A 57,671-nucleotide genomic window follows, 5' to 3' on the forward strand; every position below is an offset into this window, starting at 1 on the left:
TACGGCATGCCGCAGACCTTCGGCGATGTCTTCGGCTTCGGATCGCTGCTCGGCATCCACACGCCGATCTACGGCGCGCTCATCATCGCCGTGGTGCTCCACGTCGTTCTCTACCGCACTCCCTTCGGCCGTCATTTCTACGCCGTGGGCGGCAACATCAAGGCGGCGCGGCTGTCGGGCGTGAACACGCGCGCGACGCTGTTCTGGACCTACGTGATCTCGGCCGGCATGGCAGCTGTCGCCGGCATGCTGCTGGCCGCCCGGCTCGACACGGGGGAGGCCAATATCGGCACCTCTATGCCGCTGCAATCCATCGCGGCCTGCGTCATCGCCGGCGTCAGCCTGCGCGGCGGCGTCGGCCGGCTGGAGAACGTCATCCTCGGCGCGCTGTTCATCGGCCTCGTTGAAAACGGCATGAACCTCGCCCGCATCGAATCCTACCTGCAGACCGTCGTCTTGGGCCTGCTGCTGATCATCGCCGTCATCGCCGATCAGCTCAGGTTGAAATACGTCGCATCCTTGAAAGACTGAGGAGCTTTGGCCAGTGGCTGTGAATATCAATTGTGACATGGGCGAAAGCTTCGGTCTTTACAGGATGGGCAACGATGAGGCCGTCATGCCTTTCATCACCGAGGCCAACGTGGCTTGCGGCTTTCATGGCTCCGATCCCAACCACATGCGCAAGACCGTGGAACTTGCCGCGCGCCACGGCGTCAGGATCGGCGCTCACGTGTCATTTCCCGATCTGGCCGGTTTCGGCCGGCGGGAAATGAAGATCGAGCGCGCGGAGATGGCCAATATCGTGACCTATCAGATCGGCGCCCTGAAAGGGTTTCTGGAGGCCGCCGGCGTGGCGCTCAATCACGTCAAGCCGCATGGGGCGCTCTATGGCGTCGCCGCGCGCGACGAGGCGATCGCCCATGCGATCTGCGATGCGGCGGAACCGTTCGGCGTGCCGGTTTTCGGATTGAGCGGGACGCTGCACGAGGAGATCTACACCGCGCGCGGGCTTGCGTTCCGATCCGAATTCTTCGCCGATCTCGATTACGACGACGCCGGCCGGCTGATCATCACACGCGAGCACCCGGCACGCGCGGCGGAGGCGGTCGCGGCGCAAGCGCTGCGCGCCGTGCGCGACGGTATCGTGATCTCCACCGGCGGCAAGGAGATCCCGGTCCGGGCCGAGACCATCTGCATTCATTCCGATACCCCGAACATCGCCGAAATCGGCAAGACTGTCCGCTCCGCGCTGGCGGAGTACGTCGACCCCACCTGACCCCCTGCAATCCCGACTGGCTGCAACACAAGGAGAAGAGCAATGTCCACGTGCGAAATCAGGGCGAAGATCCCGGGCGTATTCTACCGCAAGCCGGCCCCCGACCAGCCCAACTACAAGAACCCGGGCGACCCGGTCGTCGAGGGCGACGTGCTGGGTCTCATCGAGGTGATGAAGAGCTTCCAGGAAGTGACCTGCGAGGCCACGGGCACGCTGGGCGAATTCCAGGTGGAGGATGCGGAGGCGATCATGGCCGGCCAGGTGCTGGTCGTGGTGGAAGGCTGACAGGCAGACCAATGACAATCAAGAAACTGCTCATCGCCAACCGAGGGGAGATCGCGGTACGGATCATCCGCGCCGCGCGCGAGCTGGGCATCCGGACGGTTCAGGTCCATTCCACCGCCGATGCCGGATCTCTGGCCGTCCAGATGGCCGACGAGGCGGTCGAGATCGGACCGCCGTCGGCCGCCAAATCCTATCTGAACATCGACGCCGTACTGCAGGCCGCGCGCGAAAGCGGTGCCGACGCGATCCATCCAGGCTATGGCTTTCTGGCCGAAAACGCCGATTTCGCCGACGCGGTGGCGGCAGCCGGACTGATCTTTGTCGGTCCCGACGGCGACACCATCCGCCGCATGGGCGACAAGACCGCGGCCATCGCCACAGCGCAAGCGGCCGGCGTGCCGACCATTCCCGGCAGCGGCGGGCTCATCGGTGACCTTGGTGAGGCGGCCGAAATCGCGGCAGGAATCGGCTTTCCGGTGATGATCAAGGCGACGGCCGGTGGTGGCGGTCGCGGCATCCGCATCGCTCATGACGCGGCCGAATTCGCCGCGCTGGCGCCGCAGGCGGAGCGGGAGGCGAAAGCGGCCTTTGGCGATGGCGGGCTCTATCTGGAAAAGATGATCGCCAAGGCACGGCATATCGAGGTTCAGATCCTGGGCGATGGCGAGACCTTCCTCCATTGCTACGAGCGCGAGTGCTCGCTCCAGCGCCAGCGCCAGAAGGTGTGGGAAGAGGCTCCCTCGGCGGCGCTGTCGCCGCATGTTCGCGCGGACCTGTGCGCCTCCGCCGTCGCCCTTGCCGCCGCCGTCGGCTATCGCGGGGCGGGAACGGTCGAATATCTCTATGACGATGAAACCGGCGCGTTCTTCTTCATCGAGATGAACACCCGCATCCAGGTCGAGCACCCGGTCACCGAGGCCGTTCTGGGCATCGATCTGCTGGCGGAGATGATCAAGGTGGCCGGCGGCGAGCCGTTGTCGCTCAGGCAGGAGGACCTCGTCATCCGCGGCCACGCGATCGAGGTACGCATCAACGCCGAGGATCCGGCGAACGGCTTCATGCCCTCCCCCGGCACCGTCAGCGAGCTTCACATCCCCGGCGGGCCGGGCGTGCGCTTCGATCACATGCTGTTTGCCGGATACCAGATCCCGCCCTTTTACGACTCGCTGCTGGGCAAGCTGGTCGTCACCGCCGAGACCCGCGAAAAGGCCATTATCCGCCTCAGGCGCGCTCTCGGCGAATTGAGCCTGGGCGATCAGGTGAAGACCACCGCGCCGCTGTTCGACGCTCTTGCGCGCGACGACGACGTTCTGGCGGGCGCCTTTCACACCAAATGGCTTGAACCCTGGCTGGAAGCCAATTGCCACACACTCACGAGACAGGACGGCGAGGCATGCTGAATTCCCGGTACTCCTTCGGTGGCGACGAACACATCTTCGTCGAGGTCAGCGAAGAAATGTCGCTCGAGGCCTTCTTCAAGGCCCTCTCCATGACGAACGCGGTGCGCGAGGCCTCGATCAAGGGGGTCACGGAGATCTGCCCCGCCAACGCCTCCTTCCAGATCAAGTTCGATCCGGACCTGATCCATCCCGACGATCTGATGAGCGAGCTGAAGCGGATGGAGGAGGAGGCCGGGCGGGCCAGTCCGGTGCTCAACACCCGCATCATAGAGATCCCGGTCTATTACCAGGACCCCTGGACCCACGAGACCCTGATGCGGTTTCGCGAACGCCACCAGGACCCGAGTTCGAGCGATATCGACTACGCCGCGCGCATCAACGGGTTCGCGTCGGTCGACGAATTCATCGCGGCGCATTCCGGCCAGCCCTGGTTCGTCTCCATGGTCGGCTTCGTCTCCGGCTTGCCGTTTCTCTACCAGATGGTCGACCGTCCGCATCAGATCCAGGTGCCGAAATACCTGCGCCCGCGCACCGACACGCCGAAGCTGACGGTGGGCTATGGCGGCTGTTTTTCCTGCATCTACTCGGTGCGCGGCGCCGGCGGCTATCAGATGTTCGGCATCACCCCCATGCCGATCTACGACCCGACGCAGCAAACCGGCTACCTGAAGGACTTCATGGTCTTCTTCAAACCCGGCGACATCGTCAAATGGAAGCCGATCGACCGCGCCGAATACGATCGCTGCGTCGCGGCGGTCGAGGCCAACACATTCGCGCCCCGGATCCGGGAGGTCGAGTTCTCCCTCGACGCCTTCAACGCCGATATCGAAGGTACCAACGCCAAGCTGCTGGAGGCCCTCAATGCCGATTGATGTCAGGAAGACCGGTCTCGCCACGACGGTGCAGGACCTCGGCCGCCCCGGATATTACCACCTGGGCATTCCCATGGGCGGCGCCATGGACCGCTTCGCGCTCAGATGCGCCAACCTGCTTGTCGGCAACGACGAGGGCGCGGCCTGTCTGGAAACGGTATTCATGGGCCCGGAGCTGACGTTCACCGAGGACACCCTGATTGCGGTGACGGGTGCTGAATTGCCGCCAAAGATCGACGGCGAGATCCGGGAGACCTGGACGGCTCTGGCGGTCAAGGCGGGTCAGACACTGTCCTTCGATTATCTGCGCGCCGGCGCACGCGCCTACATCGCCTTTGCCGGCGGCATCGATACGCCGCCGATGCTGGGAAGCCGCTCGACCTACGCCATCGGCGGGCTCGGCGGCATCGATGGTCGCGCCGTACAGGCCGGCGACGTGCTGCCCCTGGGAACGCCTGCGCGGCCGGTGGCCGAGGGGCGGACGCTTGCCGAAAGGCTGCGTCGACTGCCCGGAAATCCGGCCGAACTGCGCGTGCTGCCGGGCCTTTACTGGCACCGCATCACCGAGGCGTCGGGCGAGCGCTTCTTCGCGGAAACCTGGAAAGTCGCGCTGGAGGCCGACCGCATGGGCTATCGCTTCCAGGGCGGCACGCCGATGGAATTCGTCGATCGCGAACCGCCGTTTGGCGCCGGTTCCGATCCCTCCAACATCACCGATGCCTGCTATCCCTACGGCTCGATCCAGATCCCCAGCGGCACGGAACCGATCATCCTTCACCGCGATGCGGTTTCCGGCGGCGGCTATTTCATGATCGGGACGGTGATTTCGGCGGATATGGATCTGATCGGCCAGCTTCAGCCACAGACGCCGACCCGCTTCGTCAAGGTCAACATGCACACCGCGCTGGCGGCGCGGCGCGAAAGGGCCAGCCAGCTCGCCGCCATGCGCGAGGCGCTGGGTTGAGGGCGGAGGCTTCCCGATGACCTGGAACCGCCTCTCACTTTGAGGGCGGAGCAGACAGGTCCGCGTTTCTCGCCGGCGCTCACTTGCCTTGCGAAAGGACAGGAGGGCAGCACGGGGCGATCCCCCGGAAATCGGGGAGATTCGCGGACCTGGTTTCACGAATGCGGACGACTACGATCTGCCGGGTTAACGCGCGCGCCACCCCGGGTTTGCCTGCGCGGTGCGGGCGGAGGCACTGAAGCGCGGTCTCATCCTCTTGACCCGCGGCATTTTGGGCAATGTCATCCGCGTCCCGACGTCGCCGGTCGCGACGACGGGCGAGGGAGCGCCGGGCTCAGCGTATAGCTGCGCGCCGTCCCCCTGCCCCATAACTGTGGAAGCCGGCCTCAGATCGACTGGTTGTAGTCGCCGACTTCCTCGTTCTCGCGCAGCACCGTATCGACGATCTTGAACATGGCGCGCATGCGCGCCTCGGAGACCGGACTTTCCACCACCACGACGAGTTCCGGCTTGTTGGACGAGGCCCGCACCAGACCCCAGGTGCCGTCCTCGGCCACCACGCGGACGCCGTTCACCGTGATAAGGTCGACGATCGGCTGGCCGTCGATCTTTTCGCCCTTCTCCTGCATGGACTTGAAGCGCGCGACGACCTTGTCCACCACATCGTACTTCTTCTCGTCGTCGCAATGGGGCGACATGGTCGGCGTGCCCCAGGTCTTGGGGAGGTCGTTTCGGAGATCCGCCATCGACTTGTCCGGATTGCGGTCGAGCATGTCGAGGATGGCGAATGCCGAGACGAAGCCGTCGTCGTAGCCCCGCCCGATCGGCGCGTTGAAGAAGTAATGGCCGGATTTCTCGAAGCCGACCATGGCGTTCAGTTCGTTCACCCGCCGCTTGATGTAGGAATGGCCGGTCTTCCAGTAGTCGGTCTTCGCGCCGTTCGCGATCAGGACCGGGTCGGTCAGGAACAGGCCGGTCGACTTCACGTCGACGACGAACTGTGCGCCGGGATTGAGCCGGGAGATGTCGCGCGCCAGCATGACGCCAACCTTGTCGGCGAAGATCTCCTCGCCGGTATTGTCGACCACGCCGCAGCGATCACCGTCGCCGTCGAAGCCGAGGCCAACGGCGGCGCCGGTCTCGCGCACCATCTCGGCGATGGCGTGCAGCATTTTCATGTCTTCCGGGTTCGGATTGTAACGCGGGAAGGAATGGTCGAGCTCGCAGTCGAGCGGCACCACATCCGCGCCGATGGCGGACAGGATACGCTCGGCGAAGGCACCAGCCGTGCCGTTGCCGCAGGCCGCCACCACCTTGATCGGGTGCTTCAGTTTCGGCCGGTTGGTGAGGTCCGCGATGTAGCGCTCGGGGAAATTCTCGACGAAGCAGTAGCTGCCGCCCCCCTTCAGATCGAAGGCGGCTTCCAGCACGATCTCCTTCAGCCGGCCCATCTCATCGGGGCCGAAAGTCAGCGGGCGCGCGGCGCCCATCTTGACCCCGGTCCAGCCGTTGTCGTTGTGCGATGCGGTGACCATGGCGACAGCGGGAACGTCCAGCTCGAATTGGCCGAAATAGGTCATCGGCGTGGTGCAGAGGCCGATGTCATGCACCTTGACGCCGGCCGCCATCAGGCCGGTGACGAGCGCCATCTTGATGGAGGCGGAGTAGGAGCGGAAATCGTGGCCGGTCACGATCTCCGGCTTCACGCCCATCTCGTGGAGCAGCGTGCCCAGGCCCATGCCCAGGGCCTGCACCCCCATGAGGTTGATTTCCTTCTCGAACAGCCAGCGCGCGTCATATTCGCGAAAGCCGGTCGCCTTGACCATCGGCGAGGATTCGTAGGCGTAGGTGTTGGGCGTCAGCGTTGCGGCCGGCTTGGGAAACATGGAGGCTCCTGAAATCGCTCAATGCGTCTTTGACGAACGGTATAGGATGGTGCTGCGACCAAAGGAAGGCGGCGCAGGCACCGACTGTGCTGAAACGAAGAATACCGCCATTGGTTCCGCAAACGAGACAGAGTCCCCGCCGGGGCGCAGATCGCGGGCAACGTGGATTATTGCTGCATCACCAGTTCGCCACCACGCATCTCCACGTTCTTCAACTGGCGCAGGAAACTCATGCCGAGCAGCGCGGAGGAAAGGGCGCCGCGCGGGGCGATGAGCGCGGGGACGTCATAGACGCGGATGGTGTCGATGCGCACTTCACGGAGCGTTACGGGTGCGCTCTTCTGGATGCCGTTGGCGGTGGATATCTCGACCGTGAATTCGGAGTTTCCGGGCCGCAACCCGAGCCGCGCAGCCTCCTCGTAGGGAAGCGCGACGGCCGTGGCGCCGGTGTCGACGATCACGTCGATGAAGCGGTTGTTGATGCGCGCGACGGCGGCGAAGTGGCCGTTGTCACCGGCATCGAGCACCACCGTTCCATACCCGGAGGGCCGGTAGGCCGGCTTTGCGGCGACCTTTGCGGGTTCCTCCGTTTGCGGCAGCGCATCGACGCCCCATTGCACGAGCGTCGGCCCGGCCAGAGCCGCCGCTATGATCAGTACCAGAACAAGGACAAAACGTTGCATCGCCCCAAAACCCGTCATTTTCCGCAGACGCGTTGTGCCACGACGAGCGTTAGCGGGGCGTGAAAAGCGACAAGGGGGCAAGCATCGTGGTTAGCGGTGCATTAACGCGGCATATGCATGCTCGACCGGTTCGCTCTACGCCGGTTCGCCCACGATCGCGCAAGGGGCCATCCTTATCTGATTGAGATTGTCCATGATGGCCGTTTTGCCTGAAAATCGCCGCCTTGGCGCGGTCTGGCTTTTGCCCAGCCCTGATCTTCCCGCGTTGCTGTGGAGCCTGCCTTGATGCGAAACGTTCTTGCCGCCTTCTCGCTTTTTCTCCTGCTCTCCGGTTGCGCGGGCGGACTGCCGGGCTTCGAGGACAAGGCGGAGCTGACGCAGGTGCCGGTGGATGAGCAGGCCGCCCTTTCGCGCATCAACGGCTATCGCGCCCAACAGGGCCTGCCCGCGCTGACAATCTCGCCGGCGGTCACCGTCGCGGCGCAGGACATGGCCGACTACATCGCGCGGCGCGACAAGCGGAAATCGCCGCTCCACAGCAAGAACGGCCTCTTCAAGCGACTGAGCGAACACGGCATTCGCCACGATGCGGCGGCGGAAAATCTCGGCTACGGCTACCAGAGCTTCGAGGCCGCGTTCAAGGGCTGGCAGGGCTCGCCCGGCCACGACAAGAACCTGCTCAACCCGTATGTCACCGAGATCGGCATCGCCCGCACCACCCGGCCCGACGGCATGTGGCGCAATTTCTGGGCGCTGATCATGGTGCGGCCGGAGCGCTGACGCGGTCTTTTGAATCGTATTAACGGATTCATCGAATCCGTCTCGAATATCTCTCGCATTTCTCGAAAATCACAGAAGGTCCGCGAAGCCTCAGGCCGTCAGGTGGGCGAAGGCGGAAACGACGTCCTCATAGACCTGGCGCTTGAACGGAATGATCAGCTCCGGCAGCCTCGCCGCCTGCTCCCAGCGCCATTGGGAAAATTCCGGCTTGTTGCCTTCGGGCGGCCGGATGACGTCGATCTCTCCCTCGTCGCCTTCGAAGCGGAAGGCAAACCAGCGCTGGGCCTGTCCGTGGTAGCGGCCCTTCCAGCTTTTGCGGGCGACCGGATCGGGCAGGTCGTAGGTGTACCAGTCGGGCGCTTCGGCGAGCAGCGACACGGATTTGACCGAGGTCTCCTCGTAAAGCTCGCGAAGGGCGGCGGAAAGCGGCTCCTCGCCGGCATCGATCCCGCCCTGCGGCATCTGCCAGCTGTGGGTCGCGTCGACATGTTCCGGCCCGCCCTTGGTGCGCTTGCCAACCCAGACCAGGCCGGCGGGGTTGATCAGCATGATGCCGACGCAGGGGCGATAGCAGGGAAGAGGGAGATCGGTCACGGGAGGATCCTCAGGAAGCCTGGATGGAGCATACCTTCGGTGTAGACCAACCGCCGCCGCGTTGAAATCGCATAGATGAGGAAAAACCGGCGTTACGAATTGTTGTGGCGCACGCCGGCGGTGAGCGGGACCAGTTGCAGTCCCCTGGCCTGCAGGCTCTTGGCCCACTGACTGATGCGGTCGATGGAAACCGGCAGGGCCGAGGCATAACCGACCGCGAAGCCCTTGGTGCGGGCCACCGCCTCCAGCTCCAGCAGCCGGGCATCGATCTCGTCACGCGAAGGATTGCGGTCGATCGCGAGGTCGGCCCGCAGGAACGGCGTGTTGGTGGTATTGGCGAGCGAAGAGGCGACGGAACGCGAGGAGGAGCCGTCGTCCAGATACATCAGCCCGCGCCGGCCGACCTCCTCCAGAACCGGCTGGAGTGCCTCGGGCGCGGAGGTGAAGCGTCCGCCCATCTGGTTGACCACGCCGACATAGTTGGTGATGCGGCTCATCAGCCAGTGCAGGCGGTCGATGTTCTGCTGGTGGGACTGATCGACCAGAAGCGTGTGCGGGCCGGGATCGTTGTCGGGATAGTCGAACGGCTCCAGCGGCACCTGAAGCAACAGTTCGTGGCCGTCCTGACGGGCGCGGGCCTGCCAGTCCTTGAGGTTGTCGCCATAGGGTGCGAAGGCGAGGGTGACATCGGAGGGCAGCTTTTCCAGCGCCAGATTGGTGCCCGCCTCGCTCAGCCCCAGGCCGCCGACGACAATCGCGATGCGCGCGACCCCCACGGCTTCGTTGTCGAAGGGGCGGGCATAGAAATCGAGCGCGCGCGCGCCATTGTCCGCCATCTTGGGCAGAATACCATAGCGCCCGCTCTCCGCGATGCGGGCATCGGGATCGACCGTCAGCGCCTGCACGTCGCCTTCCGACGGGTTGAGGACGGCCCCGGCCGGCGGCAATACCGGCTCGAAACGCGGGCCGCCATCGCCGTGGCCCTCGCCCGGCTGCGCCAGCGGCTTGCCATCCTCGCCCACATCGGGGCGGATGCCGACAACGGTGATGTCGCGGGCGGAGACGCCGCTTACGGAGGTCTTGTTGAGAACGACGACGGCCGACGGCTCGCCACCATAGGGATCGTCGACGACGGCGACCCAGATCCCGACGGTGACCGTCAAAACCGTGATGATCACGATGCCGATCAGGCCAAGCGGAATGCGGAAGCGCCGCTTTCCGATGCCCAGGCCCAATGGGGCTGTCAGGTCGTCCCCGGCCATGATCCGTGTTCCGCCACTTTCCATTTACGCCATCGCGCAGGCAAGCCCGGCCCCGCCGCGTTGTTCCGCGACAGCAGTCGGGCGCACGATAGGATCAGCCTAACGCGCTCATGGTTAACATTTTCTAAGCGATCGCAACCGTCAGTCGCGCAACGCAGGCAAGCGACCTGCGCGAGCAACGCCCCCGGCGCGCGAAAAAGGATAGGCCGAATGCGGGCGCGGGCCATCCGACGTTTTCCGTAAGGTGGTTCAACGAAGATGTGTCAGGGCGCCGCGCCGGAGCTGCCGGATCGGGGCTGCCGGGTCGGGGCACGCGGGCGCCAGAACCGCGAATGACGCTCGATGCGAACGAAAAGGCCCGCATCGGATATCCGATGCGGGCCTCCAGATCTTGCGTATCTGCCAGAGCCTGTGTGGTCGCGGACACGACGCCCTGACACCTCGAAGACGAGAACGCCTTGAAGACGAGCGGCTTTCCCGCCTTCAGATGAAGCCACCTGAAGGCGCGTCGTTGCGGCGGCTCAGTTCGGCACGCCGGCGGCGGGGTCCGGCGGGAAGGCCTTGTTGGCCTGCAGACCGCGCAGCAGCTCGTAGGCGAAGTTCAGCTGCTTGTCGTCCTTCGGATCCTTCGGGACGTAGGCCTGGCTGCCGGTCTTTTCGGTGCCGTCGTCGGAACCGAGGTGGCCGCGCAGGGACGCTTCGCCGCGCGTCTCGACCTTGCCCTTCAGTTCGTCGGGAAGCTCCTGCTTCACTTCGATATCGGGCGTGATGCCCTTGGCCTGGATCGAGGTGCCCGAGGGCGTGTAGTAGCGCGCCGTTGTCAGGCGGATGGCGCCGTTGGGACCGAGCGGAATGATCGTCTGGACCGAGCCCTTGCCGAAGGACCGCGTGCCGACGATGGTCGCGCGGCGGTGGTCCTGCAACGCGCCCGCGACGATTTCCGACGCCGAGGCGGAGCCGCCATTGACCAGCACGATGACCGGCTTGCCGTGCGTCATGTCGCCGGAACGCGCATTGTAGCGCTGGCTCTCGTCGGCGTTGCGGCCGCGCGTGGAGACGATCTCGCCGCGATCGAGGAAGGTGTCGGACACCGCGATCGCCTGATCGAGCAAGCCGCCGGGATTGTTGCGCAGGTCGACAACGAAGCCCTTCAGTTCCTTTTCGGGAACCTTCTTCTCGATATCGTTGATCGCATCCTGCAACCCGTCGAAGGTCTGCTCGTTGAACTGGGTGATGCGGACGTAGCCGATATCCTTTTCCTCGTGCCAGCGCACGGAGCGGATGCGGATGATGTCGCGGGTGATCGTGATCTTCAGCGGATCCTCGACGCCCTTGCGACGCACCGTGATATTGATGTCGGTCTTGACCGGACCGCGCATCTTCTCCACCGCCTCGTTGAGCGTCAGTCCCTGCACGGGCTCGCCGTCGAGCTCGGTGATGACGTCGCCGGCCATCACGCCGGCGCGGTAGGCCGGAGTGTCGTCGATCGGGGTGACGACCTTGACGAAACCGTCTTCCATCGTGACCTCGATGCCGAGACCACCGAATTCGCCGCGCGTCTGGACCTGCATGTCGCGGAAGCTCTTCGGCGACATGTAGGAGGAGTGCGGGTCAAGCGAGGACAGCATGCCGTTGATCGCCGCCTCGATCAGTTTGTGATCGTCCGGCACTTCGACATAATCGGCCCGGATCCGTTCGAAGACGTCTCCGAACAGGTTGAGCTGCCGATAGGTGTCGGAAGCGGCCGCTTCGGCCTTGGAGCCGATAACGAACTCCGTCTGGGACAAGGTGATCACCGCCGCCGCGCCCATCAGCGCGCCGACAAGCATCAGCGAGGCTTTCCGTATCATCCGCGAACCTTTTCGTCTTCCGGCTTGGCCCACCAGGGCGAGGGGTCGATTGAGCTGCCGTCTTTTCGGAATTCAATATAAAGCACCGGCCGCGTCGAACCGAGGTCCAAAGTGGCAGCGCTGGCGAGTTGTGTCGATCCCATCGATCCGATGGGTTCTCCGGCCAAAACAAACTGACCGAGTTCCGCATCGATCTTGTCCATGCCCGCAAGCAGGACATGATATCCGTCGCCTGCGTTCAGGATCAAGAGTTGGCCGTAACTGCGGAACGGTCCCGAATAAACAACCCATCCATCGCAAGGCGCGGTGACGCGGGCATCGTTTCGTGTTGCGATCGACAGCCCTTCGGCCGGTGTGCCGAGGCTGTCCTCCTCGCCAAAGGCGCGAAGCGGCGCGCCGGCGACGGGAAGATGAAGCTTTCCCTTGGTGTCGGCGAAGGCGACAGCAGGGGCGAGACGGCCGGGGTCGGCGAACGGATCGGAGTTCTTCGGCTTGCCGGCGTTTTCCTTCGCCGCCTTGGCCGCGGCTTCGGCCGCCTTGCGCGATGATTCGATTTCGCTCTCCAAAGAGGCGATCAGCCCCTTCAGCGAGGTCGCCTTCTTCGCCAGTTCCCGCGAGCGGCCGGTTTCCTCGGCGAGCTTGCGGCGTGATTCGTCGGCTTCCTCGCGCTTGGCCTTCAGCAGAAGCTCGATGCGGGTCTTTTCCTCCGCAAGGCGCGAGCCGTCGCTCTTCAGCCGGTCGCGTTCCCCCGCGATGCGGCCCTCCAGCTTGGTGAGTTCGCCGAGATCGACGGCCAGCGCCTCCGCCTCGTCGTGGATACCGGGCATGACCGCGTTGAGCAGCATGGCCGAGCGTACGGCACCGAGCGCGTCCTTGGGGCGGACGGCGAGCGCGGGCGGCGGACGACGGCCGATGCGCTCCAGCGTCGCCAGCACCTCGGCCAGCACATCGCGGCGCTCGTGCAGCGAGGCGCGAACGGTGTCGGCATTTTCGTGCAGTCGCAGGAGCCTCGCTTCCGTGGCGCTCAATTCTTCTTCCAGAGAATGGACGCGCTGGGCAGTGCGAAGAAGGTCCGCATTGAGCGCGTCGCGGTGGCGGTCAATCGTGTCGATCTGGTGCTTGAGTTCGCGCTGACGGGTCTCGCTCAGCGTAATGTCATCGGTCAGCGCGGCGAGTTCCTTCTCCCGCGCCTCTTTGCGTTCGGCGGGATCGAGGTCGGAAAGATCGGCCCCCTGGCCGTTATCCGCCCCGTTTTCGGACCCCGTCTGCGTTCCGTTTTCCTGCGTTCCGTTTTCCGGACCCTTCGCCGGAGCGACCTCTTGCCCTGCCCCCGTCTCGGGCGCCTGGGTGGCATGCGCGCCTGGCACGAAGGCGGCTGCCGCCGCCGCGCCCGCCAGCACGAGCCCTCCCGCGAAGATGAGAGCGCGCATACGCTGCCGCGCGCCCGGCACAAGACGCGACGCGCCCTGCATGGGTCGATCCCATTCCCGCCTTGCGGCGGCCGATCGCACCATACGTGCGGCGATCACCTGCACCTCCGTTTCGACCCGTGCGCAATCCCCGTGGCCGGCCCGATCATGGCGGAGCCTTCATTCGGTTGGACCCGTCTTCATTCGGGCCCGGATCGCGCGATCCCATCAGGATCGCATGCGGAGCGTTAACGATCCGTCAACCATAAGACGTCGCGGATCTCGCCGAAAGGCACCTCTTACAGTGTCTGGTTTTTCGATATCGCCGGATTGCGGCAACAAGCGGGCGCGCGGGCCTTGTTGTAACCGGGGAAAATCCTTAGGTCCGTCACGGTATGGTGAGGAGACGTCCCGCCGATGCGCTCGTCTTCGCCTGCCGATACGGACCGCTTCGGCTTGCCGTCCTGCAAATGCGCGCGCGTAGCGGACGCAAGCGGGCGCGAGGGGAGGCGCCACCGACAGGCTCACGCCCGGTGATAGGGGTGCCCCGACAGGATGGAGATCGCGCGGTAGATCTGCTCGGCCATCATGATGCGCACGAGTTGGTGCGGCCAGGTCATCGGGCCGAAGGCGAGCGTCATGTCGGCGGCGTCCAGAAGCGCACGGCCATGACCGTCGGCGCCGCCGATCGCGAAGACCAGAGCGCCCGCGCCCTCGTCACGCCAGCGGCCGATGCGGTCGGCGAATTTTTCGGAAGGGAGCGTGCGTCCGCCCTCGTCGAGCGCGACGAGAACACGTGGCGCGGGCAAGGCCGCGAGCAGGTTCTCGGCCTCCGCCTGCTTGCGCTCGGCCGCGCGCTGGGCGCGAGATTCGGGCAGTTCCACCAGATCCGGCCCGCTGAAACCCATGGCGCGTCCCGCCTTGCGGGCGCGCTCAAGATATCGCTCCAGCAGTTGCCGGTCGGCACCGGCCTTCATCCGGCCGATGCCGGCAATCATCACGCGCATGTCCATCGCCTCTCGTGCCACGGACGCGCGCAGACACGGATTACCGGCAGGACCGAGGATCGGCCCGGGCCGTTTGTTCGAATGCCGCCGTCAGTTCGAATACTGCGGCGTCGTCTCCGCCTCGGCCGACCACATCTTCTCGATATTGTAGAAGGTGCGGACGTCGGGCCGGAAGAGATGGACGATGATATCGCCCGCGTCGATGAGGACCCAGTCGCAATGCGGCAGGCCTTCCACGCGCGGCGCACCGAAGCCGGCATTCTTCAGATGGCGGACAAGATGATCGGCGATCGCGCCGACATGCCGGTTCGAACGCCCGGACGCGATCACCATGTGATCGGCCATCGCGGTCTTGCCCTTGATGTCGATGGAAACGATGTCCTCGGCCTTGGACTCGTCCAGGCTCGCGAGGACGGCAGACAGCGGATCCGCATATTCACCGGCGCGGACAGCTGCGACTTGAGGATCGGACAACGCCGTATCCTCACTTTTGAATGGCATGTTCAGGGGGTCGTGCCTTTCGCCATGGTTTCCGTTTCTCTCGCCCCGCGCGCTCATTCGCCGGGACGTTCACGCCACTTGGATACAGGACACTCGCGCGAAACGCTTTCGCGATTCGCAGTGTGCGGGACGTTCATGACAATCCCGCAAAGCGCCTGGCAGAGCGTGAGGAACGGTGCAAACGCAAGGTCCTTGCGCTCATGCCTTCCAAGATAAGGCACGGGCGGGGTCGATTTCAAGACTTCGCGCCCCCGCATGACGACGCAAGGAGCGCGTGCCGCATCGGGCGGGTGTCGCGATCGCTTCAGATCTTCCACGCCCCGCTCCGCCGCAGCTCGGTGGAGGACGCAGGGTCGCGCGGGGTGTGGAGGAAGGTCCAGGCGGGCGTCGGGCCGCCGGGAAGATCGGCCGCGTCGCGTTCCGGCACCCGGAAACGGGCATAGGTACACGCCGCACGCGCCGACAGCGCGGCAAGCTCCGCGCCCGGCCGGTCGACGATCGCCACGGGAACCGTGTCGATGATCGAGCGCCAGTTCTGCCAGCGGTGGAAGGTCGCCAGATTGTCCGCCCCCATCACCCAGACGAACTTCAGATCCGGCCGGCGCTGGCGCAGCGCCACCACGGTCTGGGCCGAGTAGGCGGTGCCGAGCCAGGCTTCCCAGGCGGTGACCGTCACGCGCGGATCGTCGGCGCAGGCGGCGGCCAGGTGGACGCGGGTCTCCAGCGGTGCCAGCTCGGAGATGTTCTTCAGAGGATTGCCCGGCGTGACCAGCCACCAGATACGGTCGAGCTTCAGCCGGCGCATGGCCGTGCGCGAAACCAGCGCGTGGCCGGAATGGGGCGGATTGAACGACCCGCCGAACAGGCCGACGCGCTGGCCGTAGCCGGCCGGCGGCAGCCGCATCCATTCCGGCGGAGTGCCGGTCCGCCAGCCTCCCTGGCCGGAAAGGAGATCGTCGCGCGGCGGTGGTGTCACGGGCGGGTCTGGCCGTCGCCGTGGACGCGGTACTTGAAGCTGGTGAGCTGTTCCAGCCCGACGGGGCCACGCGCATGCATGCGCCCCGTCGCGATACCGATCTCTGCGCCGAACCCGAATTCGCCGCCATCGGCGAACTGGGTGGAGGCGTTGTGAAGCACGATGGCGGAATCGACCTCCGCAAGGAAGCGGTCGGCGGTCGTCTGGTTCTCCGTGATGATGCAGTCGGTGTGATGCGAGCCGTGGGTCTCGATATGCTCGATGGCTTCATCGAGCCCGTCGACGACCTTCACCGAGATGATGGCGTCGAGATACTCGGTCGTCCAGTCGGCCTCCGTGGCGGTTTCCGCGTCGGGCACGAGCGCGCGCGTTTCCGCGTCACCCCGGATGACGCAGCCGGCGGCCTTGAGCGCGTCGAGGAGCGGTTTCAGGTGCGTGGCGGCGCAGGCGCGGTCGATCAGAAGCGTTTCCGCCGCGCCGCAGATGCCGGTGCGCCGCATCTTGGAATTGACGACCAGCGTCACCGCCTTGTCGAGATCGGCCTCGCGATCGACGAAGATGTGCACAAGGCCTTCCAGATGCGCGAAGACGGGCACGCGCGCTTCCTGCTGCACGCGGGCGACGAGGCTCTTGCCGCCGCGCGGCACGATCACGTCCACATTGCCGTTGAGACCGGCCAGCATGTGGCCGACGGCGGCGCGGTCGGTGGTGGGCACGAGCTGGATCGCCGCATCGGGCAGGCCTTCTGCGACAAGGCCGAGGCGAAGGCACTCGGCGATCGCCTGCGAGGTGCGGAAGGCGTCCGACCCGCCGCGCAGGATCGCCGCGTTGCCCGCCTTCAGGCACAGCGCGCCGGCATCCGCCGTCACGTTCGGCCGGCTTTCGTAGATGACGCCGATGACGCCAAGCGGCGTCTTGACCCGCTCGATATGCAGACCGTTCGGCCGGTCCCAGGCCTCGGTGACGCGGCCGACGGGATCGGCCAGCTCCGCGATCGCCTCGATACCGGCGGCCATCGCCTCCACGCGGGCGGCGTCCAGCGTGCCGCGGTCAATGAAGGAGCCGGCCAGCGAGCGGGCCCGCATGTCCTCGACATCGAGTGCGTTGGCGGCGAGGATCCGGTCCTTGCGGGCGCGGATGTTGGCGGCCATGGCTTTCAGCGCGGCGTTCTTGGCATCCGTTGGCGTGTTGGCGAGCCGGCGGGCGGCGGCGCGCGCCTCCACCCCGATCTGCAGCATCATCGTGCCGATGGAGCCCGTCTCGCGGGCGACCGCCTGGTTCAACATCAGTTCCATCCCTTCAAGCCCCGGCATCCCTTCAGGCCCTTGGGCCGGATGCCGGCGGGCTGCCATCGTATCCTATTCGATATCGCCGAGGATCATATCGTCGCGGTGGATCATCTCCGCACGACCGGAGTAACCCAATATGGATTCGATCTCCCGCGATTTGTGACCGACGATGCGGACCGCGTCGTCGCAGTCATAGGCGACGAGCCCGCGGCCGATCTCCCGGCCCGACGCATCCATGATACAGACCGTATCGCCGCGCTGGAAGCGACCCGAAACCTGCGTCACGCCTGCCGGCAGCAGGCTCTTGCCCTTGCGCAGCGCCCGCTCCGCACCCGCGTCGATCATGATCTGACCGGCCGGCTGCAACTGGCCGGCGATCCAGGTCTTGCGCGCGGTGGCGGGCGTTGAATGCGAGCGGAACCAGGTGCAGCGCTTGCCTTGCGAAATCGCGGCGAGCGGATTGAGCCGCTTGCCCGACGAGATGACCATGGACGTGCCCGCGCCAGTGGCGATCTTGCCGGCCTCGATCTTGGTCTTCATGCCGCCGCGCGACAGTTCCGACCCCGCCGCTCCGGCCATCGCCTCGATTTCCGGCGTGATGCGGTCGACCACCGCAATGTGTTCGGCCAGCGGATTTTCCGAAGGGGGCGCGGTGTAGAGGCCGTCGATATCGGACAGCAGCACCAGGCAGTCGGCGCTCACCATAGTGGCGACGCGGGCGGCAAGCCGGTCGTTGTCGCCATAGCGGATTTCGCTCGTGGCGACGGTATCGTTTTCGTTGATGACCGGCACCGCCTTGAGCTTCAACAGCGTGCCGATGGTGGCGCGCGCATTGAGATAGCGTCGGCGCTGCTCGGTATCGCTAAGCGTCAGCAGCACCTGCCCGGCCGTCATGCCGCGATGGGCGAACATTTCCTGATAGGCCTGTGCAAGCTCGATCTGGCCGACGGCGGCGGCCGCCTGGCTTTCCTCCAGCTTCAACAGGCCCGACGGCAGGCCGAGCACGCCACGCCCCAGCGCGATGGCGCCGGAGGAGACGACGATGACCTCCATGCCGCGCTTGGTGAGCCAGCAAAGATCATCGGCGAGCGAGGCGAGCCAGTCGCGCTTCAGCGCTCCGTTCTCGACAAGCAGCGCGGAGCCGATCTTGACGACGATACGCGAGTGATCCTCAAGAGCGAGCATCAGGGCAGCCAACCTTCCTCATCGGTGCGGGGCAGATCGTCCTCCGCTTCGCCATCGAGCGTCTCGATCGCGCGACGCACCATGCGCAGGGCTTCCGTCATGCCCTCGCCGGAGGCCGCCGACAGCAGGATCGGCTTCGTTCCTGTGGCCTCGGCAAGCGCCGCACGTTTTTCCTGGCGCGTGTCCTCATCGAGCGCGTCGATCTTCGACAGCGCCACGATCTCCACCTTGTCCTCAAGGCCGTTGCCGTAGGCTTCCAGCTCGCCGCGCACGATGCGATAGGCCTCGGCGGGATCGGCTTGCGTGGAATCGATCAAATGCAGCAGCACGCGGGTGCGCTCGACGTGCCCCAGAAACCGGTCGCCGATACCTACGCCCTCGTGCGCGCCCTCGATCAGGCCGGGAATGTCGGCCATGACGAATTCGCGCCCGTCGACGCCGACGACGCCGAGATTGGGATGGAGCGTGGTGAAGGGGTAGTCGGCGATCTTCGGCCGCGCCTGCGAGACGGAGGCGAGGAAGGTCGACTTGCCGGCATTGGGCAACCCGACAAGGCCGGCATCCGCGATCAGCTTCAGGCGCAGCCAGATCCACTTTTCCAGGCCTTCAAGACCCGGATTGGCGCGGCGCGGAGCCTGGTTCACGGATGTCTTGAAATGGGCGTTGCCGAAACCGCCATTGCCGCCGCGCAGCAGCAGAAGCTTCTGGCCGACCTCCGTCATGTCGGCGATCAGCGTCTCGTTGTCCTCTTCCAGGATCTCGGTGCCGACGGGGACCTTGAGAACGATGTCGGCACCCTTGGCACCGGTCCTGTTCTTGCCCATGCCGTGAATGCCGGTCTTGGCCTTGAAATGCTGCTGGTAGCGGTAGTCGATGAGCGTGTTGAGGCCGTCGACGCACTCCACCCACACATCGCCGCCGCGCCCGCCGTCACCGCCGTCGGGTCCGCCATATTCGATGTATTTCTCGCGGCGGAAGGACACAGATCCCGCCCCGCCATCGCCGGAGCGCACATAGACCTTCGCCTGATCGAGGAATTTCATGGAATTGAACTCAGGTTTCGCGCGCGGTCATGTTGACGTGCGACGCTGGTTGCCGGGTAAATAGCCGATTTCCTTGCGGCCGCCAAATACCTGATTGCGATTTGCGCGTGCCCTGGCCTGCCGCGTTCAGGCGGCGAGACCCGACGGTCGGAAATCCGCACGCGACAAGACCATGTCGACATGCTGCAATTCGCACATTTGCGGCTTGCAGAAAAGACGCGAAGTGCCGGTGATGGCAAAGCCGAGCTTGCGGTGCAGTCCTATGGAGGCGGCATTTTCCATAAACGCGCCCGAGCCGATCGTCTCAAAGCCATACGTATCAAAGGCATGGGCGAGGACATGGCTCACCGCCTCGCTCATCAGCCCGCACCGCCAATGGGGCCGCGCGAGCCAGAATCCGATTTCCGGCTCCCCCTTGAGACCGCGCATTTCCACGATACCGATGAGACCGCGCGCCTCTCTTGCGCGCAGTTCAAGCACGAGCGGAAGAGCCTCCCCCACCCGCATCTTCTCGCGCGTGCAGGCGATGAAGTCATACGCCCCCTCGAGCTCATGCGGCCACGATACGGACGCCAGCATGCGCGTGACTTCGAAGTCGGAGAGCGCGACATGGATGTTTTGCGCATCGCTTTCCACTGGCGGACGAAGGCGAAGGCGCGGCGTGAGCAATGTCACGCCGCGCGTGTCGTCGCACGCGGTCGCGTGATCGCGGATCACAGGTTCGCTCTCCAGCCCTTCAGCGCTTCCCAGGTCTTGCGGTCGAGACGGTAGGTCTCCACCGGCACGGTGACGCCGCCATGGGCGAGCGAACGCATCATGCCGCTTTCGGCGTACTGGAAACCGCACTTCTCGATGACCCGGCGCGAAGCCGGATTGGTGAGCCGGCAGGACGCCAGGATCGCATGGTGGCCGGCAATGGAAAACGCGTGGTCGATGACCGCCTGTGCGGCCTCGGTGGCGTAGCCGTGGCCCCAGAAGGGTTCGCCGATCCAGTAGCCGAGTTCCGGTTCACCGCCGTGGCCGACGGGCCCGAACTGGTATCCGCACGCGCCGATGATGCGGCCGGTGGCCTTCATGCGCACGGCGAAGTTTCCCGTTCCCGGCTCGGAATTGTTCGCGCTCTGGATCCACTTGCGGGCGTCGGTAATGTCATAGGGATGCGGCATGCGGGCCAGCATCTCCGCCACGCGACGGTTGTTGGCGAGGAATACGATATCGGCGGCGTCATCCATCGTCGGACGATCGAGCTTGAGGTGCTCGAGCGTCAGCGTCGGACGCGCCGCCGCCGACAAGCCGGGATCTTCGTACCTTTCGCCTTCGAAGAGGCTATCGCTTTCCAGAACCATGACTTTCTCCGATCAGGTCCTCGTCTGCCAGCCGGGCAAACGAAAAGGGGAGATGGGTTTTCGTCCCATCTCCCCTGATCTCAAATCGGTCAGTTCAGACCGCCGGGTCGATGAGACACCGGCAATCTGATGAAATCATATGCCGGCTTATTCCGCTGCTTCCATCGTCGTCGTCGGGAGCACGGATACGTAGGTTCGGCCGTTGGCTTTGGCTGCAAATGCAACATGGCCTTCAACCTTGGCAAAAATCGTATGGTCCTTGCCCATGCCGACATTCGTGCCGGGATGCCACTTGGTGCCGCGTTGACGCAGAATGATGTTGCCCGGAATGACGGCTTCGCCACCGAACTTCTTCACGCCGAGACGACGGCCAGCCGAATCGCGACCGTTACGCGACGAACCGCCTGCTTTTTTGTGAGCCATGACGTATCTCCTAAAACCTTGTGCGAGGCATGTGGCGCTTCCAGCGCCCGCGGGATGGCCCGCCTTGTCCGCCTCACCTTGTCCCTTGTCGCGTCCGGCTTACTTGCCGGCGAGTTCCTTGGCCTGCTCGACCCAGTTGTCGCGCTCGAAGCGGCCCTTGATGCCGGCCTCGTCCTCGACGCGCGCCACATCCTCGTCCGTCATCGAAGCGATCTGCGCGTAGGTGGTGACACCCGCCGCATTCAGCTTCTTCTCGATGGCCGGGCCGAGACCCTGAAGCTTCTTCAGGTCGTCAGCCCCGGAAGCGGCTTCGGCCGCGGCGGCCGGTGCCGCCGTCGCCTCGGACGCCTTGTCCGCAGGAGCGGCGGCTTCCGCCTTGGCCGGCTTCTTCGCAGCCTTCGCCGCCGGCTTGGCGCCGCCGGTCAGGATGTCGGTGATCCGGACCAGCGTCACCTCCTGGCGGTGACCCTTCTTGCGGCGGTAGTTCTGGCGGCGCTTCTTCTTGAAGATGATGATCTTCCGGTTGCGCGCCTGTTCCACCACCTCGGCCGCCACGGAGGCGCCCTCGACAGTCGGCGTGCCGATCACCGTATCCGTCTCGCCACCGACCATGAGCACGGTGTCGAACATCACGGTATCGCCGGCCTCGCCGGAAATCTTTTCGACCTTCAGCAGGTCGTCTGCGGCAACACGATACTGCTTGCCGCCCGTCTTGATAACAGCGAACATCGCTGACGTCCTTCATCACTTTGCCGCAGATGCCATTCGTCTGGCATGTCTTGCGGACCTTGTGCGCACCCTTCGGCGCCGCGGTCATTCGCGGACTTTGGTGGACGCGTCACCGCCGGACCGGATGGTCGTGAAGCGAGTGGAAAAGCGTCGATGAGCCTCGGGCAGCGCGTTGGGCGAGCAGAACCCGCCATTCGCGAAGCCTGCGCAATATACGGTTTAGCCCCCTCGCGTCAACGCTTGATGCGCAGATTCGCGCCGCTGGCCTGCGCTTTTTTGCGGGCCGGGCGCACAAGACCCGGCTTGCTCCTGTCCCGGACCGTATTCCCGGCACGGGCTCCCGCGCCGGGGCAAGCGCTGGTGCAACATCCGCGAAGCTTGCGCGGCGCGCGGCGGAGAGCCCCCCTCCCTGAAGCCCCGAGCGCGGAGCCGCCAGCGGTGTCGATTTCATTTTATACATGGAAAAATCGGCGGAATCCCGGGCGGGAGGGATACTTTGGCTATCGTCGAGGATTTGAGACTTCCGGCGGGCCTTGCACCGGAGCTGGCCCGTGTGTATGTTCCGCGCCGCCAGCCGACGTGGCGGACCTTGCGGAGAGGTGCCGGAGTGGTCGAACGGGGCGGTCTCGAAAACCGTTGAGCGCGCAAGCGTTCCGAGGGTTCGAATCCCTCTCTCTCCGCCATTCAGCTTTTTAATTAGCTGATTTTATTGACGTTCATTTTTTCGGCGCCTTACGGCTCCTCATGAGATTCTCGGTTTCCGCACCCGCGGATATTCACCGGCGGTTTTCCGCGTGGGAAAACTTTCAGAACATCCCGCGGCTCCAGTGCCTCCCTCATGTCGGAAGATATCGTATTCAGCGGCAATCGTTGGTCCCGCGAAGGGACACGAGATCTGATCGTATCTGCTCAAGGGACTGAGGCCGGATAGACGTGCGCGAGCCGACTACGACCGCGCCTCGCGCAGTGCTTGCCGCAAGAGTTTGCGTTCCTCGAAATCCAGGGTCACGTCGCGCATGATTGCGGCGATCGCCGTCAGGTTGCCGGTCTCGTCTTGAAACGGGACGATCGAAAACTGAACGGAGATACGCGTTCCGTTCTTGCGCACCGCAGGCACCGAAAGCAGATCTCCGGCTCCGTACACCGTCTTTCCGGTGCGCATCGTCTTTGCATAGCCCGTCCAGTGCCGCTCCCTGGTGTTTTCCGGGATTATGATATCGAGAGACTGGCCGAGAGCCTCGCTTTCGCTGAAACCGAATATGCGCTGCGCGCCGGCGTTCCAGAACCGGATAATCCCTTCCTGGTCGCAGACGACCACCGCATCGGGCATGCCTTCGAGGAGCTTGATGGCGATTTCGTTCTTTTCCATAGCCTCATGGCCCTTCGGATTTTGGCGGTCTCTCGCGACGTGTATGGAACCATGGCGACCATCTGCCAAGGCCAGCCGCCTGCACGCAACAGGGAAAACCATCAACGAGACGCACGGAACGCGGGGAAAGCTGGCGTTCGGATCATGTCCCGAAAACGGATTTCAAAGCCGCGTCCGCCGTCCATGCGAAACGTAGTGCGGGCGCGTTCCGGGCCTTCGGTTCACCCCTTTGCGCAACGGCGCCCGGCAAGGGGCGGAAGACGTCGGCATATGGTGCGGCGTGGATAGCCAATTGGAATCACGGTGTAAACTCGCGATGTGCCAGTATCGTGGAGATCGCAGACAAGTCCGCTCCGGCAGACCAGTGTGGCCGTGGGCGTGCAGTCGGGAAGCTCCCCGAACAAGAAGAACCGGCACGCGTCGGCGGGCCGGTTCTTCGATCGCGAAAGGAGCGCACCAAGCGGCGGCGCTTTCATTCTTCTCTAGAGCATATCCCGATCAGATTGAACCAATCTGATCGATAAGGATATGCGCAAGGTATTGATCTGGAGCGGTTTCTTGTCGTTCAGACGATTCCGTCTGAACGACAAGCGCTCTAGTCGGCGAGATCCACGCCGTAGAAATTGTGGGTTCCCATAGGATGGATCTTGTAGCCGATGACTTTGGGGGACATCGGCATGAAATCGATGGAATGGGCGATGGTCATGATCGGAGCCTGCTCCTTCACGATGATCTGAGCCTCTTTGTAGAGCCTCGTCCGCTCCGCGATATCGGACGTCACCTTGGCCTTCCGGATCAGTTTTTCATAAGGCTGATAGCACCAGTTGGCCGTGTTCGAGCCCCCCACCGCATCGCAGCCGAGCAGGACCGACAGGAAATTGTCCGGATCGCCGTTATCGCCGATCCATCCAAGCAGCGCGGCGCCATCGCGATTTATGTCCTTGCTGCGGCTGAGATATTCGCCCCATTCGTAGGAGACGATCTCGGCTTTGACACCGACCCTGGCAAGGTCCGCCTGCATCATTTCCGCCATGCGGTGCGCATTGGGGTTGTAGGAGCGCGAAACCGGCATAGCCCAGAGCTTCATGGTCAGATCGCTGACCCCGGCTTCCTTGAGCATCCTGCGGGCTGCGTCGGGGTCATACGGATCGTCGACAACGGCATCATTGTAGGACCAGATTGTCGGCGGGATCGGGTTCTTGGCGATCTGACCCGTGCTCTGGTAGACGGCATTGATGATGGCCTTCTTGTCGACGGCCATGTTCAATGCCTTGCGGACCTTCGGATTGTCGAAGGGAGCCTGCTTCGTGTTGTAGGCGAGATAGCCGAGGTTGAGCCCCTCCTGCGCCATCACCTTGATGTTCGGGTCATCCTTCATGGCCTGAATATCCGCGGGGTTGGGATAGGGCATGATCTGGCACTCGCCGGCCTTCAGACGCTGGTATCGCACGGACGCGTCTGGGGTAATGGCGAAGATGAGATTGTCCAGTGCGGGCGCGCCTGCCCAGTAGTCCGGGTTGGCGACATAGCGGATGACGGCCCCCTTCTGATACGAGACGAACTTGAACGGGCCGGTGCCGATCGGCTTCTCGTTCAACATCTCAGGCGTCCCGGCCTTCAGCAGATGGTCGGCGTACTCGCTGGACTGGATGGACGCGAAATCCATTGCGAGGTCGGACATCATAGGCGCTTCGGGCCGCGAGAGGACGAACTTGACCGTGTGGTCGTCGATCTTGACGATATCGCGGATCAACGCCGACAGGCCCATGGCGTTGAAGTAGCCCCAGTTGCCTCCCTCCACACCGTAGAACGGATTGTCGGTCAGACGCTGCCTGTTAAAGCTGAACAGGACGTCATCGGCGTTGAAATCGCGTGTCGGCGTGAATTCGGCGCTTGAATGGAACTTCACGCCCTTGCGCAAATGAAACGTGTACTCCAGCCGATCTCCGGAGATGTCCCAGCTTTCCGCCAGTCCGGGAACGACAGTCGTCGTGCCGGTCTTGAATTCGACGAGGCGGTTGAAGACCGGACGCGAAGACGCGTCGAAGGTCGTGATCGACGTGTAGAGCGCTGCGTCGAAACCTTCCGGCGATGCGTCGGAACAATAGACCAGCGTCTTTGCGGTGGCGGAAGACATTGTGAGTGCCGCCATTATGGCGACGGTAGCGACCCCGGTTTTGAGGTTCATGTCGTGCTCCTGTCTTGGTTTTTCTCTGAAGGTGAAGGTCCGCGCGGGGAAGGAGAACTCCGCGCGGTTTGGTGCGGCGGCTTTCCGGACCGGTCGCGGTTCGCTCTCTTCACGAGAACGACGCCACAAGCCGATTGAAGAGGAAGTCGCCGATTTCGGGAAAAATCCGCGGGCCGTGTTCGCTGATGGCCTCGCCCTGGCTCATGACCGACAGAATGACCGGCTTCGAAGAGGGCATGGCGATGCGAACAAGGTCATGTCTGTAGTATGAAGTGCGGGGATCTCCGGTCCATGAGGTGTAGCCGGCCTTGCTCCAGATCCGGGCCTCGGGGGGCAAATGGGCCCCGAGAAACTCCGACACCTGATAGCTGGGCAAGGCGGCATCCACGCGCGTGCGATCGCGAAACAGGATCTGTTGCGCCATCTCTCGCGCCTGCGCGCTCAGGGGCAGATCGCCCGAGAACAGCTCATGGAAAAGCCGGGCGCCGGCAAGTGGCGTGAGAACGTTCAGGTTGGAGCCGTCCGATCCCGCCAATTGCGCTTCGCGGCCGTAGCGGATGTCCCCCATCAACTTCAAGGTGATGTTGCATCCCGCCCATTCGGGCCAGCCGAGCTTTTCAAAGAAGCGATTCAGGTTTTCCCTCTTTTCGCGCCAGGACACAAATACCTCGGGATCCAGCGCGGTATCGCCTGTCGTATGCGTCAACAGATCGATGATGTAGTTGGTCGCCGTATTCGAAGACCAGGTGATCATGTCGCGGATGGCCTGATCCAGATCGTCCGGCCGGTCGACCTCCCCGCATTCGAGCGCGCGGAGCACGTGCACCAGATGAAACGCCTTGACCAGGCTGCAGGGGTAGCATTTCCAGGTTCCGTTGAACGCAAATCCGGCCGGCGCCCGCCTCGCTTCCGTCTCGCGCAATGCAACTAGGCCGAAAGTCCCCTCGTTGAGACCATACTCGCCGTATCTGGACAGCAATTCCGATACGGCATCGCGGCAGAGCGATGACCACTTTTCCTGCTCAGCAAAAAACATTCTTCTTCTTACTTTCCCTTGTGAACCCGGAGAGCAGGCCGGCGGCCGCCTTGTCGGCGAGGAAAATTCCCATGCCGCAGGCTGCGGTGCGCGCCTCTCTCTCGACACGTTAGACAAGGGGATCTCATCCGTATAATAATTATTATGCGCTCTAGTATTACTGAGGTGATCATGAATCTTCGCGAGATGGAGCTCTTCGGCACCTTGATGCGCGTGGGAACGACCATTGAGACGGCTCGACTCCTGGGCATCTCGCAACCCGGCGTCAGCGCCCAGCTGAAACGGCTGGAAAGCCGGCTTGGCATGGCCCTGTTTCATCGAACCGGCAACAGGCTGGAACCAACCCAGGAGGCGGAGGCGATCTATGCCCTCTCCGGGCCAATCTTTGCGGCACAAGCCCAGATCCGGGCGAAATTGCCGGCCTTGCGAAACCGTGCGACCCGACCTCTGGCCATTTCGGCAACACCCGCCCTCGTGGACGGCTTTCTCGGACCGTTTCTCGTGAAGGCGGGCTACGGGGAGTGGAAGAACGCCCTCGATCTGCGGATCAATTCACCGGAAGAGGACCTTCGCAATGGCCTGGCCGACATAGGCTTGCAGATGGCGTTCCCGCCGAAGGTCGAGTTTCATGCCTATACGGTGGGATCCAGCACACTCGTTGCAGTCATACGCGAAGACCATGAGCTCGCCCGCCGGGAAACCGTGGACTGTCGGGCCATCTCGTGCCAGCCGCTCGTTTGTTTCGACCCTGAATGGTCTCCGATGGGGGCGCATGTGCAGCGCGCCTTTTCCGCTCAGGGCCTCGTCTATTCTCCCGCTTGCACGGTTCCCTATTGCGCCAATGTCTGCGCTCTGGTGAAGGCTTGTGGCGGCGTTGGCATTGTCGACGAGATGACGGCCCGATCCTGCGAAGGCCAGGGAATGGCATGGAGACAGATCGACGGCCTCTCCGGTATTGCGATCGTCGCCTTTCACCGCCGCAACGAACCGCTCAGAGCAGCGGCAGGAAATCTTCTCAAATGCTTCCGCTCGAGCGACTGAAAGGCGTCTATATCCTCACCGCTTGCCTGACGGCGAAGTGGCGCTAGGGCGAGGGCGAAAAGGTCTTCGCACACGCTCGGACATGACCGCGAGTTGCCAAATTCCGCATGAGGCCGCAAAAGTCACTCGACAGACATCACAAAGATAGCGGTTCGCAGACGATGGACGACCTGAAGGGCAAGTTGGTGCGGGCATGCGGCTTTCATGCGCCCGCACCCGGCGAGATCGAAACGCTTGGCGACACGTTGATCGATATCGCCCGGGACGGAGTGATCCGGGACGTCGTGCGCAGCGACGAGGCTCGCTACGACAGGGTTATGAACGAAGCCAGACGCGCGGCGCGGCTTGTCGAATTGCCGAAGGGGCGGTTCCTTCTTCCCGGGCTTGTCGATCTTCATATCCATGCCCCGCAATACCCCCAGGTCGGGAATGCGCTGGATGTACCGCTGGAGGACTGGCTCCAGACCTACACGTTTCCGATCGAAGCACGCTACGCGGATGCTGCCTTCGCGCGCCGCAGCTATTCGCTGCTGGTCGAGGACCTGCTCGCCTCGGGCACAACGACGGCGATGTACTACGGAACCATTCACGACGAGGCGAACCGGTTGCTTGCCGATATCTGTATCGAAAGGGGCCAGAGGGCCCTGATCGGCAAGGTGGCGATGGACCATCCCGACCAATGCCCGGACTATTATCGCGACAAGAATGCGAAAGCGGCCATAGCCGGCACGCAAAGCCTCATCGATCATATCCGCTCCCATCCCGACAACGTGGACGGCCGGGTCTTGCCGGTCGTCACTCCTCGCTTCATTCCTTCGTGTACCGATGCGCTGCTTGAAGATCTGGGCGCGCTGGCGGCCGACCATGGGTGTCACATTCAGACCCATTGTTCGGAAAGCGACTGGGAACACGCCTTCGTGAAGGCACGTTTCGGTGCGAGCGATGCCGAAAGCCTCGACCGTTTCGGCCTCCTGCGGGAGCGAACGGTACTCGGGCACGGAAACTTCCTGTCGGCTGCCGACATGGACAGGATTCGCGCGCGCCGGGCAGCGGTTGCACATTGTCCGTTATCGAACGCCTATTTCTCCGGCGCAGTCTTTCCGCTGAAGGACGCATTGCAAAAGGGGCTTCGCGTCGGCCTTGGCACGGATATCTCCGCCGGCGCCACGGTGAGCCTTTTCGACAGCGCCCGATCTGCGATTACCGCATCGCGCATGCTGGAAACGGGGACGGATCCTGATCTCGATCCCGACAGTCGGTCACGCCATGGCGGGGCGCGGATCGATTTTCGCGACGCATTCCATCTTGCGACGGCCGGAGGCGGAGCCGCCCTTGGCCTGCCCGTCGGCTTGTTCCGGCCGGGGTTTCAGTTCGACGCCATCCTCATTGATCCCGATGCGCCGCTCGGTTCGATCCGGCTCTGGCCCGAACTTCACGACGGAGAGCAGATCCTCCAGAAAATAATCTTCACCGCAGCCCGCGCCAACATCGAACAGGTCTGGGTTGGCGGCGCGGCTTGCGCGGGAACATCCTTCGATCGCCGGGCGGATTGACGGCCCCTGCGCAGAGAACTCCCCGGGGACCTTCACGCATCGCTCCGCCAGGGAACAGACAGGAGGAGGACCGCCATACCGATGATCCCCGCAGACAATTCTCGCTTTACGACATTTCGCACGTGTTATACGCGGTAGGCACGCGCATCGCGAGGGAGGCTGACAGCAGGTTGCAGCCGACTTCCATCCCGCTTTCGGGCGAAAGAGTTGCCTGACACCGCGAGGACTTCGGATCTTGACTGTGAACCCCACCCTGCCCGTTGTCGTCATGCGCGCCGACGTCTCGGAGACGATCGCTGGCGGAGCGTATCCGGGCTGGCTTCATCGGTGAAGCGCTGTGATGCGGAGGCGGGGGAAGCCTCTCCTCGCAGTCGTTGGCCGAGCCGGCCGCATGGAGATGCGGATCGGTCTCCGCGGTTACATCGGGGATGAAGATGAAGACTTTCATGAAACTCGGGAACTCGAAGTCCTGGTGAAACCCTTCCGCATTCCCTGAACCCTGAACCGTTGCCGGGGACTACCGCTCCCACACGGCACAAAGCCGCTGTCTGCCGTGCGGATACGGCACAAAAATGGGCGCTACCTGAGACAAAACTGAGGTGATTGCGGTTAGGGTGGAAACCCGAAGGATGAAGGACCGCCCTCGGTGGCACGCGAAAAGGTAGTGGGACGAATGGTAGCCGGCGGATCGGAAAGCGGGAACGTCGATGCGGCTTGCGAAAGCGGCGATCCTGCATCAGGCGCCGATCGGCTGCGCGTCGACAACTATGACGCGGTGGCCCGGCGGATAACGCGCGCCGACCGGCCGTTGCTGCACGAGCTCACCGTCAGCGTGTTCTGGCCGCACCGCACCCGCGATCTGGACGAGTTTCTGGCGCTTGGCGAGGGATATCTGGCGACGGACGAGATCGGCCGTGCGATGGGCTCGGCCATGTACTATTTCGCCGGCGACGATTTTGCCATGCTCGGTATGATGGTCACCGCACCGCGGTTGCAGACGCTTGGAACCGGCCGCTGGCTGCTCGGTCACATCATGGCGGACGCCGCCGGTCGGGACATGCGCCTGAGCGCGACGCGATCGGGCTACTGGCTCTATGAGAGCGAAGGCTTCGTGCCGCTGGTGACCATATGGCAGCACCAGGGTATCGCGCGCCCGTTCCGCCTTCCCGCCCCCGTGCCGGACCTCACGCTGCGAGCGCTGCAGCCGGGCGACTGGTCCGCCCTGCGCACGCTCGACAAGATCGCCTTCGGGGCGGAGCGGACGAAAACGCTGGATCTGCTCGCGCAGGTCGCCAGCGGCGTGGTCGTTGAGCGCGACGGCAGGATCTGCGGCTATGCCCTGATCCGCTCGTTCGGCCGCGGCAAGGTCATCGGCCCGGTGATCGCCGAAGACGATGCCACCGCCATGATGCTCGTTGCCCCGCTCATCAAGGCGCACGAGGGCGAATTCGTGCGCCTCGACACGCCGGTGGAGAGCAAGACGTTCGAAGCCTTCCTGTCCGCCGGCGGGCTCGGCGTGTACGACACCGTGACGGAAATGTACTACGGAAGACAGCGCCGCCCGCTTGAGGGGCTCCAGATCTACGGACTGGCGGCCCATTCGCTGGGCTGATCCGGGCGGAACAGTCCAGCGAACCAGGCCCCGCTGTCAGGACAGCCGGTCCTTCAGCCTGAACCACAGGCCGACCATCGGCAGGAACCAGGGGTTGCCACTGTTGAAGGGAACGGCGGGCCAGGCGAGCCCGTCCAGCGGGTTGGTGTCCTTCCGACCCATGGCGAGATCGGCCAGTACCTGCCCCGCCAGCGTCGACATCTGCGCGCCATGGCCCGAATAGCCCATGCCGTAGAGCATGCCGTCGGCCTCTCCGATACGCGGATAGCGGTCCTTCGTCATGCCCACGAGGCCGCCCCAGCAGTAGTCGAGCGGCACGTCGGCCAGATGCGGAAAGACCCGGTCGATGCCGGCGCGCAGGATCCTGCCCGATTTCGCGTCGGAACGCTGATCGGAAACGGCCGAAAAGCGCGCGCGGCCGCCGAATATGAGGCGGCGGTCCGGCGACAGCCGGAAGTAGTTGCCGACATTCATCGAGGTGACGCAGGTGCGGTTACCGGGCATGGTCGCCGCGACTTCCCGCTCGCTGAGGGGGCGCGTCGCGACGATGAACGACCCGACGGAGATGATGCGCCGTCGGAAATAATCCAGCGGGGCGGCGCGCACTTCGCGCGAATAGGCGCCCGTCGCCACGATGACCCGTTCCGCCTGAAGCGTTCCGCGCGGCGTCTGCAGCTGCCAGCCGGTGGCAAGGCGCGCGAGGCCGGTCACGGGCGCGTTTTCCCAGATGCGGGCGCCGTGCGTGTGGGCGGCCTCGGCGAGCCCGGCCACATATTTGCCCATGTGCATCATGGCCGACTTGCCGTAGAGCACGGCGCCGTGAAAGGCCTGCGAGCCGATCTCGTTCTCCAGGTCGCCGCGTTCGAGCCAACTTGTGTCGGGATCGACCTCGCGATGGATGAGCTCGAAGCCCGCCTTCAGCCCGGCCACATGGGAGGGTTTGGAGGCGAGCTTCAGCTTGCCCGCGCGGCGGAAATCGCAGGCGATGTTCTCCTCACGCACGACCTCCTCGATCATGTCGATCGAGCGGTCGAAGGCGCGGTAGAGCGTATGGGCGCGCTCGGCACCCAGATGCGCCTTCGCCTCCGCATAAGAGTGGGCGAGGCCGTTGTTCAGGTGCCCGCCATTGCGGCCCGAACCGCCGGCGCCGACATGCAGGTTTTCCAGCACCGCGACGCTGACGCCTTCGCGGGCCAGCTTGCGGGCCGCATTGAGGCCGGTAAAGCCGCCGCCGATCACCGCGACATCCACCTTGCCCTCGACGGGCCCCTGTTGCGCCTTCGAAAAGGTTGGCGCCGTATCATGCCAATAGGACAGGTATTTCATTTCCGGACCCGCCCTAAAGGCCGAGAATGGCGGGCAGGGCCGTCACGTCGGGGATTTCGGTGTAGCCGTAATAGGGGTTGGCGGGCTCGTGTCCGCGATTGACCCAGGCCTTGTTCTTGATGCCGAGATCATGCGCCGTCATGAGATCGTAACGCATGCTCGACGAGACGTGCAGGACATCCTCGGGGCCGCAACCGAGCATGTCGAACATGTATTCGAAGGCCCGCATCTGGGGCTTGTAGGCCTGCGCGTCCTCGGCCGTGTAGACATGGGAGATCGGAGCGCCAAGCTTGGCGATGTTGTGCGGGATCTGGCTGTTCATCGAGTTGGTGAGCGCCACGAGCGGGATTTTCTTGGCGATCTTCGCAAGGCCTGCCGGGACATCCGCGTGCGGCCCCCAGGTGGGCACGCGGTTGTAGATGTCCTCGGCGATCGCGGGATCGAACGCGATGCCGTTGCGCTTGCAGGTGCGCTCAAGCGAATTGTGAACCACATCCGCGTAGGGCTTCCAGGCACCCAGAACCTCGTCCAGCCGGTAGGCGCTGAAGTCGCGGATGAACGCATCCATCTGCTCGGCGTCGAGCTTGTCCGCATAATGGTCGCGGGCCGCGCCTGCCATGTCGAAGAAGATCATCGTGCCGTGGCAATCGAAGGTTACGAATTTGGGGCGGAAGGCCATGCTTTTTCTCCGGAGCACTATCTGATGCCACGCATCGTGGCCCGGTTGCGGCGACACAGCTTGCCGCGTTTCCGGCTCTGAACGCAGGATATTGCGAACCGCGCGCCCCGCGCGGCAGGAGGTGCTGCCTCGTGGCCGAGATCGGTTTCGAGCACTGAAAGGAAGCGGGCATCCTGCCGGTGCAGGCACGCGGGCCTGCCCGAAGAACCGAAGAGACAGAGATGACCAAGTTGCTGCCGATCGATACCGCCCCCGCCTTCGCGCCGCGCGAGGATGTGGCCGCCCCCGAGCGCCTCATCGAAGGCGCACCGCGTTTCAGGACCTGGGAGCTGGACACAGCCCTTGCCGAAGCAGCTCAATGGGGGCGGATCCGCACCGGCATATGGGAGGCGACGCCCGGCACGACCCGCTCCATCAAGGGCGATACCTTCGAGTTCTGTCAGATCCTCGAGGGCCGCGCGGAGATTTCCGAGGAGAACGGTGAAACCCACGTCTTCGGTCCGGGTGACAGTTTCATCATGAAGCCCGGCTTCGTCGGCCGGTGGAAGACGCTGGAGACCCTGCGCAAGATCTTCGTCATCGCAAGCTGAGGCGGCACATGGCCTACACCTATGCACCCGAGGAGATGCTGGCCCGGCTCGTCGCGTTCGAGACGGTCGTCGGCCATTCGAACGCGGAGCTGATCGACTTCGTGAAGGGCTACCTGAGCGATCACGGTGTCGCCTTCCATGTTCTGCCGGGCCCGGAGGGCGACCGGTTCAATCTCTTTGCGACCATCGGCGACCCGGCGCGCCCGGGCTATGTGCTGTCGGGCCATGTCGACGTGGTTCCGGCCGGCGAGCCCGACTGGCTGGGCGATCCCTTCGCCCTGCGCGAGGCGGGCGGCAAGCTGATCGGGCGCGGCGCCTGCGACATGAAGGGCTTCGATGCGGCGGTGCTGGCGGCGGTGCCGGAGCTGTGCGCGATGGATCTCTCGCAGCCCCTTCACATCGCGCTTTCCTATGACGAGGAAGCCGGCTGCAAGGGCGTGCCGCATCTTCTCGCAGCCCTGCCGGAGCTTTGCGCCCGGCCGGCGGGATGCATCGTCGGCGAGCCGACGGGGCTGACGCCTGTGCTCGCCCACAAGGGCAAGGCGGCGGTCCGGTTCTCGGCGCACGGCCGTTCCGGACACAGCTCGCGCCCCGATCTCGGCAGCAATGCCATTCACGCGCTCGTCCCGGTTCTGGCCGCTGCCTGCACGCAGGCCGAAAACCTGCAAAGTGGCCCGCAGGACGACCGCTTCCAGCCGTCCTGGTCCAGCCTGCAGATCGGCACGATCGCCGGCGGTCAGGCGATCAACATCATTCCCGAACAGGCGGAAGCCCGGATCGAGGCGCGCGCCATCGACGGCGTTGCCCCGCAGGATGTGCTGGCCCCGGTCATCGCGGCGGCGGGGGAGGACGTTTCGGTGGAATGGCTGTCGAGCTATCCCGCGCTGGCACTCGATCGCGGCCATCCTCTTGCCGAAATGGTCGAGGCGGTCTCCGGCCGCGAAGCCTTGGGTGCGGTCAGTTTCGGCACGGAGGCCGGCCTCTTTCAGGCAGCCGGAATTCCCTCGATCATCTGCGGCCCCGGCGATATCGCCCGCGCCCACCGCCCCGAGGAATACCTGACGCGGGACGAATTGCGCGGCGCGTTCGACATGGTCGTGCGGCTTGGGCGGAGGCTTGCCGTCTGACTGCGGCATTTTCTGCGGCTGCCCCGCATCAAGGCGAAGCAAGATTCCGATCGCTTCCCGCATCGCGCCGATGATGCTGCCCGCATGCCCCTATCCTGACCTTCAACGAAACGGACCTCATGGCAATGATGAACGACGGAGCCTCCTTGCCCGAACTCACCGCAACCGACGTGCGCCTGGTGCCTTTCGCGCAAGATCTCCTCGACGGCGCCGTGCGCCTTTCTGAGCAGGCCGGCTGGCCGCACCGGAGCGGCGACTGGGCCCTGACGCTGTCCGCCTCGCGCGGCGTCACGGCGCTCTCGGGCGATATGGTCGTGGGTACCGCCCTGTGCTCGACATTCGGCGATGTGGCCGCGCTCAACATGATCATCGTCGATGCCTCCATGCGCGGGCACGGCCTCGGCCGCCAGCTGATGAACGCGGTGATCGGGATGGCCGGGCCCCGCGAAATCCGGCTGACGGCCACGCAGGACGGCCTGCCGCTCTACAAGAAGCTGGGATTTGTCGAGACCGGCGAGATCATTCAGCACCAGGGACTCGCACAGGCGGATGGCGCCGACCGCGCGGTCACGACGGGCTCGCTCGGCGACGTCGCCCGCCTGGCGGAAATGGACCAAGCCGCATCCGGCATGGCGCGCGAGCCGGTTCTGCGGCGGATCGCGGAAATGGGCACGGTGCTGCGCGCCGAGAGGGGCTTCGCAATGCTGCGCCCCTTCGGGCGGGGACAGGTCGTCGGGCCGGTTGTCGCCGAGGATGGCGAAACCGCGCGCGCTTTGATCGCGCAAGCCGCGAACCGCGCGCAAGGCACGTTCCTGCGCATTGATGTGCCCGCGTCGCACGATCTATCGCCGTTCCTGGAAAGTCTCGGCCTTGCTCGCGCCGGAGGCGGCACGTCGATGGTCTGCCAGGCGAAGCCGGAAGCGCCTTCCCCCCTCAAGACCTTCGCCCTCGCCTCGCAGGCTTTGGGTTGATCCCTCGGAGATTTCCATGCTGAGCAATTCCCTTGTCGAACTCGACCGGAAGCATCTGATCCATCCGGTTTCCTCTTTCCGCGGCCACGAGGCCCGGGGCGTGCGCGTCCTGCGTTCGGCGAAAGGGGCGCAGGTCACCGATGCTGAGGGCCATACGCTGATCGACGGTTTCGCGGGACTGTGGTGCGTCAACGCCGGCTACGGCCACGAGAGCATCGTGGCGGCGGCCGCCGATCAGATGCGCAAGCTGCCCTATGCCACCGGCTATTTCGATCTCGGCGCCGAGGCGCCGATCCGGCTGGCGGCGGAACTCGCCGAACGCTCGCCGGGCGATCTCGATCACATCTACTTCACGCTCGGCGGGTCCGATGCGGTCGACAGCACCATCCGTTTCGTCCGCTACTACTGGCACGCCAGGGGCGAGCCGCAGCGCGACCAGTTCATCTCGGTGGAACAGGGCTATCACGGCTCGACATCGGCCGGGGCCGGCCTCACCGCCTTGCCCGGCTTCCACGAAGGCTTCGGGATTCCCTATTCCTGGCAGCACAAGATTTCGTCGCACTACGTCTATCGCAATCCGGTCGGCCCTGAGCCCCAGGCGATCATCGATGCATCGGTCGCCGAACTTCGCGCCAAGGTCGCCGAGATCGGCGAGGAGCGGGTGGCGGCATTCTATCTCGAGCCGATCCAGGGATCGGGCGGCGTGCTCGTGCCGCCGACGGGCTGGGTCAAGGCGATGCGCGACGTATGCAGCGAACTGGGCATCCTTTTCATCGCCGACGAGGTCATCACCGGCTTCGGCCGCACCGGTCCGCTGTTCGCCTGCGAGGAAGAGGGCATCGTGCCCGACCTGATGACCACCGCGAAGGGGCTGACGTCGGGCTACGTGCCCATGGGCGCGGTGTTCATGCGCGAGCATGTCTACCAGACGATCGCCGATGGCGCAGGCGCCAAGGCGGTCGGCCACGGCTTCACCTATTCCGCGCATCCCGTGTCCGCCGCCGTGGCGCTGGAGGTGCTGGCGCTTTATGAAGGCGGACTGCTGGAAAACGGCCGCACCATGGGCGCACGTCTGATGGAGGGCCTTCGCTCGCTCGCCGATCATCCGCTGGTCGGCGACGTGCGCGGCCGCGGCATGCTGGCCGCTGTCGAACTGGTGAGCGACAAGGCGGCCAGGACGCCGCTGCCCGCATCTCTCCAGCCCGCCACGCGGTTGTTCGACCGGGCCTGGGACGCGGGCCTCATCGTGCGTTCCTTCCCGCAAGGGATCTTCGGGTACGCCCCGCCCTTGTGCTGCACGGCCGACGAGATCGACCAGATCGTGGAACGCACACGCACGGTTCTGGACCAGACGCTTCAGGACCCTGAAATCCGGGACATCCTCGGCTGATGGCGCTGCTCTTTCTGTCGACGGCGGAACGCGCGGCCGTGTGGCGTTCCGTCTTCGCCGATGCCGGAGAGGAAATGCTGGTGGGCGAGGAGGCGGTGAGCGATCCCTCCCGCATCACCCACGTGGCCTGCTGGCAGCCCCCGGGCGACCTCGCGCGATATCGAAACCTCAAGGTCGTCCTCAGCATCGGCGCCGGTGTCGACCAGATCCCGCGCCTGCCCGACGGCGTCGCGCTTGCGCGCACGATCGCGCCGGGGATCGAAGACATGGTGCGCGCCTGGGTGGTCATGGCGACACTCATGCTGCACCGCGACATGCCCCGCTATCTGGAGCAGTCCCGGCACGGGCTGTGGCAGGCCCACCCGGCGCGCCCGGCCGGGATGCGGCGCGTCGGCATCATGGGAATGGGCCGGATCGGCCGCCTGGCCGCGCAAAGCCTCGCACAGCTGGGATTTCCCGTCGCCGGATGGAGCCGATCCGGCACACCGGTGGATAGTGTCGATGTCTACGACGAGGCGGGCCTTGGCGATTTCCTTGCCCGCAGCGATATCCTGGTCTGCCTGCTGCCGCTCACCGACGAGACGCGAGGCCTGCTCGATGCGAAGCTCTTCGCGCAGCTGCCGAAAGGCGCCTGTCTGGTTCATGCGGGGCGCGCGGCCCATCTCGACATGGCGGCGCTGCGCATGGGGCTGACGAGCGGCAGGCTTTGCACCGCGATGCTGGATGTGGCCGATCCCGAACCGCTGCCGGCCGATCATTGGGCGTGGCGGAAGCCGAACCTGATCGTGACGCCGCATGTGGCGTCTCACACCGACCCGCACGAAGGCGCGCGGCATGCGCTGGAGGTCGTCAGGGCCTCGCGGGCGGGCGATCCCATTCCGGGGCTGGTGGACCAGAGCCGGGGCTATTGAAGCCCGAAACCGCCATTTGGCGCGATATGCCGCAACCTCGCGCAATACGAAACAATATGCCGCACCCCCCGCGGTTTTCGGAGAAATGAAGCCGGCAAGCTGTCGGAAGCTTGCTGCTAGATGGAAGACACGTCCCGGTGCCGGTCGGCGCAAGCCGCCGCGTTCGGGCCGCAATCGGAAGGTTTGGCCGCAATGATAACCCACACCGCCGCAAAGCCCCTGACGGCCTTCGCCTATGTGACCTTCGATGTCGTCGGCACGCTGATCGACTTCGAGGATGCGATCATCCGGGGACTGGCCGGGATCGCGGCCGGGGCCGGGGCCGAGATCGACGGGGAAGACGCGCTGAAGGTCTATCGCGCGGCGCGCTATCAGCCAGATGCCGGGCTGTTTCCCGACGATCTGGGCCGTTGCTACGGGCAGATCGCGGCGGCCCTGGGGCTTCCCGACACGCCGCAGAACCGGCAGGCGATGATCGACGCGGTGGCAGAGGCGAAGCCCTTTCCCGACAGTGTCGAAGCCATGGCCCGGCTGAAGAAGCATTACAGGCTGATCGCCATGACGAATGCCCGCCGGTGGGCTTTCGAGAAATACGAGGAGAAGCTCGGCTTTCCCTTCTGGGCGAGTTTCACCACCGATGAGACGGGAACGGAAAAGCCGGACCCTGTCTTCTTCGAGAAGGTCTTCCACCATGTCGAGGCAGCGGGCGCCGGCAAGGGCGACATCCTTCACACCGCGCAGAGCCAGTACCACGACATCGGCATTTCGCGACAGCTTGGCATGAGCAATGCCTGGATCGAGCGGCGTCATGCCCAGAAGGGCTATGGCGGCACTATCGCGCCGGAGAGCTTCACGGAGCCCGACTATCACTTCCACGCGCTGATCGAGCTGGCCGAGGCCGCCGACAGCGCCTTTGAAGAGTAAGACCAACCTTTCCGCAGCAGCCAGGGCCCATAACGGCGACAAGAACCGAATGGGGTCATCCAGAAGTAGGGAACGACAATGACGAACAAGATGCCGATCAACTGGACCGGTCGTGACGATGTCATGATCGAGGATGCCATTCGTCGCGGAGCGTCACGCCGCGACATGCTGAAGATGCTGATGTGCTCGGGTGTGGCCCTGTCCGCGGGCAGCGGCATCCTGCTGCGCGCCAGCGACGCTCTGGCCGCCGAACCGGTTTCGGGCGGCCACATCAAGGCCGCCGGCTGGTCCTCCTCGACGGCCGACACGCTCGACCCGGCCAAGGCGTCGCTGTCCACCGACTACGTACGCTGCTGCGCCTTCTACAACCGTCTGACGTTCCTGGACGAACATGGCCAGATCCGGATGGAGCTTGCGGACGCGGTCGAGTCCGAGGATGCGAAGACCTGGCAGGTGAAGCTCAAGGCAGGCGTGACCTTCCATGACGGCAAGTCCTTCGGCGCCGCCGACGTCGTCTTCTCGCTCAAGCGTCACCTCGACAAGAGCGTTGGTTCCAAGGTGAACTCCATCGCCAAGCAGATGGAAGTGATCGAGAAGGTCGACGATCAGACGGTGAAGATCGTGCTGGCCGAGCCGAATGCCGATCTGCCGACCATTCTCGCCCTGCACCACTTCATGATCGTCGCCGAGGGCACCACCGACTTTTCCAAGGCCAACGGGACGGGCGCCTTCATCTGCGAGACGTTCGAGCCGGGCGTGAAATCGGTCGCGGTGAAGAACCCCAACTACTTCAAGTCGAACAAGCCCTACCTCGACAGCTTCGAGTACTTCGCCATCACCGACAACAACGCCCGGGTGAATGCGCTGCTGTCGGGCGACATCGTTCTCGGCGCCTCGCTCAATCCCCGCTCCATGCGGCTGCTGGAAGGCCAGCCCAGCGTCCAGACCTCGGTTACCACCTCCGGCAACTACACCGATCTGAATATCCGCCTGGACCTGGATCCGGGCGAGAAGGCCGGCTTCATCGACGGCATGAAAAGCCTCATCAATCGCGAGGCCATCCAGAAATCGGCGCTGCGTGGCCTGGCCGAGATCGGCAATGACCAGCCGGTTTCGCCCGCCGACCGCTATCACAACCCCAACCTGAAGCCGCGCGCCTACGATCCGGACATGGCCAAGGCGCTGTTCAAGAAGGCGGGCGTCCTGGGACAGAAGATACCGATCGTCGCCTCTGACGCGGCAACGTCTTCCGTGGACATGGCGATGATCGTGCAGCAGGCCGGTGATCAGATCGGAATGCCCTTCGACGTCCAGCGGGTCCCCTCGGACGGCTACTGGTCGAACTACTGGCTGAAGGCCCCGATCCATTTCGGCAACATCAACCCGCGGCCGACCCCTGACATCCTGTTCTCGCTGCTCTATGCCTCCACGGCGCCGTGGAACGAGAGCCAGTACAAGTCGGAGAAGTTCGACAGGATGATGATCGAGGCGCGCGGCGCTCTCGACGAGACGAGGCGCACCGAAATCTACTGGGCCATGCAGGAAATGGTGGCCAACGAGGCCGGCACGGTCATTCCCGCCTACATTTCCAATGTCGATGGACTGTCCTCGCGGCTCAAGGGCCTGCTGCCCAACCCGCTCGGCGGTCAGATGGGCTATGCCTTCGCGGAATACGTCTGGCTCGAAAGCTGATCTTCCACACGGAACTGTCCGCGCCCGCAGCGCGCGGACAGTTCCCGCCTTCGGCAAGGGGAGTCTCTGCTTGCTAAAATCCTCCACCACCTGGCTACTGGTTGCCAAGCGGCTCGGGATCGCGCTGATCACGCTTGTGATCGTCTCTTTCGCCGTTTTCTTCGCAACCCAGCTCCTTCCAGGAGATGTCGCCCAGATCCTGCTGGGCCAGGCCGCCACGCCGGAGGCGGTTGCGGGTTTGCGCGAGGCCATGGGGCTCAATGAGCCTGCGATCCTGCGTTTTCTACATTGGCTCACGGGGCTCGCCACCGGCGACCTGGGGATTTCCTATGTCAACCACATGGAGATCTCGAACCTGATCGCCGGACGCCTGGCGAATTCGCTGAAGCTTGCCGGCGTGGTCGCCGCACTCAGCACCCCGGTGGCCTTGTGCCTGGGCATTCTCGCCTCGATGTGGCGAGGAACGCTTCTCGACCGCACCATTTCCATTCTGACCATCGCGGTCATCTCCGTTCCCGAGTTCATGATCGCGACACTGGCGGTTCTCATCTTTGCCGTCTGGCTCGGCTGGCTGCCGGCGCTGAGTTATGGTGTCGATGTGGACAGTCTGGGCGCCATTCTGCGCGCCTACGCGCTGCCGGTGATCACGCTGAGCTTCGTCGTGTCGGCCCAGATGATCCGGATGACCCGAGCGGCCATGATCGAAACCATCAACACGCCCTATGTGGAGATGGCGCTGCTCAAGGGCGCTTCGCGCACGCGCATGGTGCTGGTGCATGCCCTGCCCAACGCGCTTGGTCCCATTGCCAACGCCGTGGCGCTGTCGCTCTCCTACCTCGTGGGCGGCGTCATCATCGTCGAGACGGTGTTCAACTATCCCGGCGTCGCCAAGCTGATGGTGGATGGGGTGGCGACCCGCGACCTTCCGCTCATCCAGTCATGCGCGATGATCTTCTGCTTCAGCTATCTGAGCCTGACCACGCTGGCAGACATGATCGCCATCCTGTCCAATCCGAGGTTGCGACGCTGATGACCCTGCCTCTCCGTCTTTCTCGTGCCCGCGGCACCTCGGCCCCCCGTCAAAGAACCTATGTGTTCAACTGGGCCGGACGCATCGGACTGGCCATCATCGTGATGTGGTGCGCGGTCGCCATCATCGGCCAGTGGTTTACGCCCTATCCCGTCGGCAAGATCGTCGACTGGAATTTCTTCGGGCCCGTCAGTGCAAAGTACTGGATGGGAACCGATTACCTCGGGCGGGACATCTTTTCGCGCGTCATGATGGGCGCCCGCTACACCGTTGGCATTGCCCTGGCGGCGGTGACGCTCGCCTGCGCGCTGGGTGTCATCCTCGGAATGATCGCGGCCGTCATGGGCGGATGGTTCGACACCATCGTGTCGCGGTTGCTGGACGCCTTCAACGGCATCCCGTCTCTTCTCTTCGGACTTGTGGTCGTGGCTGCGGTGGGATCGTCCATTCCGGTCCTGATCCTGACGCTGACGGCCATCTACATGCCCGGCTCCTACCGATTTGCGCGGGCCCTTGCCGTCAACATCAACACCATGGATTTCGTGACCGTCGCCAGGGCCCGCGGCGAGGCGACGCCCTATCTGATCCTGCGCGAGATATTCCCCAATATCGTCGGGTCCGTGCTGGCAGATCTGGGGCTGCGGTTCGTGTTCATCGTGCTGGTCCTGTCCGGGCTGTCGTTCCTCGGCCTCGGCGTTCAGCCGCCCAACGCGGACTGGGGGGCGCTGGTGCGCGAGAACATCGAGGGCCTGAGCTACGGCGCGCCGGCGGTGATCTTCCCTTCGCTCGCCATCGCTTCGCTCACCATCTCGGTCAACATGTTCATCGACAATCTTCCCACCAGGATCCGCGACAGGAGCGAATAATGACCGACGCGCCACTCGTTTCCGTACGCGATTTCAAGGTCGGTGCGACGACCGACGGCGGACGCAAGATCGATATCATCCGGGGCGTGAGCTTCGACATCGCGCCGGGCGAAATTCTCGCCCTGATCGGCGAATCCGGTTCCGGCAAGACCACCATCGCGCTTTCGCTGCTGGGCTATACCCGCCCGGGCTGCGAGATGACCGGCGGCACGATCCGCGTCGGCGAGAATGACGTGACGGCGATGTCGGAAACCGAACGGTGCAAGCTGCGCGGCGTGGAGGTTTCCTACGTTCCCCAGTCCGCCGCGGCCGCCTTCAATCCCTCAAAGCGGATCATGGATCAGGTCATCGAGATCGCCCTGATCCACAAGCTGATGCCGCGCGCCGAGGCGGAGGAACACGCCCGTTCCCTGTTCCGCGCGCTGGCACTGCCGGAACCCGACACGATCGGCAACCGCTACCCGCATCAGGTCTCGGGCGGTCAGCTTCAGCGCCTCTCGGCCGCCATGGCGCTGATCGGCGACCCGAAGCTCGTCGTTTTCGACGAACCGACCACGGCGCTGGACGTGACCACCCAGATCGAGGTTCTCAAGGCGTTTCGCTCGGTGCTGGAAAAGACGAACATGTCCGGCGTCTATGTCAGCCACGACCTCGCCGTCGTCGCCCAGATCGCCGACCGGATGATCGTCCTGAAGAACGGCGAGGTTCAGGAAGAGGGCACGACGGAACAGATTCTGCACGCCCCGGCGCATCCCTATACCAGAGAATTGCTGGCCGCCTTCGAACCGGTTCAGCACACCCCGATAGAGGCTCGCGGCCGGGATGTCGATCATCCTCTGCTTGAGGTCATCGGCCTTCATGCCGGCTACGGTCGCGTCGAAAACCGCGAGCCGACCATCAAGGTCCTGGAGGACGTGAGCTTCACGTTGAAGCCGGGGCGGAACCTGGGGGTCATCGGCGAAAGCGGATCCGGCAAATCCACCCTCGCCAGGGCGATCGCGGGTATCCTGCCGGCTTATCGCGGATCCGTCCTGTTTGAGGGACACGAGCTCGCGCCCGACCTGCAAAACAGGACAAAGAAACAGCTACAGCGCGCGCAGATCGTCTTCCAGCTCGCTGATACGGCGCTCAATCCGGCCCAGTCGATCGGAACGATCCTGGCCCGGCCGCTCACCTTCTATCATGGCCTCAGGGGGGCGGCGCGCGACAAGCGGGTCAACGAGCTGCTCGACATGGTCCATCTTCCCAAGAGCCTGCGTCACAGATTGCCGGGCGAATTGTCGGGAGGGCAGAAGCAGCGGATCAATCTGGCACGCGCGCTGGCCGCCGATCCGGTTCTGATCCTGTGCGACGAGATCACCTCGGCGCTGGACACGGTCGTCGCGGCCGCGATCCTGGAACTCATGCGCGACCTGCAGAACGAGCTCAATCTGAGCTACATGTTCATCAGCCATGACCTGTCGACAGTCGAGGCGATCTGCGACGATGTTCTGGTGATGTACAAGGGCGCGGTGGTGGAAGCGCTGCCGGCGGCCCGCATGTCCGCAGATGCGCAACATCCCTATTCAAAGCTGCTGATCTCTTCCGTTCCCCAGCTCGATCCCAACTGGCTGACGAGCCTGGAACAGGACCCGGAACTGGTCGCAGCCTTCTCGCGCCGCTGAGGCCTGCTTTCCGCGGTTTTCCGGGCGAGCCCCCAATGCCCCAGCAGGGCGGCAACGCACGACCCAATGACCGCCGCAAGGACGATCCGGCCCCTCTCCCGTGGGGAGAGGGGTGAGGTGAGGAGATGGGATGTCGCGTGGATACGGCGCGCTCGACACCTCTCACCCGACGCGATATGTCGACCTCTTCCCATGAGAGCGGTGATAATCCCCGACCGCTTTCGTCAAACCATGAAGCCCCCTAGATCCTGTCCGCGAAAAGGCGGGTCAGGGGGATCTGGGTCTTCACGAAGGGCGTCTTCATCACGACGAAACTGAAATACTTGTCGATACCGATATCGCGATCGATGAGGCCCTCGATGATCATCTGGTAGTCGGCAATACCGGAGGTCACGAACTTGCTCAGATAGTCGTAGCCGCCGGAAACGAGATGGCACTCGACGCAACTGTCGACGTTCTTCAAGGCGTCCTGAAAGCGGGCGAAGTCGATCTGGCGGTGGTTCTTCAAGGTGAACTCGGTGAAGACCGTGAGGGTCTCTCCCAGTTTCGCCACGTCGATCTGGGCCGTGTAGCCGGTGATGTAGCCGGCCTGCTGCAGCTTTTTCACCCGCATCAGACACGGCGATGGGGACAAGTTCACCAATTCCGCCAGTTCGACGTTGGTGATACGGCCGTTGCGCTGCAATTCCGCGAGGATCCTGACGTCGATCCGATCCAGTTTCAGGCTACTGATCATCCTATTGGTCCTTCAGCGCAACATACCACGGCCCTTGTGAAAGGCGGACGTGCCGGCAAAGTCAACTCGATTTGACATCAAATGCCGTCTGACGCGCAGCATCCGGCACAAGCGGCTGCGGGGCATGCGATAGGCTCTCCCAAAAGCCCGGAGAATTCCATGTCCGCTCCCCTGTTCCACATCGAAACCGCCCCCCAGCCGCCGGCTGAAGCCGATTGCGTCATCATCGGTGCCGGCATCGTCGGCGTGAGCACCGCCTACTGGCTGGCGCGTGCCGGCCAGCGGGTCGTTCTTGTCGAAAAGGGGCGGGTCGGGGCGGAACAGTCCAGCCGGAACTGGGGCTGGTGCCGGCAGCAGAACCGGGACGCGCGCGAATTGCCTCTGGCCACGCGCGGCCTGTCGCTGTGGGAGGAAATGGTCGCCGATATCGGTCCCGGTCTGGGCTTTCAGCGGTGCGGCCTGCTCTATCTCTCCAACGACGAGGCGGAGATCGAGGGCTGGGCGCAATGGGGACGCTTTGCCCGCGGCGCAGGCGTCGACACCCGCATGCTGAGCGCCGCGCAAGCCAGTGAGCGGGGCGCGAAGACCGGCCAGACCTGGAAGGGCGGGGTATGGAGCCCCAGCGACGGCATCGCCGATCCCGCCAGTGCCGCGCCGCTGATCGCGCAGGCGGTGGAGAAACACGGCGGCCGGGTCATCCAGAACTGCGCCGCGCGCGGTCTGGAAATGGCTGGCGGCGCGGTCTGCGGCGTCGTCACAGAACGCGGTACGATCCGCACGTCCTCGGTGGTGATGGCCGGCGGTTCCTGGGCGGCGAGTTTTCTTCACCAGATCGGCGTGTCCCTTCCCCAGTCCTCGGTGCGCAGCTCCATCCTGTCGCTTGCGCCCGGTGCCGATGACATTCCGCCCGCGCTGCACACGGCGACCGTCTCGGTCACGCGCCGGGGCGACGGCGGGCTCACGCTGGCGATATCGGGCCGCGCCCATGTCGATCCCACGCCCGGCATGCTGTTCGGGGCGACGAAATTCCTGCCCATGCTCGCCAAGCGCTGGCGGGCACTGACCCCCGGCGGCGCTCAGGCCTGGCAGGCCGGTTTCGAGACCCGCAGCAAATGGGCGCTCGACCGGCCCACGCCGATGGAGCGGACCCGCATTCTCGATCCGCGCCCCTCCGCCCGGCTGGTGGCGGAAACGCTGCGCCGCGCGCGCAATCTGCTGCCCTCGCTGGCGCAGGTGCCGGTGCAGGCCGAATGGGCCGGCTATATCGACAGCACGCCCGATGGCGTTCCCGTGATCGACGCCGATATCGGCATCCGCGGACTGGCGATCGCCGCGGGGCTCTCCGGCCACGGCTTCGGCATTGGCCCCGGCGTCGGCCATCTGGTCGCGGACATGCTGCTGGGGCGTGAGCCCATCACCGAGACCCGCCAGTACAAACTGTCGAGGTTCGACGAGAGCCAATGGGGCAAGGTGGCGAAATTCTGATCTCATGAGGCAAAGCGCGCGATGTGAAAGGGCTCAAGCGGGGTCTCGCAGGCGCCCGTGGCGATGAGATCCGCCATCGCATCGCCCACCCCGGGGCCGAGCTGAAAGCCGTGGCCGCAAAAGCCGAAGGCATGAAACAGCCCGGCGGTGGTGGCCGACGGCCCCATCACCGGAAGCATGTCCTCCACATAGCCTTCGCAGCCCGACCATTGCCGGATCACCGCGACGTCGCGCAGCGCCGGCACCAGCCTGACAACCTGCCGCAACTGCGCGGGAAGCCGCCCCGGATCGGGCCGGGCATGACCGGGCAGGGGATCGACGGGGACGCGGTCCACAACGCCTCCGAACACCACGTTGCCGCGCTCCACCTGACGCAGATAGGCGCCATGCGCGCTCGACCAGACACCGACCACGGGGCTGATGCGGTGCGGCAGGGGCTCGGTCACCGCCATCTGGGGGCCGAAGGCTGCGAGCGGAACATCCTCGCCGAAGGAGGCGGCCACCGCCTTGCCCCAGGCCCCGGCGCAATTGAGCAGGACCTCGGCCTCGATACACCCCCTGTCGGTGTCCAGAGTGAAGCCGGCGGGCGTCCGGCGGATCGCGGTCACCGGCGTCTCGTCGAGGATGCGCGCCCCGGCGCGCGCCGCGGCATCGGCGAAGGCCGGCGATACCAGCCGGGGATTGGCCGAACCGTCGTTGGGAGAGAAGGAGGCTGCGATCGCCTCGGGACCGAGACCGGGAAACCGGCGGCGTATGTCGGCCGGCTCCAGTTCCTCCAGATCGAGCCCCCAGGGGCGCGCGTCCTCGGCGAAGCGGCGCATCAGGTCGAGCCCGTCCGCGTCGAAGATCAGTCGCAGGTGACCTGTGGCACGGAATTCCACGTCGCGGCCGAGAAGCGCCTCAGCGCGGTTCCAAAGCGCAAGCGAGCGATGGGCGAGCGGCAGTTGCGGCAGGTAGCGGCCGCTGCGGCGGATATTGCCGAAGGAGGCGACCGTGGCCCCCGTTCCGATGCGGTTGCGCTCGATCAGCGTCGTGCGGATGCCCCGCCGGGCGAGGAAAAAGGCCGAGGCCGTGCCCATAAGTCCGCCGCCCAGAACGATCGCATCCATTCCGCTGCCTTTCTCCGTGTCTGGCAGCGCCCATCAGAGCCGGGCAGTCCCTCTTTCGTCAAAGACGGGAACGTGGGAAACCTATAAGCTCAATCTATGGAGTTCTCATGCGCGTCCGACAGCTTGAAGTCTTCACCGCCGTCATGCGGGCGGGCACCGTTACCGGGGCTGCCCGGCTGCTCAACATCTCGCAACCGGCGCTGAGCCAGATCCTCATCCATGCGGAGGATGAACTGGGCTTTGCGCTTTTCGATCGCGAGAAGGGACGGCTTCACCCCACGCCCGAGGCAAGGGAGCTGTATCCGGAGGCCGAACGCCTGTTCGCCGGCCTCGAAGGCATGCGGCGCAAGACCTCGGACCTCCGGCTGGGGCGGGCGGGACTGGTGCGGATCGCTGCCTCGCCGCCGCCGGCCATGGCCCTGCTGCCGCAAGCCCTGGCGAGCTTTCGCGCCCAGCACCCGGACATCATCCTGCGGACCCACGTCGCGCCGATCGCGTCCATGGTCGCCCTTCTGCGCGCGGGCGACGCGGCGCTGGCGCTGGCGCTCGACGACAATCTGCCGCCGGATATCGGCGTGGAGAGACTGGCCGCGACCGCCTTCTGCTGCCTGTTGCCCGAGAGCCATCCGCGTGCCGCCGCCGCATCGCTCTCCTTTGCCGATCTCGTTGACGAGGTGGTTATATCCTACCGCAACCTGACCCGCCCCCATGAAGAACTGGAGGCAGCGGCCCGCGCGCAAGGCTCGGGTTTCCGGCCCGATATCGAAATCGACTCGTCCATCGCCGCGGTGGGCTTCGTTCAGGCCGGGCTCGGCATCGCCGTGGTCGATGCGCTTTCGCCATGGGCGCAATATCCCGGCATCCGAAGGGCGGACCTCGCCGGCAGTCCGAGCGTGCCGCTGTCGCTGCTGACGCTGAAGGGCAAGGCATTGTCACGGGCGGAAGAAATCCTGAGCGACCACATCCGCGCCAGTTGCGCCGACCTGGCATAAGCCGGACTTATGCAATCCGCCGGGATGCGTCTTGGACGCTCCACGTCCTTTCTGGTTGCTTGCGGGCAACGAACCAGAAAGGACGGATCCACATGGATGCCAGCGCTCCCCGCAGCATGTCCCAGGGCGGCCCGGCGGCCGACTGGAAGATCGGTGTCGACATCGGGGGCACCTTCATGGATTTCTGTGCCCTTGAGACCCGCTCGGGCCGGATCGCCTCGCTGAAGGTGTTGACCACCCCGGACAATCCGGGGGCGGAACTCGTGACCGGGCTCGATCTTCTGGCCGAGCAGGAAGGTCTCGCACCGGAAACGGTGAGCCGCTTCGTGCACGGCACCACGGTGGGCATCAACACGATCCTGCAGCGCAAGGGCGCGCGGATGGCGCTGATCACCAATGCCGGGTTCGAGGACGTGATCGAGCTGGCGCGGCTGCGCATGCCGGACATGTATTCCCTGTTCTGCCACCGCCCGGAGCCGCTGATCACCCGCGACTGCATCTTCGGTATTCCCGCACGCCTGCATGCCGATGGCAGCGAAAGCCTGGCGCCGGAGGCCGGGGCCATCGCCAATGCCGTCACGGGGGCGAGAGCGGCCGGCGTGCAGGGCATCATCGTCGCCCTGCTGCACAGCTGGCGCGACGGCGCGCAGGAGGCGGCCGTCAAGGCGGCAATCGAGGCGCAGGCACCGGATCTGTTCGTGTTCACCTCAGCGGAGGTCTGGCCCGTCATTCGCGAATACGAGCGCTGGTCAACCGCGATCCTGAACGGCTACGTCCATCCGCGCGTCTCCGGCTATCTGGAAGCGCTGGAAAGCCGGCTCGAGGTGCGCGGCGTACCCGCCCAGGCGATGCTGACGAAATCCAATGGCGGGTTGATGAGCGCGGGCCAGGGGCGGCGCGATTGCGTCTCCATGCTGTTGTCGGGCACCGCGTCCGGCGTCATCGGCGCGGCCTGGCTCGCCCGGCAGGCAGGTGAGGCGAAGGTCCTCACCCTCGACATCGGCGGCACCTCGGCGGACTTCGCGCTGATCGTCGACGGCGCGGTGCAGTTCGGAACGGATGAGCTGATCGGCGAATTTCCGTTGCACATTCCCTCCGTCTCCGTCAGCTCCATCGGCATCGGCGGTGGCTCGGTGGCCACGGTGGATGGCCAGGGCGTGTTGCGGGTGGGGCCAGAGAGCGCCGGCTCGCTGCCCGGGCCCGCGTGCTACGGGCGCGGCGGCACACGTGCGACGGTGACCGACGCCATGGCCGTGTGCGGCTGGCTCGGCCATTCGGCCATGGCCTACGGGCAGCTGCGCATGGATGTGGCCCTCGCCCGCAAGGCTGTCGGCGTGCTCGCGGAGCAACTCGGTCGTGGCCTTGAGGAAACGGCCCAGGCGATCCTCGACATCGCCATCTCCGAAATGTTCGTGGAGGTGGAGAAGTTGTCCTCGCGTGCCGGTGTGGACCTGCGCGACTTCGCGCTGATGCCGTTCGGCGGTGGCGGGCCGATGCTGGGGGCCTTCCTCGCCCGCGAGCTCGGCATGAGCCGGGTCATCGCGCCGCGCCGCCCTGGCGTGGTTTCCGCCCTCGGCGGTCTCGTGGCGGATCTGCGCGGCGATTTCATCCGCACCGTCTATGCCGATCTTCATGGCCCCGAGCTGGGCCGCCTCAGGGAGGATTTCCGTTCGCTCTGCGCCGAGGGCAGGGACTGGCTCGCCGCCCAGGGCCACGAGGGGGCCGCCGATCTCAGGCTTTCGGCGGACATGCGCTATGCCGGCCAGAGCTACGAGATCGAGGTGGCGCTGGAGCCGGCCTGGCTCGAGCACCCGGAAAGGATCGCCGATGCGTTCCACGAAACCCATCAACGGATCTACGACTTCAACGATCCCGATGGCCGGATCGAGATCGTGAACCTGCGGCTCTCCGCCATCGGGTCCGGGCCCAAGCCTGTCTTTCCGACGGTGGATGCGGTCTCCGCTCCCGCCGCGCCCGACCGCATGGTGCCGGTCTACCGGCAAGGTCTTGCGGAGGTTGCGCTCTACGAACGCGCCGGGCTGACCAGCGGTGCGCAATTCGAAGGACCGGCGGTCGTCGTCCAGGAGGACACGACCTTCGCCATCCCCGAAAACACGTCGGCGCGGGTCGATCCTCACCTCAACATCCACCTGACGATCGCGGAGTAGGCCCATGTACGACCGGATGACCCTTCAGGTGCTCGCCAACCATGCGCGCGCGGCGGCCGAGAACATGGCCCACACCCTGCACCGCACGGCCCATTCCGCCTTCGTCAAGGAGACGCAGGACTTCACGGTCATGCTGATGGACCGCCGGGGAGATACCTTCGCGGTACCGATGGAACTCGGCGCGACCTGGTATCCGGGCCTGACCTATGGCCGGGCGATCGCCATGGTGGACGACTACCGCCCGGGCGATGTGGCCTTCACCAACGATCCCTATTCGGGCCATGTGGCCACCCACGCGCCCGACACCCATTTGTGGAAACCCGTCTTTGCCGGCGACGACATCGTCGCCTGGACCGGCGGCCACATCCACAACACCGACATGGGCGGGGCGGTGCCCGCCTCGCTGTCGCGGTCGCTGACCGAGATCCATCAGGAAGGCATACGTTTTCCGCCCATGAAGCTGGTGCGCGAGGGCGTGTTCGACGACCAGATCCTGCGGATCATGGAAACGAACGTACGCAAGCCCGCGCTCAACATCGGCGACATCAAGGCGCTCGTGGGCGCGCTGAACACGGGCGAGCGCAAGGTCCACGCGATGCTCGAGCGCTTCGGCAAGCGAGGGTTCCTGACGGGTGTCGACGCGCTGATGGAGCAGGCGGAGGCGCAGGCGCGCGACATCCTGCGGGCAGTTCCCGACGGCGACTACGTCTTCGCCGATTATGCCGACGAGGACAGCGACAACGCCAATCCGTGCCGGTTGAAGCTGACCTTGCGCATCCGCGGGGACGAGGCGGTTCTGGATTTCACCGGTTCCGACCCGCAGTTGGCCAGTTCGCTGAACGTGCCTTCGGGTGGCGATCCGCGCCACACGATGCTGCTCGTCGGCGTCTATTACGTTCTCTCCACGCTCAACCCGCACATCCTGCTCAACACCGGTCTCACGCGGCCCTTCACCTGCATCGCGCCGCAAGGAACCGTGCTGAACCCGGTGGCCCCGGCCGCCGTGGGCATGCGTTCGCTCGTGTGCGCACGGCTGCGCTCGGTGATCTTCGGCGCCTTCGCCCAGGCCCTGCCGGACAAGATGCCGGCGGCGCCGGCCGGCAACAATTGCATCGTCAACGTGATGACCCGCGACGAACGCAGCCAGAAGCTGGTCATCGCCGCGGTCAATCCGGTGGTCGGTGGCGGCGGCGGCATGCCCCACCGCGACGGCACCAACGGGTCGGGCGCCGATGCCGCCTACCTGAAGAACACGCCTATCGAGATCACCGAGACCGAGGTGCCGGTGGAGTTCGTCAAATACGGACTGGCGCGCGACACCGGCGGCGCCGGCCGCTGGCGCGGCGGGCTTGCGACCGAAATGGCCTTCAAGGTCTTTTCACCCGATACGCGCATCACGGCGCGCAATCGCGACCGCTCCTTCTTCCGCCCCTGGGGCATTCTGGGCGGACGCGCGGCGGGGCTCTCCGACATGGTCGTCAATCCGGGCGGAGACGGTGAACGGCGGCTCGGCAATATCGACACGGCCGTGTTGCAGCCCGGGGATATCCTCGAGATCCGCTCCGCAGGTGGCGGCGGGCGCGGCAACCCGATGGAACGCCAGCCCTGGCGCGTGGCACAGGACGTGGCCCGGCGTTACGTCTCCGAGCGCGCCGCCCGCGACGACTATGGCGTGGTGCTGCGCGAGGGCCGGGTGGACGAGGAGGAAACGCGCCGATGCCGCGCTGCGGCCGCCGTGCCGAAGGGCCACTTCCATTTCGGCCCCGAGCGCGACGGCTACGAAGCGCAGTGGACGGCGGCGGCCTATGACAGGTTGACCGAGATCCTTGCGGACCTGCCGATCCACTGGCGCTTCTTCGCCAAGACGGAGATCTTCCGGCGCATGAAAGGCCGGGCGGGGGTGCAGGGCGTCGATCAGGCCTTCACTGAGACCTGCGAGCGATTTCCCGAACTTCCCCGGCCGGCCTTCCTGTGCGAGGTGGCGGAGTGAGACCGGCGGCGGGCCGGTTCGTCCGCGTGGCGGAGACGGAAACGCGCCCGCGCCTCACCCTGAGCTTCGACGGCGAGACGGTGGGCGCGCTTGAGGGCGATACCGTGCTGACGGCGCTCCTCACCGCGCGCCGTAGCCTACGCAAGGCCGAATTCGGACCCGAGCGCCGCGCGGGCTTCTGTCTGATGGGCGCCTGTCAGGATTGCTGGGTCTGGCAGGAGGATGGCGTCCGTCTTCAGGCATGCCGGACCCCCGTGCGTGAGGGGATGCGCCTACGTTCCCGCGCGCCGGATAGCTGGCCAGATACCGGGGCGGAGAGGCCATCATGACCCGCATGCTGATCATAGGCGCGGGGCCGGCCGGCATCCGCGCCGCCGAAACGCTCGTGGCGGTGGGTCTGCGTCCGCAGATCGTGGATGAAGGCGAGCGCGCAGGCGGGCAGATCTACCGCAGGCCGCCTCCCGGCTTCACCCGCCCCCCGCGCGCCCTCTACGGCTCGGAAGCCGACAAGGCCGCGGCACTGCACCGGACCTTCGACGGGCTCGTGCGCGACGGACAGGTGGATCATCACCCTCGCGCAACCGTTTTCGCGCTCTCCGATGGTGTCGCCCATATCGTGCAGGAGGGCACGGTTCGCCGGATCGCGTATGACCGGCTGATCCTTGCCACGGGTGCGAGTGACCGGCTCGCTCCAGTGCCGGGGTGGCAGGCGCCGGGCGTCTACAGTCTCGGCGCCATGCAGATCGCGCTTAAGGCGCAAGGGGTGGCGCTGGGCCGCGAACTCGTTCTGGCCGGATCCGGCCCGCTGCTGACCCTCGTCGCGCATCAGTTGCGCAAGGCCGGGGCGAATGTCGCCGCTGTGCTCGATACCGCGCCGCTATCCTCGCAGGCCGCAGGCGGCGCACAAATGGCGCTCGCGCGCCCGCGCGTGACGCTGCGCGGGCTCGCCGTGCGCGCGGGGTTGGGACGGCTCTATCATCCCGGCGCGACGCTGGAACGGATCGAGGCCGACGCCGACGGCCCCACCGCGCTGCACTGGCGCGACGCGGCGGGCCGTGCGCGGGTGAGTTCTTGCGATGCGGTCGCGCTTGGCTGGCATTTGCGCGCCGAGACCCATCTTGCGGATCTGGCGGGGGCGCGGTTCGAATGGTCGCCCATCTGGCATCAATGGCTCCCGGTCACGGACGCCATGGGCCGCGCCGGCGACGGGCTCTATCTTGCCGGCGACGGCCTGCGCCTGCTCGGCGCCGATGGGGCCGAGATCGCCGGACGGCTTGCCGCGACTGCCTGCCTTCGCGACATGTCCCTGCCTGCCCCGAACCCCGGAAAGGATCTGCGCCAGCTGGCGCGGATGGCGTGGTTTGCCAAAGGCGTGGCGAGGGCTTTTCCATGGCCCGCCGATATGGTGCGCAACCTGCCCGGGGAAACCATGCTTTGCCGCTGCGAAGGCGTTACGGTGGCGGATGCCCGCTCCGCGCTCGCGCTGGCCGGGCCGGAGGCAAACCGGCTCAAAGCTCTCGCCCGCGTCGGCATGGGACGTTGTCAGGGGCGCTATTGCCAGCTTGCGGGGGCGGAAATCGTCGCCGATGAAACCCGCCGCGCGCCGTGCGAGACCGGGCGACTGCGCGCACAGCCTCCCGTCCGGCCCGTTCCCGTATCCGCGTTTCTGCAAGCGGATCCCGATATCTGACGCGGGGCTTCGGGCGGGCCGAATCTTTTGCTTCGCCCCGATCTACCGACCAGTCGAATATGCCGCCGATCTCCTCGTTTCGGCATCATGCGCCGCCCCCCGTCTGCGACGCTGCGGCTCCATCATGTGAGAAGCCCCATGACGCTCGCTTTCAATCCGTCCAGCCTGTCCGTTCCCGCCCGCCACCATATCGGTGGCCAGTATGTGGAGGGTGAGCTAGAGATCCCGGTCACCGCGCCTTCAAGCGGCGATGCCCTCCAGCCGATTCCGCGCGCCGACGCCGCGATGGTCGATCGCGCCGTGCAGAGCGCGCGAACCGCGTTGAAGACTTCCGGGTGGGGGCAGGCGGCGCCGCGCGAGCGCCTGCGCGCGCTTTGCCGATGGGCCGACCTGATCGAGCAGGAGGCCGTCCGCCTCGCCCAGCTGGAAGCGGTCTGTTCCGCCCGCCCCGTCGCCCAGGCCAAGGCCGGAGACATCGCGATCTCCGCGGAACAGATCCGCTTCTTTGCCGAATTCGCGGATAAGGAAGGCGGCGATCTCGTTCCCGTCGCCGCGCATCAGTTCGGGTGCATCGCCAGCGAACCCTATGGCGTGATCGGCGCGATCACGCCGTGGAACTTTCCCGTCTCCATGGCCGCATGGAAGCTCGGTCCCGCCCTTGCCGCCGGCAACGCCGTGGTTCTGAAGCCCTCGGAGATGACGCCCTATTCCACGCTCTACATGGCCGAGCTTGCCGTCCGCGCGGGCCTTCCCGCCGGGCTCGTCAACGTGGTTTTGGGGGACGGGCCGGTCACCGGATCGGCGATCACCGGACATCCGGATATCGCCAAGATATCCTTCACCGGCTCCACCCGTGCGGGCGGGCAGATCATGGAGAATATCGCGCGCACCGGTATCAAGCCGATGACGCTGGAACTGGGCGGCAAGAGCCCTGTTGTCGTTTTCGCCGATGCCGATCTGGATCTCGCCGCCGACTGCATCGACCGAGGCATCACGGCGAATGCCGGTCAGGTCTGCGTGGCAGGTTCCCGGCTCATTGTCGCGCGCGAGATTGCCGAGGACCTTGCCGCCAGGTTGATCGAGCGGTTCGCCCGCCACCAGCCGCGCGCGACCTGGGAAGAGGAGGCCGGCTTCTCGCCGATCATTTCGGAAAACCAGCTCGCCCGCATCGACGGCATCGTTCGGGCCGCGACGGACAAGGGCGCGGAGATCCTGTGCGGCGGGGAGCGCTTTGCGCGGCCGGGCAGCTTCTACCGGCCGACCCTCATCGCCGGCGCGGACGCGGAGAACCCGGCCATCCGGGAAGAGATCTTCGGACCCGTCGCCACTTTCCAGACCTTCGAGACGGAAGAAGAGGCGATGGCGCTCGCCAATCATCCGACTTACGGCTTGTGTTCCGGCCTGTTCACCCGCGATCTTTCCCGCGCGCTTCGCCTTGCCAGGGCGTTCGAGGCGGGAACCGTCTGGGTCAACCGCTACGGGCGCTCGCGCGATCACATACTGCCCACCGGCGGCTGGAAGTCGAGCGGCCTTGGCAAGGACCTCGGCAGGGAGGCCTACAACGCCAACCGGCGAACGAAGTCGGTCCTGATCGACCTCTGATCTCACAAGGAATGTTCATGAAGACCCATAAGCTGGCCCTCATCCCCGGCGACGGCATCGGCGTGGACGTGACCGATGCCACGATGCAGGTCCTCAATGCGACCGCAAACCGGTTCGGCTTCGCGCTGGCATGCGAAACCTTTCCCTGGTCGTGCGAATACTATCTGAAGCACGGCGCGATGATGCCCGAGGAGGGCATCGAAACGCTTCGGAATTTCGACGCGATCTATCTGGGCGCGGTCGGCTGGCCGGCGAGCGTGCCGGACGCGGTCTCGCTGCACGGGCTGCTTCTGCCGATCCGCAAGGCCTTCAATCTCTACGCCAATATCCGGCCGCACCGGCTGCTTCCCGGTGTCGAGGGGCCGCTGAAGTCGCAAGGCTTCGATATCCTGTGCATTCGCGAGAACACCGAAGGCGAGTATTCCGGCGCCGGCGGACGCGTTCACCAGGGCCAGGACAATGAGGTCGCGGTCGAGACGTCCGTCTTCACCCGCCGCGGCATCGAGCGCATCCTGCGCTTCGCCTTCGAGCAGGCGCGGGGCCGACGCAAGCACCTGACCTCGGTCACCAAATCCAACGCGCAGAAATACTCGATGGTCTTCTGGGACGAGATCACCCGCGAACTGGCCCGCGAGTATCCGGACGTGACGGTCGCCCACATGCATATCGACGCCATGGCGGCAAAGATGGTGATGGCCCCCGATGAGCTCGACGTGGTGGTCGCATCGAACCTCTTCGGCGACATCCTGACCGATCTCGGCGCCGCCATCCAGGGCGGGCTGGGGTTTGCGGCCTCCGCCAATATCGGCCCTGACCGCTTGGGGCCTTCGATGTTCGAGCCGGTACACGGATCGGCCCCCGACATCGCCGGCAAGGACATCGCCAACCCCATCGCCGCCATCTGGTCGGGAGCAATGATGCTGGAGCATCTGGGCGAGAGCCAAGCCGCGGCTGCCGTGCTCAAGGCCATCGAGACGACAACCGCGAAGGGTATCGGCATCCGCCCCGGGTCCCACTCCACCAACGAAATCACCGCGGCCATCGTCGCCGAACTGGGAGACTGACATGCAGCTCAAGGATCCGGATCTTTTCCGCCAGTCCGCGCTGATCGATGGCGCATGGATCGCGCGCGCCGACATGGACGTCATCAACCCGGCCAGCGGTGCGGTCATGGGGACCATGCCGGACATTACGGCGGCTGAGACGGAATGCGCCATCGCTGCCGCCGCCGAGGCGATGAAGGCCTGGAAGGCGCGCACCCATGCGGATCGCGCCGATTTGCTGATGCGCTGGTATCAGCTCATGCTCGACAACGCCGACGATCTCGCGCAGATCCTCACCGCCGAACAGGGCAAGCCGCTGGCGGAGGCGAAGGGGGAGATCCTCTACGGCGCCTCCTTCGTGCGCTGGTTTGCGGAAGAGGCGCGGCGGATCAACGGCCACATCATTCCCTCGCCGGTCGCGGGCAAGAAGATCTTCGCGATGAAGGAACCCGTGGGCGTGTGCGCGATCATCACGCCGTGGAACTTTCCCAACGCCATGATCACCCGCAAGGTGGCGCCGGGGCTCGCCGCCGGCTGCACCATGGTGATCAAGCCCTCCGACTTCACCCCCTATTCGGCGCTGGCGCTGGGCGTGCTCGCCGAGCGGGCCGGCATCCCCAAGGGCGTCCTCAACATCGTGACGGGCCGGCCGGAGGAGATCGGCGCGACGCTGACCGGCTCGCCGGTCGTGCGCAAGCTCTCCTTCACCGGCTCGACGCGGATCGGCGCCCTGCTGGCCGAACAATGCGCGCCGACGCTCAAGAAGCTGTCGCTGGAACTGGGCGGCAACGCGCCCTTCGTGGTTTTCGACGACGCCGATCTCGATGCGGCGGTGGAGGGCGCGATGGTTTCCAAGTTCCGCAATGGCGGGCAGACCTGCGTGTGCGCCAACCGGCTGCTGGTCCAGTCGGGCATCCACGACGCCTTCGTGGCGGCGCTCGCGGAGCGGGTGGACGCCTTGCAGGTCGCAGACGGCATGGAAGCGGGAACCCAGATCGGCCCGATGATCAACCCGGCGGCGATCGCCAAGATTTCGGCCCATGTGGCGGATGCGCTGGAAAAGGGTGCGACCCGCGTGACCAGGCCGCGTCAGCTGGCAGCGCAATTCGCCGATCCGGTGGTGCTGA

At 65.1% G+C, this 57,671-nt stretch carries 52 protein-coding genes and 1 tRNA gene (2 of these 53 cut by a window edge); 30 read left to right on the forward strand and 23 right to left on the reverse strand.

What is annotated here, in order from left to right; all coding sequences use genetic code 11:
• The 6 genes in view from C8N35_RS04485 to C8N35_RS04510 are tightly spaced (at most 42 nt apart) and all read left to right on the forward strand, a layout consistent with a single transcriptional unit that may run on beyond the window.
• Positions 1-531 carry the 3' portion of an ABC transporter permease gene (locus C8N35_RS04485; protein WP_210203380.1) on the forward strand. The gene continues 501 nt to the left of window position 1, outside the view, so the window shows 531 of its 1,032 coding nt (coding positions 502-1,032); its start codon lies beyond the left edge, outside the window; its stop codon occupies positions 529-531.
• A 13-nt stretch (positions 532-544) separates the two neighbouring features.
• Positions 545-1,276 carry a 5-oxoprolinase subunit PxpA gene (pxpA, locus tag C8N35_RS04490; protein ID WP_107988371.1) on the forward strand — a complete coding sequence of 244 codons (732 nt, stop codon included), beginning with the start codon at positions 545-547 and terminating at the stop codon, positions 1,274-1,276.
• Positions 1,277-1,318: 42 nt separating this feature from the next.
• Positions 1,319-1,561 (forward strand): acetyl-CoA carboxylase, encoded by a 243-nt coding sequence (locus C8N35_RS04495; protein WP_107988372.1) that lies wholly within the window; start codon positions 1,319-1,321, stop codon positions 1,559-1,561.
• Between the two features lie 11 nt (positions 1,562-1,572).
• A complete protein-coding gene (locus tag C8N35_RS04500) occupies positions 1,573-2,961 on the forward strand; it encodes an acetyl-CoA carboxylase biotin carboxylase subunit (protein ID WP_107988373.1) in 1,389 nt (462 codons plus the stop codon).
• Entirely contained in the window at positions 2,958-3,833 is an 876-nt protein-coding gene (locus C8N35_RS04505; RefSeq protein ID WP_107989082.1) for a 5-oxoprolinase subunit B family protein, read from the forward strand. The genes C8N35_RS04500 and C8N35_RS04505 overlap by 4 nt, the downstream gene beginning before the upstream one ends.
• The gene (locus C8N35_RS04510) at positions 3,823-4,797 is read left to right on the forward strand and encodes a 5-oxoprolinase subunit C family protein (protein ID WP_107988374.1); all 975 of its coding nucleotides are present in this window, start codon (positions 3,823-3,825) and stop codon (positions 4,795-4,797) included. The genes C8N35_RS04505 and C8N35_RS04510 overlap by 11 nt, the downstream gene beginning before the upstream one ends.
• A gap of 386 nt (positions 4,798-5,183) precedes the next feature.
• Here the strand turns inward: C8N35_RS04510 and C8N35_RS04520 are convergent, their stop codons facing one another.
• Complete coding sequence (locus C8N35_RS04520) at positions 5,184-6,683, reverse strand: phosphomannomutase/phosphoglucomutase (protein WP_107988376.1); 1,500 nt, start codon at positions 6,681-6,683, stop codon at positions 5,184-5,186.
• A gap of 167 nt (positions 6,684-6,850) precedes the next feature.
• Positions 6,851-7,366: a TIGR02281 family clan AA aspartic protease gene (locus tag C8N35_RS04525; RefSeq protein ID WP_170122019.1), complete on the reverse strand. Its 516-nt coding sequence runs from the start codon at positions 7,364-7,366 to the stop codon at positions 6,851-6,853.
• A gap of 285 nt (positions 7,367-7,651) precedes the next feature.
• On the opposite strand from C8N35_RS04525, the gene C8N35_RS04530 reads away from it, so the two are divergent.
• Positions 7,652-8,146, forward strand: a complete 495-nt coding sequence (locus C8N35_RS04530) for a CAP domain-containing protein (RefSeq protein WP_107988378.1) — start codon at positions 7,652-7,654, stop codon at positions 8,144-8,146.
• Between the two features lie 90 nt (positions 8,147-8,236).
• On the opposite strand, the gene C8N35_RS04535 is transcribed toward C8N35_RS04530, so the two are convergent.
• The 14 genes from C8N35_RS04535 to C8N35_RS04600 all read right to left on the reverse strand — a co-directional run bounded on the left by C8N35_RS04535 (position 8,237) and on the right by C8N35_RS04600 (position 21,760).
• Entirely contained in the window at positions 8,237-8,740 is a 504-nt protein-coding gene (locus tag C8N35_RS04535; protein ID WP_107988379.1) for an RNA pyrophosphohydrolase, read from the reverse strand.
• 92 nt (positions 8,741-8,832) lie between these two features.
• Positions 8,833-10,002 (reverse strand): divergent polysaccharide deacetylase family protein, encoded by a 1,170-nt coding sequence (locus C8N35_RS04540; protein WP_170122020.1) that lies wholly within the window; start codon positions 10,000-10,002, stop codon positions 8,833-8,835.
• A 521-nt stretch (positions 10,003-10,523) separates the two neighbouring features.
• Positions 10,524-11,852, reverse strand: a complete 1,329-nt coding sequence (locus C8N35_RS04545) for a S41 family peptidase (protein WP_107988380.1) — start codon at positions 11,850-11,852, stop codon at positions 10,524-10,526.
• Positions 11,849-13,324 carry a murein hydrolase activator EnvC family protein gene (locus C8N35_RS04550; RefSeq protein ID WP_210203381.1) on the reverse strand — a complete coding sequence of 492 codons (1,476 nt, stop codon included), beginning with the start codon at positions 13,322-13,324 and terminating at the stop codon, positions 11,849-11,851. Before C8N35_RS04550 ends, C8N35_RS04545 begins: the two co-directional genes overlap by 4 nt.
• Positions 13,325-13,785: 461 nt before the next feature.
• A complete protein-coding gene (rlmH, locus tag C8N35_RS04555) occupies positions 13,786-14,268 on the reverse strand; it encodes a 23S rRNA (pseudouridine(1915)-N(3))-methyltransferase RlmH (protein ID WP_107989085.1) in 483 nt (160 codons plus the stop codon).
• 90 nt (positions 14,269-14,358) lie between these two features.
• Positions 14,359-14,742: a ribosome silencing factor gene (gene rsfS / locus C8N35_RS04560; RefSeq protein ID WP_342753479.1), complete on the reverse strand. Its 384-nt coding sequence runs from the start codon at positions 14,740-14,742 to the stop codon at positions 14,359-14,361.
• Positions 14,743-15,073: 331 nt separating this feature from the next.
• Positions 15,074-15,673: a nicotinate-nucleotide adenylyltransferase gene (locus C8N35_RS04565; protein WP_107988382.1), complete on the reverse strand. Its 600-nt coding sequence runs from the start codon at positions 15,671-15,673 to the stop codon at positions 15,074-15,076.
• A 68-nt stretch (positions 15,674-15,741) separates the two neighbouring features.
• Positions 15,742-17,031, reverse strand: a complete 1,290-nt coding sequence (locus C8N35_RS04570) for a glutamate-5-semialdehyde dehydrogenase (protein ID WP_107989086.1) — start codon at positions 17,029-17,031, stop codon at positions 15,742-15,744.
• 72 nt (positions 17,032-17,103) lie between these two features.
• Positions 17,104-18,219: a glutamate 5-kinase gene (proB, locus tag C8N35_RS04575; RefSeq protein WP_107988383.1), complete on the reverse strand. Its 1,116-nt coding sequence runs from the start codon at positions 18,217-18,219 to the stop codon at positions 17,104-17,106.
• On the reverse strand, positions 18,219-19,262 hold the full coding sequence (gene obgE / locus C8N35_RS04580) for a GTPase ObgE (RefSeq protein WP_107988384.1): 1,044 nt from the start codon (positions 19,260-19,262) through the stop codon (positions 18,219-18,221). Before obgE ends, proB begins: the two co-directional genes overlap by 1 nt.
• Positions 19,263-19,388: 126 nt before the next feature.
• Complete coding sequence (locus C8N35_RS04585) at positions 19,389-19,979, reverse strand: GNAT family N-acetyltransferase (protein ID WP_170122021.1); 591 nt, start codon at positions 19,977-19,979, stop codon at positions 19,389-19,391.
• Positions 19,976-20,608, reverse strand: coding sequence for a GNAT family N-acetyltransferase (locus tag C8N35_RS04590; protein ID WP_107988386.1), 633 nt, complete (start codon positions 20,606-20,608; stop codon positions 19,976-19,978). Before C8N35_RS04590 ends, C8N35_RS04585 begins: the two co-directional genes overlap by 4 nt.
• Before the next feature lie 147 nt (positions 20,609-20,755).
• On the reverse strand, positions 20,756-21,031 hold the full coding sequence (gene rpmA / locus C8N35_RS04595; RefSeq protein WP_107988387.1) for a 50S ribosomal protein L27: 276 nt from the start codon (positions 21,029-21,031) through the stop codon (positions 20,756-20,758).
• 99 nt (positions 21,032-21,130) lie between these two features.
• A complete protein-coding gene (locus C8N35_RS04600) occupies positions 21,131-21,760 on the reverse strand; it encodes a 50S ribosomal protein L21 (protein WP_107988388.1) in 630 nt (209 codons plus the stop codon).
• Between the two features lie 593 nt (positions 21,761-22,353).
• On the opposite strand from C8N35_RS04600, the gene C8N35_RS04605 reads away from it, so the two are divergent.
• Positions 22,354-22,443 (forward strand) — tRNA-Ser (locus C8N35_RS04605).
• Positions 22,444-22,706: 263 nt separating this feature from the next.
• On the opposite strand, the gene C8N35_RS04610 is transcribed toward C8N35_RS04605, so the two are convergent.
• From C8N35_RS04610 to C8N35_RS04620, 3 genes are all read right to left on the reverse strand, one after another.
• The gene (locus C8N35_RS04610; protein ID WP_342753487.1) at positions 22,707-23,231 is read right to left on the reverse strand and encodes a PAS domain-containing protein; all 525 of its coding nucleotides are present in this window, start codon (positions 23,229-23,231) and stop codon (positions 22,707-22,709) included.
• 493 nt (positions 23,232-23,724) lie between these two features.
• Positions 23,725-25,317, reverse strand: a complete 1,593-nt coding sequence (locus C8N35_RS04615) for an ABC transporter substrate-binding protein (protein ID WP_107988390.1) — start codon at positions 25,315-25,317, stop codon at positions 23,725-23,727.
• 109 nt (positions 25,318-25,426) lie between these two features.
• Complete coding sequence (locus C8N35_RS04620) at positions 25,427-26,461, reverse strand: serine hydrolase (RefSeq protein WP_245926713.1); 1,035 nt, start codon at positions 26,459-26,461, stop codon at positions 25,427-25,429.
• Between the two features lie 63 nt (positions 26,462-26,524).
• Between C8N35_RS04620 and C8N35_RS04625 the strand changes: the two genes are divergently transcribed.
• From C8N35_RS04625 to C8N35_RS04635, 3 genes are all read left to right on the forward strand, one after another.
• Positions 26,525-27,394 carry a LysR family transcriptional regulator gene (locus tag C8N35_RS04625; RefSeq protein ID WP_107988392.1) on the forward strand — a complete coding sequence of 290 codons (870 nt, stop codon included), beginning with the start codon at positions 26,525-26,527 and terminating at the stop codon, positions 27,392-27,394.
• Between the two features lie 161 nt (positions 27,395-27,555).
• Positions 27,556-28,947 carry a guanine deaminase gene (guaD, locus tag C8N35_RS04630; protein WP_107988393.1) on the forward strand — a complete coding sequence of 464 codons (1,392 nt, stop codon included), beginning with the start codon at positions 27,556-27,558 and terminating at the stop codon, positions 28,945-28,947.
• Between the two features lie 646 nt (positions 28,948-29,593).
• Positions 29,594-30,559, forward strand: coding sequence for a GNAT family N-acetyltransferase (locus tag C8N35_RS04635; RefSeq protein WP_146177344.1), 966 nt, complete (start codon positions 29,594-29,596; stop codon positions 30,557-30,559).
• Positions 30,560-30,595: 36 nt separating this feature from the next.
• Here C8N35_RS04635 and C8N35_RS04640 read toward each other — a convergent pair whose 3' ends face one another.
• Together C8N35_RS04640 and C8N35_RS04645 are read right to left on the reverse strand one after the other, a co-directional pair.
• Entirely contained in the window at positions 30,596-31,885 is a 1,290-nt protein-coding gene (locus tag C8N35_RS04640; RefSeq protein ID WP_107988395.1) for an NAD(P)/FAD-dependent oxidoreductase, read from the reverse strand.
• Between the two features lie 13 nt (positions 31,886-31,898).
• Positions 31,899-32,564, reverse strand: coding sequence for a haloacid dehalogenase type II (locus C8N35_RS04645; protein WP_107988396.1), 666 nt, complete (start codon positions 32,562-32,564; stop codon positions 31,899-31,901).
• Between the two features lie 221 nt (positions 32,565-32,785).
• Between C8N35_RS04645 and C8N35_RS04650 the strand changes: the two genes are divergently transcribed.
• The 10 genes from C8N35_RS04650 to C8N35_RS04695 all read left to right on the forward strand — a co-directional run bounded on the left by C8N35_RS04650 (position 32,786) and on the right by C8N35_RS04695 (position 43,729).
• Entirely contained in the window at positions 32,786-33,154 is a 369-nt protein-coding gene (locus tag C8N35_RS04650; protein WP_107988397.1) for a cupin domain-containing protein, read from the forward strand.
• An 8-nt stretch (positions 33,155-33,162) separates the two neighbouring features.
• Positions 33,163-34,281 (forward strand): acetylornithine deacetylase, encoded by a 1,119-nt coding sequence (argE, locus tag C8N35_RS04655; protein WP_107988398.1) that lies wholly within the window; start codon positions 33,163-33,165, stop codon positions 34,279-34,281.
• A gap of 119 nt (positions 34,282-34,400) precedes the next feature.
• Complete coding sequence (locus C8N35_RS04660) at positions 34,401-35,252, forward strand: GNAT family N-acetyltransferase (protein WP_245926653.1); 852 nt, start codon at positions 34,401-34,403, stop codon at positions 35,250-35,252.
• Positions 35,253-35,268: 16 nt separating this feature from the next.
• Positions 35,269-36,642, forward strand: a complete 1,374-nt coding sequence (locus tag C8N35_RS04665; protein ID WP_107988399.1) for an aspartate aminotransferase family protein — start codon at positions 35,269-35,271, stop codon at positions 36,640-36,642.
• Entirely contained in the window at positions 36,642-37,553 is a 912-nt protein-coding gene (locus C8N35_RS04670) for a 2-hydroxyacid dehydrogenase (protein WP_107988400.1), read from the forward strand. The genes C8N35_RS04665 and C8N35_RS04670 overlap by 1 nt, the downstream gene beginning before the upstream one ends.
• 192 nt (positions 37,554-37,745) lie before the next feature.
• Entirely contained in the window at positions 37,746-38,477 is a 732-nt protein-coding gene (locus C8N35_RS04675) for an HAD-IA family hydrolase (protein ID WP_107988401.1), read from the forward strand.
• 78 nt (positions 38,478-38,555) lie between these two features.
• The gene (locus C8N35_RS04680; RefSeq protein WP_107988402.1) at positions 38,556-40,169 is read left to right on the forward strand and encodes an ABC transporter substrate-binding protein; all 1,614 of its coding nucleotides are present in this window, start codon (positions 38,556-38,558) and stop codon (positions 40,167-40,169) included.
• A 70-nt stretch (positions 40,170-40,239) separates the two neighbouring features.
• Entirely contained in the window at positions 40,240-41,199 is a 960-nt protein-coding gene (locus tag C8N35_RS04685; protein WP_245926654.1) for an ABC transporter permease, read from the forward strand.
• Positions 41,199-42,065 carry an ABC transporter permease gene (locus C8N35_RS04690; RefSeq protein WP_107988404.1) on the forward strand — a complete coding sequence of 289 codons (867 nt, stop codon included), beginning with the start codon at positions 41,199-41,201 and terminating at the stop codon, positions 42,063-42,065. Before C8N35_RS04685 ends, C8N35_RS04690 begins: the two co-directional genes overlap by 1 nt.
• On the forward strand, positions 42,065-43,729 hold the full coding sequence (locus C8N35_RS04695) for an ABC transporter ATP-binding protein (protein WP_107988405.1): 1,665 nt from the start codon (positions 42,065-42,067) through the stop codon (positions 43,727-43,729). Before C8N35_RS04690 ends, C8N35_RS04695 begins: the two co-directional genes overlap by 1 nt.
• A gap of 241 nt (positions 43,730-43,970) precedes the next feature.
• Here the strand turns inward: C8N35_RS04695 and C8N35_RS04700 are convergent, their stop codons facing one another.
• On the reverse strand, positions 43,971-44,453 hold the full coding sequence (locus C8N35_RS04700; RefSeq protein ID WP_107989088.1) for an Lrp/AsnC family transcriptional regulator: 483 nt from the start codon (positions 44,451-44,453) through the stop codon (positions 43,971-43,973).
• A 171-nt stretch (positions 44,454-44,624) separates the two neighbouring features.
• Between C8N35_RS04700 and C8N35_RS04705 the strand changes: the two genes are divergently transcribed.
• Entirely contained in the window at positions 44,625-45,950 is a 1,326-nt protein-coding gene (locus C8N35_RS04705) for an NAD(P)/FAD-dependent oxidoreductase (protein ID WP_107988406.1), read from the forward strand.
• Between the two features lie 2 nt (positions 45,951-45,952).
• Here C8N35_RS04705 and C8N35_RS04710 read toward each other — a convergent pair whose 3' ends face one another.
• Positions 45,953-47,059, reverse strand: a complete 1,107-nt coding sequence (locus C8N35_RS04710) for an NAD(P)/FAD-dependent oxidoreductase (protein WP_107988407.1) — start codon at positions 47,057-47,059, stop codon at positions 45,953-45,955.
• Positions 47,060-47,166: 107 nt separating this feature from the next.
• Here C8N35_RS04710 and C8N35_RS04715 point away from each other — a divergent pair, with 107 nt between their 5' ends.
• From C8N35_RS04715 to C8N35_RS04750, 8 genes are all read left to right on the forward strand, one after another.
• Positions 47,167-48,051 carry a LysR family transcriptional regulator gene (locus C8N35_RS04715; protein ID WP_107988408.1) on the forward strand — a complete coding sequence of 295 codons (885 nt, stop codon included), beginning with the start codon at positions 47,167-47,169 and terminating at the stop codon, positions 48,049-48,051.
• A gap of 92 nt (positions 48,052-48,143) precedes the next feature.
• Positions 48,144-50,219 (forward strand): hydantoinase/oxoprolinase family protein, encoded by a 2,076-nt coding sequence (locus C8N35_RS04720; RefSeq protein WP_107988409.1) that lies wholly within the window; start codon positions 48,144-48,146, stop codon positions 50,217-50,219.
• A gap of 4 nt (positions 50,220-50,223) precedes the next feature.
• On the forward strand, positions 50,224-52,209 hold the full coding sequence (locus C8N35_RS04725; protein ID WP_107988410.1) for a hydantoinase B/oxoprolinase family protein: 1,986 nt from the start codon (positions 50,224-50,226) through the stop codon (positions 52,207-52,209).
• Positions 52,206-52,538 carry a (2Fe-2S)-binding protein gene (locus tag C8N35_RS04730; RefSeq protein WP_107988411.1) on the forward strand — a complete coding sequence of 111 codons (333 nt, stop codon included), beginning with the start codon at positions 52,206-52,208 and terminating at the stop codon, positions 52,536-52,538. Before C8N35_RS04725 ends, C8N35_RS04730 begins: the two co-directional genes overlap by 4 nt.
• The gene (locus tag C8N35_RS04735) at positions 52,535-53,899 is read left to right on the forward strand and encodes an FAD/NAD(P)-dependent oxidoreductase (RefSeq protein WP_107988412.1); all 1,365 of its coding nucleotides are present in this window, start codon (positions 52,535-52,537) and stop codon (positions 53,897-53,899) included. Before C8N35_RS04730 ends, C8N35_RS04735 begins: the two co-directional genes overlap by 4 nt.
• 138 nt (positions 53,900-54,037) lie before the next feature.
• Entirely contained in the window at positions 54,038-55,501 is a 1,464-nt protein-coding gene (locus C8N35_RS04740; protein WP_107988413.1) for an aldehyde dehydrogenase family protein, read from the forward strand.
• A 17-nt stretch (positions 55,502-55,518) separates the two neighbouring features.
• A complete protein-coding gene (locus C8N35_RS04745) occupies positions 55,519-56,565 on the forward strand; it encodes a tartrate dehydrogenase (protein ID WP_107989089.1) in 1,047 nt (348 codons plus the stop codon).
• A 1-nt stretch (position 56,566) separates the two neighbouring features.
• Positions 56,567-57,671: the 5' portion of an NAD-dependent succinate-semialdehyde dehydrogenase gene (locus tag C8N35_RS04750; RefSeq protein ID WP_107988414.1), read on the forward strand. 332 nt of this gene lie beyond the right edge of the window; the window shows 1,105 of its 1,437 coding nt (coding positions 1-1,105); its start codon is at positions 56,567-56,569; its stop codon lies beyond the right edge, outside the window.

Source organism: Breoghania corrubedonensis, assembly GCF_003053845.1.
GTDB classification, from domain to species: Bacteria; Pseudomonadota; Alphaproteobacteria; order Rhizobiales; family Stappiaceae; genus Breoghania; species Breoghania corrubedonensis.

Excerpts from the sequence above, each read along its gene's own strand:
- C8N35_RS04615 (WP_107988390.1), bottom strand. The coding sequence starts at position 25,317 with ATGAACCTCAAAACCGGGGTCGCTACCGTCGCCATAATGGCGGCACTC.
- C8N35_RS04525 (WP_170122019.1), bottom strand. The coding sequence starts at position 7,366 with ATGCAACGTTTTGTCCTTGTTCTGGTACTGATCATAGCGGCGGCTCTG.
- C8N35_RS04675 (WP_107988401.1), top strand. The coding sequence starts at position 37,746 with ATGATAACCCACACCGCCGCAAAGCCCCTGACGGCCTTCGCCTATGTG.
- obgE (WP_107988384.1), bottom strand. The coding sequence starts at position 19,262 with ATGAAATTCCTCGATCAGGCGAAGGTCTATGTGCGCTCCGGCGATGGC.
- C8N35_RS04720 (WP_107988409.1), top strand. The coding sequence starts at position 48,144 with ATGGATGCCAGCGCTCCCCGCAGCATGTCCCAGGGCGGCCCGGCGGCC.
- C8N35_RS04570 (WP_107989086.1), bottom strand. The coding sequence starts at position 17,031 with ATGTTGAACCAGGCGGTCGCCCGCGAGACGGGCTCCATCGGCACGATG.
- C8N35_RS04670 (WP_107988400.1), top strand. The coding sequence starts at position 36,642 with ATGGCGCTGCTCTTTCTGTCGACGGCGGAACGCGCGGCCGTGTGGCGT.
- C8N35_RS04745 (WP_107989089.1), top strand. The coding sequence starts at position 55,519 with ATGAAGACCCATAAGCTGGCCCTCATCCCCGGCGACGGCATCGGCGTG.
- C8N35_RS04660 (WP_245926653.1), top strand. The coding sequence starts at position 34,401 with ATGGCAATGATGAACGACGGAGCCTCCTTGCCCGAACTCACCGCAACC.
- C8N35_RS04695 (WP_107988405.1), top strand. The coding sequence starts at position 42,065 with ATGACCGACGCGCCACTCGTTTCCGTACGCGATTTCAAGGTCGGTGCG.
- proB (WP_107988383.1), bottom strand. The coding sequence starts at position 18,219 with ATGCTCGCTCTTGAGGATCACTCGCGTATCGTCGTCAAGATCGGCTCC.
- guaD (WP_107988393.1), top strand. The coding sequence starts at position 27,556 with ATGGACGACCTGAAGGGCAAGTTGGTGCGGGCATGCGGCTTTCATGCG.
- C8N35_RS04625 (WP_107988392.1), top strand. The coding sequence starts at position 26,525 with ATGAATCTTCGCGAGATGGAGCTCTTCGGCACCTTGATGCGCGTGGGA.
- C8N35_RS04510 (WP_107988374.1), top strand. The coding sequence starts at position 3,823 with ATGCCGATTGATGTCAGGAAGACCGGTCTCGCCACGACGGTGCAGGAC.
- C8N35_RS04590 (WP_107988386.1), bottom strand. The coding sequence starts at position 20,608 with ATGGTTCTGGAAAGCGATAGCCTCTTCGAAGGCGAAAGGTACGAAGAT.
- C8N35_RS04740 (WP_107988413.1), top strand. The coding sequence starts at position 54,038 with ATGACGCTCGCTTTCAATCCGTCCAGCCTGTCCGTTCCCGCCCGCCAC.
- C8N35_RS04520 (WP_107988376.1), bottom strand. The coding sequence starts at position 6,683 with ATGTTTCCCAAGCCGGCCGCAACGCTGACGCCCAACACCTACGCCTAC.
- C8N35_RS04640 (WP_107988395.1), bottom strand. The coding sequence starts at position 31,885 with ATGAAATACCTGTCCTATTGGCATGATACGGCGCCAACCTTTTCGAAG.
- C8N35_RS04645 (WP_107988396.1), bottom strand. The coding sequence starts at position 32,564 with ATGGCCTTCCGCCCCAAATTCGTAACCTTCGATTGCCACGGCACGATG.
- argE (WP_107988398.1), top strand. The coding sequence starts at position 33,163 with ATGGCCTACACCTATGCACCCGAGGAGATGCTGGCCCGGCTCGTCGCG.
- C8N35_RS04550 (WP_210203381.1), bottom strand. The coding sequence starts at position 13,324 with ATGCAGGGCGCGTCGCGTCTTGTGCCGGGCGCGCGGCAGCGTATGCGC.
- C8N35_RS04710 (WP_107988407.1), bottom strand. The coding sequence starts at position 47,059 with ATGGATGCGATCGTTCTGGGCGGCGGACTTATGGGCACGGCCTCGGCC.
- C8N35_RS04705 (WP_107988406.1), top strand. The coding sequence starts at position 44,625 with ATGTCCGCTCCCCTGTTCCACATCGAAACCGCCCCCCAGCCGCCGGCT.
- C8N35_RS04530 (WP_107988378.1), top strand. The coding sequence starts at position 7,652 with ATGCGAAACGTTCTTGCCGCCTTCTCGCTTTTTCTCCTGCTCTCCGGT.
- C8N35_RS04500 (WP_107988373.1), top strand. The coding sequence starts at position 1,573 with ATGACAATCAAGAAACTGCTCATCGCCAACCGAGGGGAGATCGCGGTA.
- C8N35_RS04665 (WP_107988399.1), top strand. The coding sequence starts at position 35,269 with ATGCTGAGCAATTCCCTTGTCGAACTCGACCGGAAGCATCTGATCCAT.
- C8N35_RS04495 (WP_107988372.1), top strand. The coding sequence starts at position 1,319 with ATGTCCACGTGCGAAATCAGGGCGAAGATCCCGGGCGTATTCTACCGC.
- rpmA (WP_107988387.1), bottom strand. The coding sequence starts at position 21,031 with ATGGCTCACAAAAAAGCAGGCGGTTCGTCGCGTAACGGTCGCGATTCG.
- C8N35_RS04680 (WP_107988402.1), top strand. The coding sequence starts at position 38,556 with ATGACGAACAAGATGCCGATCAACTGGACCGGTCGTGACGATGTCATG.
- rlmH (WP_107989085.1), bottom strand. The coding sequence starts at position 14,268 with ATGCGCGTGATGATTGCCGGCATCGGCCGGATGAAGGCCGGTGCCGAC.
- C8N35_RS04545 (WP_107988380.1), bottom strand. The coding sequence starts at position 11,852 with ATGATACGGAAAGCCTCGCTGATGCTTGTCGGCGCGCTGATGGGCGCG.
- C8N35_RS04715 (WP_107988408.1), top strand. The coding sequence starts at position 47,167 with ATGCGCGTCCGACAGCTTGAAGTCTTCACCGCCGTCATGCGGGCGGGC.
- C8N35_RS04610 (WP_342753487.1), bottom strand. The coding sequence starts at position 23,231 with ATGGTTTTCCCTGTTGCGTGCAGGCGGCTGGCCTTGGCAGATGGTCGC.
- C8N35_RS04600 (WP_107988388.1), bottom strand. The coding sequence starts at position 21,760 with ATGTTCGCTGTTATCAAGACGGGCGGCAAGCAGTATCGTGTTGCCGCA.
- C8N35_RS04540 (WP_170122020.1), bottom strand. The coding sequence starts at position 10,002 with ATGGCCGGGGACGACCTGACAGCCCCATTGGGCCTGGGCATCGGAAAG.
- C8N35_RS04690 (WP_107988404.1), top strand. The coding sequence starts at position 41,199 with ATGACCCTGCCTCTCCGTCTTTCTCGTGCCCGCGGCACCTCGGCCCCC.
- C8N35_RS04725 (WP_107988410.1), top strand. The coding sequence starts at position 50,224 with ATGTACGACCGGATGACCCTTCAGGTGCTCGCCAACCATGCGCGCGCG.
- C8N35_RS04735 (WP_107988412.1), top strand. The coding sequence starts at position 52,535 with ATGACCCGCATGCTGATCATAGGCGCGGGGCCGGCCGGCATCCGCGCC.
- C8N35_RS04565 (WP_107988382.1), bottom strand. The coding sequence starts at position 15,673 with ATGCGGCTGCCGCCGGCCGGCTACGGCCAGCGCGTCGGCCTGTTCGGC.
- C8N35_RS04650 (WP_107988397.1), top strand. The coding sequence starts at position 32,786 with ATGACCAAGTTGCTGCCGATCGATACCGCCCCCGCCTTCGCGCCGCGC.